Annotated in this window: 49 protein-coding genes and 2 tRNA genes (2 of these 51 running past the window's edge); 22 read left to right on the plus strand and 29 right to left on the minus strand. The window is 65.2% G+C overall.

Translation table 11 applies throughout. From position 1 onward, the window contains the following. On the minus strand, window positions 1–1116 hold the 5' end (the start) of the coding sequence (locus tag ABZ720_RS07695) for an AsmA family protein (protein WP_366554931.1). Its footprint begins 2172 nt before the window's first position; only the first 1116 of its 3288 coding nucleotides appear in the window; it begins with the start codon at window positions 1114–1116; its stop codon lies off the left edge, out of view. 216 nt (window positions 1117–1332) lie between these two features. Between ABZ720_RS07695 and ABZ720_RS07700 the strand changes: the two genes are divergently transcribed. Next, entirely contained in the window at window positions 1333–1554 is a 222-nt protein-coding gene (locus tag ABZ720_RS07700; RefSeq protein ID WP_366554932.1) for a DUF4169 family protein, read from the plus strand. Here ABZ720_RS07700 and ABZ720_RS07705 read toward each other — a convergent pair. From ABZ720_RS07705 to ABZ720_RS07720, 4 genes are read right to left on the minus strand one after another with little or no spacing between them, the layout of a single operon-like run. Next, window positions 1517–2308, minus strand: a complete 792-nt coding sequence (locus tag ABZ720_RS07705; protein ID WP_366554933.1) for an ABC transporter permease — start codon at window positions 2306–2308, stop codon at window positions 1517–1519. The genes ABZ720_RS07700 and ABZ720_RS07705 overlap by 38 nt on opposite strands. Next, entirely contained in the window at window positions 2301–3074 is a 774-nt protein-coding gene (locus ABZ720_RS07710) for an ABC transporter ATP-binding protein (RefSeq protein ID WP_366554934.1), read from the minus strand. Before ABZ720_RS07710 ends, ABZ720_RS07705 begins: the two co-directional genes overlap by 8 nt. A gap of 54 nt (window positions 3075–3128) precedes the next feature. After that, window positions 3129–4154: an ABC transporter substrate-binding protein gene (locus ABZ720_RS07715; protein ID WP_366554935.1), complete on the minus strand. Its 1026-nt coding sequence runs from the start codon at window positions 4152–4154 to the stop codon at window positions 3129–3131. A gap of 33 nt (window positions 4155–4187) precedes the next feature. Then, entirely contained in the window at window positions 4188–5516 is a 1329-nt protein-coding gene (locus ABZ720_RS07720; protein ID WP_366554936.1) for a YihY family inner membrane protein, read from the minus strand. Window positions 5517–5660: 144 nt separating this feature from the next. Between ABZ720_RS07720 and ABZ720_RS07725 the strand changes: the two genes are divergently transcribed. Then, a complete protein-coding gene (locus ABZ720_RS07725; protein ID WP_366554937.1) occupies window positions 5661–6563 on the plus strand; it encodes a hypothetical protein in 903 nt (300 codons plus the stop codon). Window positions 6564–6582: 19 nt separating this feature from the next. Here the strand turns inward: ABZ720_RS07725 and ABZ720_RS07730 are convergent, their stop codons facing one another. Next, window positions 6583–7506 (minus strand): sulfotransferase domain-containing protein, encoded by a 924-nt coding sequence (locus ABZ720_RS07730; RefSeq protein WP_366554938.1) that lies wholly within the window; start codon window positions 7504–7506, stop codon window positions 6583–6585. Window positions 7507–7756: 250 nt separating this feature from the next. On the opposite strand from ABZ720_RS07730, the gene ABZ720_RS07735 reads away from it, so the two are divergent. Then, a complete protein-coding gene (locus ABZ720_RS07735) occupies window positions 7757–9481 on the plus strand; it encodes an ABC transporter ATP-binding protein (RefSeq protein ID WP_366554939.1) in 1725 nt (574 codons plus the stop codon). A gap of 4 nt (window positions 9482–9485) precedes the next feature. Further along, complete coding sequence (locus ABZ720_RS07740; protein WP_366555168.1) at window positions 9486–10562, plus strand: mitochondrial fission ELM1 family protein; 1077 nt, start codon at window positions 9486–9488, stop codon at window positions 10560–10562. Here ABZ720_RS07740 and ABZ720_RS07745 read toward each other — a convergent pair. The 7 genes from ABZ720_RS07745 to ABZ720_RS07775 form a co-directional block, all read right to left on the minus strand. Then, entirely contained in the window at window positions 10557–12023 is a 1467-nt protein-coding gene (locus ABZ720_RS07745) for a hypothetical protein (protein WP_366554940.1), read from the minus strand. The genes ABZ720_RS07740 and ABZ720_RS07745 overlap by 6 nt on opposite strands. A 24-nt stretch (window positions 12024–12047) precedes the next feature. Next, window positions 12048–12938: a sulfotransferase domain-containing protein gene (locus ABZ720_RS07750; RefSeq protein WP_366554941.1), complete on the minus strand. Its 891-nt coding sequence runs from the start codon at window positions 12936–12938 to the stop codon at window positions 12048–12050. A gap of 30 nt (window positions 12939–12968) precedes the next feature. Further along, a complete protein-coding gene (locus ABZ720_RS07755; protein WP_366554942.1) occupies window positions 12969–13730 on the minus strand; it encodes a hypothetical protein in 762 nt (253 codons plus the stop codon). 38 nt (window positions 13731–13768) lie between these two features. Further along, window positions 13769–14983 (minus strand): glycosyltransferase, encoded by a 1215-nt coding sequence (locus tag ABZ720_RS07760; RefSeq protein ID WP_366554943.1) that lies wholly within the window; start codon window positions 14981–14983, stop codon window positions 13769–13771. A 55-nt stretch (window positions 14984–15038) separates the two neighbouring features. Further along, window positions 15039–15851 carry a 2OG-Fe(II) oxygenase gene (locus ABZ720_RS07765; protein WP_366554944.1) on the minus strand — a complete coding sequence of 271 codons (813 nt, stop codon included), beginning with the start codon at window positions 15849–15851 and terminating at the stop codon, window positions 15039–15041. A 7-nt stretch (window positions 15852–15858) separates the two neighbouring features. Beyond that, on the minus strand, window positions 15859–16611 hold the full coding sequence (locus ABZ720_RS07770; protein WP_366554945.1) for a hypothetical protein: 753 nt from the start codon (window positions 16609–16611) through the stop codon (window positions 15859–15861). Window positions 16612–16763: 152 nt separating this feature from the next. Then, window positions 16764–17459, minus strand: a complete 696-nt coding sequence (locus ABZ720_RS07775; protein ID WP_366554946.1) for a hypothetical protein — start codon at window positions 17457–17459, stop codon at window positions 16764–16766. Between the two features lie 166 nt (window positions 17460–17625). On the opposite strand from ABZ720_RS07775, the gene ABZ720_RS07780 reads away from it, so the two are divergent. The 3 genes from ABZ720_RS07780 to ABZ720_RS07790 all read left to right on the plus strand — a co-directional run bounded on the left by ABZ720_RS07780 (window position 17626) and on the right by ABZ720_RS07790 (window position 26039). Then, window positions 17626–18840, plus strand: a complete 1215-nt coding sequence (locus ABZ720_RS07780) for an EAL domain-containing response regulator (RefSeq protein WP_366554947.1) — start codon at window positions 17626–17628, stop codon at window positions 18838–18840. Beyond that, window positions 18837–22259 (plus strand): hybrid sensor histidine kinase/response regulator, encoded by a 3423-nt coding sequence (locus ABZ720_RS07785; protein WP_366554948.1) that lies wholly within the window; start codon window positions 18837–18839, stop codon window positions 22257–22259. Before ABZ720_RS07780 ends, ABZ720_RS07785 begins: the two co-directional genes overlap by 4 nt. A gap of 114 nt (window positions 22260–22373) precedes the next feature. Then, a complete protein-coding gene (locus tag ABZ720_RS07790; RefSeq protein ID WP_366554949.1) occupies window positions 22374–26039 on the plus strand; it encodes a PAS domain S-box protein in 3666 nt (1221 codons plus the stop codon). Between the two features lie 126 nt (window positions 26040–26165). On the opposite strand, the gene ABZ720_RS07795 is transcribed toward ABZ720_RS07790, so the two are convergent. Together ABZ720_RS07795 and ABZ720_RS07800 are read right to left on the minus strand one after the other, a co-directional pair. Next, the gene (locus ABZ720_RS07795) at window positions 26166–26708 is read right to left on the minus strand and encodes a hypothetical protein (RefSeq protein WP_366554950.1); all 543 of its coding nucleotides are present in this window, start codon (window positions 26706–26708) and stop codon (window positions 26166–26168) included. Window positions 26709–27046: 338 nt separating this feature from the next. Next, window positions 27047–27134 (minus strand) — tRNA-Ser (locus ABZ720_RS07800). Between the two features lie 154 nt (window positions 27135–27288). Here ABZ720_RS07800 and ABZ720_RS07805 point away from each other — a divergent pair. Continuing rightward, on the plus strand, window positions 27289–27942 hold the full coding sequence (locus ABZ720_RS07805; protein ID WP_366554951.1) for a class I SAM-dependent DNA methyltransferase: 654 nt from the start codon (window positions 27289–27291) through the stop codon (window positions 27940–27942). A gap of 7 nt (window positions 27943–27949) precedes the next feature. Here the strand turns inward: ABZ720_RS07805 and ABZ720_RS07810 are convergent, their stop codons facing one another. The 9 genes from ABZ720_RS07810 to ABZ720_RS07850 form a co-directional block, all read right to left on the minus strand. Beyond that, window positions 27950–29014, minus strand: coding sequence for an NAD(P)H-dependent flavin oxidoreductase (locus ABZ720_RS07810; RefSeq protein WP_366554952.1), 1065 nt, complete (start codon window positions 29012–29014; stop codon window positions 27950–27952). Between the two features lie 108 nt (window positions 29015–29122). Further along, window positions 29123–30658, minus strand: a complete 1536-nt coding sequence (locus ABZ720_RS07815) for a gamma-glutamyltransferase family protein (protein ID WP_366554953.1) — start codon at window positions 30656–30658, stop codon at window positions 29123–29125. Next, window positions 30658–31911: a Zn-dependent hydrolase gene (locus ABZ720_RS07820; RefSeq protein ID WP_366554954.1), complete on the minus strand. Its 1254-nt coding sequence runs from the start codon at window positions 31909–31911 to the stop codon at window positions 30658–30660. The genes ABZ720_RS07815 and ABZ720_RS07820 overlap by 1 nt, the downstream gene beginning before the upstream one ends. Window positions 31912–31965: 54 nt before the next feature. Further along, window positions 31966–33249: an ArgE/DapE family deacylase gene (locus tag ABZ720_RS07825; protein WP_366554955.1), complete on the minus strand. Its 1284-nt coding sequence runs from the start codon at window positions 33247–33249 to the stop codon at window positions 31966–31968. A gap of 33 nt (window positions 33250–33282) precedes the next feature. After that, window positions 33283–34275, minus strand: a complete 993-nt coding sequence (locus ABZ720_RS07830) for a branched-chain amino acid ABC transporter permease (RefSeq protein WP_366554956.1) — start codon at window positions 34273–34275, stop codon at window positions 33283–33285. 15 nt (window positions 34276–34290) lie between these two features. Then, complete coding sequence (locus ABZ720_RS07835) at window positions 34291–35157, minus strand: branched-chain amino acid ABC transporter permease (RefSeq protein ID WP_366554957.1); 867 nt, start codon at window positions 35155–35157, stop codon at window positions 34291–34293. Window positions 35158–35168: 11 nt separating this feature from the next. Further along, a complete protein-coding gene (locus ABZ720_RS07840) occupies window positions 35169–35873 on the minus strand; it encodes an ABC transporter ATP-binding protein (protein ID WP_366554958.1) in 705 nt (234 codons plus the stop codon). Further along, window positions 35866–36606: an ABC transporter ATP-binding protein gene (locus tag ABZ720_RS07845; RefSeq protein ID WP_366554959.1), complete on the minus strand. Its 741-nt coding sequence runs from the start codon at window positions 36604–36606 to the stop codon at window positions 35866–35868. The genes ABZ720_RS07840 and ABZ720_RS07845 overlap by 8 nt, the downstream gene beginning before the upstream one ends. A 65-nt stretch (window positions 36607–36671) precedes the next feature. Next, entirely contained in the window at window positions 36672–37907 is a 1236-nt protein-coding gene (locus ABZ720_RS07850) for an ABC transporter substrate-binding protein (protein ID WP_366554960.1), read from the minus strand. A 173-nt stretch (window positions 37908–38080) separates the two neighbouring features. Here ABZ720_RS07850 and ABZ720_RS07855 point away from each other — a divergent pair, with 173 nt between their 5' ends. Further along, window positions 38081–39193: a LysR family transcriptional regulator gene (locus ABZ720_RS07855; protein WP_366554961.1), complete on the plus strand. Its 1113-nt coding sequence runs from the start codon at window positions 38081–38083 to the stop codon at window positions 39191–39193. Window positions 39194–39203: 10 nt separating this feature from the next. Here the strand turns inward: ABZ720_RS07855 and ABZ720_RS07860 are convergent, their stop codons facing one another. Together ABZ720_RS07860 and ABZ720_RS07865 are read right to left on the minus strand one after the other, a co-directional pair. Further along, complete coding sequence (locus ABZ720_RS07860) at window positions 39204–39488, minus strand: DUF1330 domain-containing protein (protein WP_366554962.1); 285 nt, start codon at window positions 39486–39488, stop codon at window positions 39204–39206. 3 nt (window positions 39489–39491) lie between these two features. Next, window positions 39492–40190, minus strand: coding sequence for a GntR family transcriptional regulator (locus tag ABZ720_RS07865; protein ID WP_366554963.1), 699 nt, complete (start codon window positions 40188–40190; stop codon window positions 39492–39494). A gap of 103 nt (window positions 40191–40293) precedes the next feature. On the opposite strand from ABZ720_RS07865, the gene ABZ720_RS07870 reads away from it, so the two are divergent. The 11 genes from ABZ720_RS07870 (at window position 40294) to ABZ720_RS07920 (ending at window position 51097) form a co-directional block, all read left to right on the plus strand. Further along, window positions 40294–40896, plus strand: a complete 603-nt coding sequence (locus tag ABZ720_RS07870; RefSeq protein ID WP_366554964.1) for an amino acid synthesis family protein — start codon at window positions 40294–40296, stop codon at window positions 40894–40896. Further along, window positions 40868–41683, plus strand: a complete 816-nt coding sequence (locus tag ABZ720_RS07875; RefSeq protein ID WP_366554965.1) for an alpha/beta fold hydrolase — start codon at window positions 40868–40870, stop codon at window positions 41681–41683. Before ABZ720_RS07870 ends, ABZ720_RS07875 begins: the two co-directional genes overlap by 29 nt. Continuing rightward, window positions 41680–42594, plus strand: coding sequence for a flavin reductase (locus ABZ720_RS07880; protein WP_366554966.1), 915 nt, complete (start codon window positions 41680–41682; stop codon window positions 42592–42594). Before ABZ720_RS07875 ends, ABZ720_RS07880 begins: the two co-directional genes overlap by 4 nt. 7 nt (window positions 42595–42601) lie before the next feature. Next, entirely contained in the window at window positions 42602–43639 is a 1038-nt protein-coding gene (locus ABZ720_RS07885; RefSeq protein ID WP_366554967.1) for an LLM class flavin-dependent oxidoreductase, read from the plus strand. 8 nt (window positions 43640–43647) lie between these two features. Next, a complete protein-coding gene (locus tag ABZ720_RS07890) occupies window positions 43648–45114 on the plus strand; it encodes an aldehyde dehydrogenase (RefSeq protein ID WP_366554968.1) in 1467 nt (488 codons plus the stop codon). Window positions 45115–45148: 34 nt separating this feature from the next. Continuing rightward, window positions 45149–46159, plus strand: a complete 1011-nt coding sequence (locus tag ABZ720_RS07895; protein WP_366554969.1) for an ABC transporter substrate-binding protein — start codon at window positions 45149–45151, stop codon at window positions 46157–46159. 66 nt (window positions 46160–46225) lie between these two features. After that, the gene (locus ABZ720_RS07900; RefSeq protein WP_366554970.1) at window positions 46226–47074 is read left to right on the plus strand and encodes an ABC transporter permease; all 849 of its coding nucleotides are present in this window, start codon (window positions 46226–46228) and stop codon (window positions 47072–47074) included. After that, window positions 47074–47874, plus strand: coding sequence for an ABC transporter permease (locus ABZ720_RS07905; protein WP_366554971.1), 801 nt, complete (start codon window positions 47074–47076; stop codon window positions 47872–47874). The genes ABZ720_RS07900 and ABZ720_RS07905 overlap by 1 nt, the downstream gene beginning before the upstream one ends. After that, window positions 47871–48959 (plus strand): ABC transporter ATP-binding protein, encoded by a 1089-nt coding sequence (locus ABZ720_RS07910; protein WP_366554972.1) that lies wholly within the window; start codon window positions 47871–47873, stop codon window positions 48957–48959. Before ABZ720_RS07905 ends, ABZ720_RS07910 begins: the two co-directional genes overlap by 4 nt. Before the next feature lie 235 nt (window positions 48960–49194). Continuing rightward, window positions 49195–50658, plus strand: a complete 1464-nt coding sequence (locus ABZ720_RS07915; RefSeq protein ID WP_366554973.1) for an AAA family ATPase — start codon at window positions 49195–49197, stop codon at window positions 50656–50658. Window positions 50659–50731: 73 nt separating this feature from the next. Then, on the plus strand, window positions 50732–51097 hold the full coding sequence (locus tag ABZ720_RS07920; protein ID WP_366554974.1) for a YbaN family protein: 366 nt from the start codon (window positions 50732–50734) through the stop codon (window positions 51095–51097). A gap of 159 nt (window positions 51098–51256) precedes the next feature. Here the strand turns inward: ABZ720_RS07920 and ABZ720_RS07925 are convergent, their stop codons facing one another. Further along, entirely contained in the window at window positions 51257–51712 is a 456-nt protein-coding gene (locus ABZ720_RS07925; protein ID WP_366554975.1) for a GxxExxY protein, read from the minus strand. A 238-nt stretch (window positions 51713–51950) separates the two neighbouring features. Next, window positions 51951–52024, minus strand: a tRNA-Gln gene (locus tag ABZ720_RS07930). A 290-nt stretch (window positions 52025–52314) separates the two neighbouring features. Here ABZ720_RS07930 and acs point away from each other — a divergent pair. Both acs and ABZ720_RS07940 read left to right on the plus strand, forming a co-directional pair. Then, complete coding sequence (gene acs, locus ABZ720_RS07935) at window positions 52315–54258, plus strand: acetate--CoA ligase (protein ID WP_366554976.1); 1944 nt, start codon at window positions 52315–52317, stop codon at window positions 54256–54258. A gap of 79 nt (window positions 54259–54337) precedes the next feature. After that, the gene (locus ABZ720_RS07940) at window positions 54338–55582 is read left to right on the plus strand and encodes a bifunctional alpha/beta hydrolase/OsmC family protein (RefSeq protein WP_366554977.1); all 1245 of its coding nucleotides are present in this window, start codon (window positions 54338–54340) and stop codon (window positions 55580–55582) included. Here ABZ720_RS07940 and ABZ720_RS07945 read toward each other — a convergent pair. Then, window positions 55574–56787, minus strand: the 3' portion of a protein-coding gene (locus tag ABZ720_RS07945; protein WP_366554978.1) for a DNA recombination protein RmuC. 223 nt of this gene lie beyond the right edge of the window; the window shows 1214 of its 1437 coding nt (coding positions 224–1437); its start codon lies beyond the right edge, outside the window; its stop codon occupies window positions 55574–55576. The two genes, ABZ720_RS07940 and ABZ720_RS07945, sit on opposite strands and share 9 nt — an antisense overlap.

A 56787-nucleotide genomic window follows, 5' to 3' on the forward strand; every position in this document is an offset into this window, starting at 1 on the left:
GCCGGCAAGGTCCAGCCGGCGCAGGGTTTCTCCACGCCAGCGCAGCCGCTCGATGGCAAGCTTGAAATCGCCCGTCAGCGCCTCGGGAAGCTGCAGGCGCGGCCAGAGCAACACCTCCGGCCGCAGCAGACCGTCAAGCTCGACCACCCGAGCCGCCAGATCGAGGTCAAGCCGTGGCTCCAGCCCCGGACGGACCCGCGCCCGTCCTTCCAGCCGAGCCTCCGCAATGCTGAGTGCCAGATCCCCCAGTTCGGCCGCCCGTCCGTCCCAACGGACAGACGCCTGCGCCTGCAACGGGCGCGACAAGTCGAAACCGGGCAGCACGCCGAAGGGCAGCACATCGAAAAGCGCACCAGCATCGGCGGCCTGCACCTCCACTTGCCCGTCGAAGCCAAGCGTCGCACCTGGCAGGAGCCGGCCGACCAGCCGCAAGGCGGTCTCCCCGGCCTCCGGCAGGCCCAGTTCCAACCGCATCGCCTGACGTTCCTGCCCGTCCGGACGGCCGAGATCGACGTCGAAGCGGACCTCCTCGTCCTGATAGCGCAGACGCCCCTCGGCCGAGAGCGGCCCCGGCAGGCTTTCAGCCGTCAGTCGGGCATCGATGCTCGAGAGACGCTCCTCCCGACCGGCGCGATGGTCGCGCCAGACCATTTCCGCATCGCGCAACTCCACCGCTTCCAGGCTCAAGGCCTCGATGAATTGTGCCGAGCGGCCGAGCAGCAGTGTTGCATCCTCGTTGCGCCAGTTGCCGCCGCCGTCGGGCAGACGCTCGAGCAGGAGCACGGGGCGCACCAGGCGCAGCGACTGCACCTCGACTTGTCCGGAGACCAGCGGCAGGGCGGCGACCCGCATTTCGAGGCGGGCGACCCGCAGCAGTTCGGGTTCCGAGCCCTCAGCGCGATTGGCGACCCGCAAGCCCTCGGCCGTGAGCCAGGGCCGCGGCAGCAGGCGCAGGGACAGGGCTCCGTCCACCGCCACCTCCCGGCCGAGAACCCGGGACAGTTCGGCTTCCAGCCGTGGTTTCGCGGCCTGCCAGTCGATAAAGCCCGGAACCACCGCCACGGCGACGACGGCCAGCAGCATCAGCGACAGCAGGGTAAGCAGCAGCGCTCTCAAGGTTGATACCCCGGATGCCGGTTTTGCAAGGCACCCTCTTCAACGAAAAACCGGGTTGGAACGGCCGCAGCCTAAGGTCTCTGTTGCAGTTTCGCAACGAAGCGTGGCAAGGCTATCGCAAGATCTCCCGCGGTTTAGCACCTGGCGTGACATTGAGGCCGCAGCCGCAAGCGGTGTGTCTGCTGCGGTGCAGAAGTGGAAGGCAGGCAGAAGCCGATGGCGGAAATCATCAATCTGCGCCGGGCCCGCAAGGGCAAGCAGCGCGCCGAGGCGACCGCGAGGGCCGCCCAACAGCGCAGCCAGTTCGGCCGCAGCAAGCAAGAACGCGCCACGGAGGACAGCCGTCGGCAGAAGGAAGAGGCTCGACTGGAGGGCCACCGCCTGGAGCGGAACGCAGCGCCTAACGCCAGTGAAGCAGGCGACGCTCCAGAAGAGTGATGCCGGTGCCGGCAAGCAAACCGAGGATCGAGAGGCAGACCACGCCGCCCAGCAGGCGGTCGGTCATCATCAGGTGGCCGGCCGAGATGATGAAAGCGCCCAGCCCGTACTCCGCCCCGATCATCTCCGCCGCCACCACCAGGATAAGCGCCAGAGAGACCGTGATGCGGAAACCGGCCACGATGGTGGCCATGGCGCCCGGCAGGACCACCTTCCAGACGATGGCCCAGTAAGGCAAACCGAAGGACTGGGCCATGCGCACAAGGTTGCGCGGCACCGTGTCCACGCCGGAATAGGCTGCAACCACGGTCGGAAAGAAGACGCCCATGCCGATGGTCACCAGCTTGGAGGCCTCGCCGATGCCGAACCAGAGGATGAACAACGGCAGCAGCGCGATCTTCGGGATGGGAAAGAAGGCGGAGACCAGCGGCAGCCCGACCGAGCGTGCCAGCGTGAAGAGCCCCATAGCCAGGCCCAGCGCCAACCCGGCCAGCGTGCCCAGCACCCAGCCCATCCCGATGCGTTGCAGGGAAGCCGTCAGGTGAATCCAGAGATTCCCGCTGACCGCTTCGGCGCGCAGCGCCTCAAAGATGGCCAGCGGGCTGGGCAGGAACAGCGGACTGACCCAGCCGCGGCTGCCGGCCAGCTGCCAGATCCCCAGCACCAGGGCGAAGAAGACCAGCGCCGTCCAGCGCTTGCGCCCCGGCGCGAAGCCGCCGCCGCGAAACTTCAGTTCGCGCACCGCCTCAGCCATGCTCCAGCTCCGTCACGGCGCTCTGCGCCTCGGCGCGGATCAGGCCCCAGAGGCGCTCGTGCAAGTCGGCCAGCTCGGCCTGCGCCTTGGCGCCGCTGCGCTGACCGCGCGGCAGTGGGATCTCCACCAGTTCCTTGAGCCGCCCGGGCCGGCGGGAGAAGACCGCCACCCGGTCCGCCAGCCGCAGTGCCTCGGAGAGATTGTGGGTGACGTAGATCGCGGTGGTGCGCTCGCGCACCCAGAGGCTCTCGAAGTCTTCAAGCAGCAGTTCGCGGGTCTGGGCGTCCAGGGCCGAGAGCGGCTCGTCCAACAGCAACACCGCCGGCTGCACCGCCAGGGCGCGGGCGATGCCGACACGCTGGCGCATGCCACCGGACAGCTGCTTGGGCAGCGCGCCCGCAAAATCCGAAAGGCTGGTGCGAGCCAGGGCATCGGCTACGCGGCGCCGACGCTCCACGCCGCCGAGGCGGTGATGTTCCAGCACCAGCTCCACATTGCCCGCCACCGAGCGCCAGGGCAGCAGGGCGAAGTCCTGGAACACGAAGGTGAGCGGGTTGAGACAGTCGGCCGGCGGCTGTCCCTTGAGCAGCACCCGCCCCCGGCTGGGATGGAGCAGTCCGCCCAGGATGGACAGCAGCGTGGACTTGCCGCAGCCCGAGGGGCCGATGATCGCCAGGACCTCGCCCTCACGCACCGCAAGGTCGACGTCCTCGAGCACCGGCAAGGGACCGTAGTCGTGGCCGATGGCCTCGGCGATCACTTGCATGGGATCAGAACCTGCTTGCGGCGCCCCACACCGAAGGCACGGGGCGCCCGCCCCTCATTCCGGCAGATTGAAGTGGCTGTCGATGAAGCTGAGGTCGATGAAGCTGGCCGGATCGGCCTGGGCCGCGACCAGGCCCTGGCCCTGCAGCCATTCCACCTGCTGATAGACCGAGCCCACGTCCAGCGCCCCCTCCGGGTCGATGTAGCTGGCGCTGGCCTTGATGGCATCCGGCGTCGCATCGGTGTACTGCTGGATGATCGGGATCAGCGCCTCGGCCTCCTCGCCGAACACGCGGTTACCCTCCTCATCGAACCGATGGAAGGCCTCGGCATAGTCGGCCGCGCCGCGCTGATAGGCGCGCACAAAGCGCTCCACCACGTCACGACGTTCCTCGACGTTGTCGCTCGAAGTAAAGAGGCCGCCCAGCTGATAGGGCGTGTAGTCGTGCACCCAGCCGATGATGCGGCCGCCGTCCTCGCCCTCGATCCGGCGCGCCAGCCAGCCCGGCAGGATGACCGCATCCACCTGGTCGGTTGACACCGCGCTCATCATGTTGGGCACGGCCTCCAGGGTGGTGAGCTTCACCGCGTCGACGTCGAAGTCCAGCTCCTCGGCCAGCAGGCCCAGCATGAGATGGAAGCTGGAGCCGCGCTGGGTGATGCCCAGTTCGTGCCCCGGCAAGTCCTCCGGCGCCTTGAGGCCTGCCTCCCAGGCCGCATTGGAGGCGAGGTAAGCGGAGAACTCGAAGCCCGGCTCTTCGCGGCTCTGGGCACCGATCACCTTGAGCGAACCATTGGCGGCCAGGTTGTAGAAGCCGGCGGTGAAAGCCGTCACCCCAAAATCGGCATCGCCCGAGGCAATGGCCACGGCCACCGGCTGGGCGGCGCGGAAGAACTCGAAGGAAACGTCCAGTCCCTCTTCCTCGTAGTAGCCCCGCTCCTGCGCAATGAAGAGCGGCGAACTCGACACGAAGGTGAGCGCGGCCACGGTGATCTCGTCAGCGGCCTCGGCGTTTCCCTGCACAACGGTGCCAACGGTTAGCGAAAGGGCGCAGACAGCGCCGAGCAGCAGGCGTTTCAAGACTCTCTCTCCCAAGCAATCAAGCTGTCGAAATCACGCGTCAGCCTCGTGGCTGCGCAGAGGCCCATCGGCCTCGGTCGGTTCGGGCGCAACCTGCCCCGCTTGGACAAGACTGTCCAGGCCGACATCCAGCGGCCCAGTGACGCCCTCGCGCACCCGGGAGAGGATGGCCGGCACGGGCGGCGGCCAATGCCGCGAGGGCTCCAGGATCAGATCCAGGCTATCCAGCAGATCACGCAGGCGATGGCCCTCCAGCGTGCGCGCCAGCAGCCAGCGCCCGCCCGGAGTTGTGGCAATATAGCCATCGCGGCGCAGGTTTGAGAGCACCAGATCGACCTCCGCCGGCGGCATGGGCAGATCCCGCACCAGGTCTCGCCGGCGCAGCGGTCCACCGTCGATCTGCGCAGCCTTCAAGCGCTGCAGCACGGCAAGCGCCAGCGGCAGGCGATCGAGCGGCCCGCAGCCCTCGAAGCCACGGAGCTGTGCGGCCTGCCACTCTGGCCAGGTCGCAGCCACCTCGGCCCCGGTCAGGACCACGATCCAGACCAGGTAGATCCAGATCAACAGGATCGGCAGCGCCGCCATCGCGCCATAGACCACCTGGTAGCTTGGGAAGTTGGTGATGTAGAGGCCGAAGCCGAACTTCAACAGCTCGAATCCCACGGCCGCAACCCCACCGCCCAGCGCCGCCGCCGCGATGCCCACCGGACGGTTCGGGACAACGAGAAACAGCACCGAAAAGGCCAGCATCGCCAGGATCACGGCCAAAAGGCGGGAGACCAACTGCATGCCCTCGCCCAGAAAGCCGAGATAGCTCTCAGACAAGCCGAAGGCGACCCCGGAGACCGAGATCGAGGCACCCAGCAGCAGCGGCCCCAGGGTCAGCAGCGCCCAGTAGACCAGCAACTGCAAGGCCAGCGGCCGCCGCTCGCGCACATGCCAGATGGCGTTCAGCGAAGCATTCACGTTGGAGAGCAGCAGGATGGCCGTCACCGCCAGGGCGAGCACACCGGGGCCGGTGAGGTTGGCGACGTTGGCCAGCAGCGCATCCATCTGCTCCGCGGCCGCCAGGGCCTGTTCCGGCGGCAGGGCCTCGAAGATCAGGTTCTTGAGCTGCTCCTGGGCATTGTCGAAGGCCGGAAAGGCGGTCAGCGACGCCAGGCCGATGGCCATCAAGGGCACCAGTGCCAGCAGCGAGGCGTAACTGAGCCCAGCTGCGAGCTGTGGGCAGCGATCCTCCAGAAAGCGCGCCGCCACATGGCGCAGGAAATGCCAGAGCTGCCGGGCGCGGCTCTGCGCAGCCGGTGCTTCGGGGTCGACGGCTGTCCCAGTCGGCTGGGGCGATGGGGGCGTTTCGGTCATGGGATTGTCTTTTAGCCTGCCGCCTCCAAGGAATACAGCGCCGGCAATTGGCCAATGTGGCCGCAGGGGCTCGACCTTGCCGCCGCTATGACTATCTGATACGCGAAAGCTTCCCCAACGACAGCTCTGACTGGATGGCCGCCGGTGAAACCCACAGTCTTCATCCACACCAACGACAAGCAGTGGCTGGGCGCCGTGGTGTCCGAGTACTCGCTGAAGCGCAACGCCCGGCAGCCGGACAGTTTCGACGTCAAGCCGATCCACACCGACGGCCATCCCTTCCTGGCCGCCAAGGAAGGCGAGGTCTTCCTGCGCGACGGCTTCGAGCGCCGCTGGACCATGAACGACCTGCAGTCCTTCACGCCGCTGCGCTTTATGCCGCCGGAGCTGATGGGCTACGAGGGCCGCGCCCTGGTGATCGACCCCGACATTTTTGGGGTCGGCGACGTGGGCGAACTGCTGGCACGTGACATGCAGGGCAAGGCCATCATGTGCCGCCCGCGCTCAGGCTTCAAAGGCAAGAGCGGCTGCCTCGCCTCCTCCGTCATGCTGCTGGACTGCGCAAAGCTGACCCACTGGCGCTGCGCCGAACAGTTCGACGAACTCTTTCGCTTCGAGCGGGACTATATGGACTGGATCTGCCTGAAGCTGGAGGATCCGGAGAGCATCGGCTTTTTCGAGACGGTCTGGAACGACTTCGACCGCCTGGCCGACGACACCCGCCTGCTGCACAACACCCGGCGGCTGACCCAGCCCTGGAAGACCGGCCTGCCGATCGACTGGACACCGGCCGAGAAGTCCTACGGCATCCCCCTGCTGGGCCCGGTTATGCGCCTGCGCCACAAGCTTTTCGGCGCCCACGGCCTGCTCGGCAAATACATCCGCCACCCGGACCGAAACCAGGAGCGCTTCTTCTTCGGCCTGGTGCGCGAATGTCTGGACCAGGGCATCCTGAGCGAAGAGCAGCTCCGCCAGCAGATGGCCCTCAACCACCTCCGCCACGACGCCTTCGAGCTGCTCGACCGCACGCCGAAGATGGCGGCGTGAGAGCGCGGCGCGCCCGCTATCAGCTTTCGCTGTAGCCGAACATCGGGTCCAGGCGCTCACGCAAGTAGGTTTCGACCTCCGCGGCCTTGGCCTCGTCAAGGTAGTCGCGCCAGCCCCCCACCTTGGCCCGGCGCACCTTGTAGGCATCGGGATTGCTCTTGTCGCGCGTGCGCATGCGGCTGCCGGCCAGCCAGAAGGTGCCCTTGGCCTCCATCTGGCGCATGTTCTCCACCGAGGCGAAGCGCACCGCCTCCTGCAGCTCCTCATCGCTCGCCGGTGTTCCGAGAAATGCAAAGACGCGCCCCAACTGCCCGGCCGTATCGCTGCGCAGATCCTCGTAACGCAGCAGCAGACTGCCCTGGAGCTTGGGGAACTCTTGGGCCCAGAGATTCATGAACGCAACGATCTTCGGCAGGCCGGCATCGGGATCCATGATGAAATCCCCCACCTCCACTGCGGCGCCCTGCCCCGGATAGCGGTTCATTGCCTTCTTGCGGTCACGCATCCGGAACTTCCACTGGAAGAACTGGGAAACCGCCGTGTCCGCCGGATGGCGCACCAGCAGCACGACCTTGTGGCCGTAGTAGTCGCGCTTGTCCTCGGCGTGACCGGTGTAGTCCTTGAGGTAGTTGTCGTGGGTGAACATCAGCTTCGGGATCGCCGCCACCCGCCAGTGCAGATTGTCGAAGCCGATCATGTGGCGCTCGGCCAGGCCGTGGCGCACCTGATAGACCCGGCTGATCAGCACCCGCAGCCAGGTGCGCCCCGCCTTGCCGTAGGACACGAAAACCGCATCGGCCTGGCTCAGCTTGCGAAACTCCTCCTCGCCGCGCAGCCGCCGCTCCAGCGCCAGCCGCGCTTCAGGCGAGCGGGTCACGGCCGTGAGCAGCCGAAGCGCCCGGCCGGCACGCTTGGAGGCGATGCGGAGGGGGGGATAGACCACGTTTGAACCTCTGTCTGCCTTGCTCGGAAAACCCACTGTCCTCCGGCAGGCATCTCTGCCCGGTCGATCAGTGCGGCTTGGCCACGGGTTATCCAGTGATAGCCCAGAGAGGTCAAACCGGGAAGCCTGCGTCCTTACAGCACCTCGGCTCTCCTTGCGCCGCAGTGGCGCCCGCCTTAAGTGTTCTTCCCACTGCACAGAGGCCACTGCGAGCACCGCTCGCCACCAGTGGCATCGCCCGGATTGGACGATGATCAAGCTTCTCGGACTCTTCTTCACCTTCAAGGGCGCCAACCCGTGGCTTGTCCTCTTCTGCCTGTTTCTCGCCTCTTCGGCAGAGGGGCTGAGCATTGCCGGTGCCCTGCCGCTGATCGCCCTGGCCACCGATGACGGCAACGAGGAGCAATCGGAACTCAGCCTGATCATGGCCGACGCCTTCGCCTGGCTGGGCATCGATCCGACCCTGGAGGTGTTGCTGCTGATCATCGTCGGCGGCATCGTGGGGAAGGCGTTGATGACCCTCGTGGCCATGCGCCTCGTCGGCCATGCAGCCGCCACCGTCTCGACGGAACTGCGCCGGGACCTCGTGGATGGGCTGCTCAAAGTACGCTGGTCCTTTTTCGCCAGCCAGCCAGTGGGCCGCATCGCCTCGGCCATGAGCAACGAGGCGACACGGGCCGGTCGCGCCTATGTCAGCACGGCGACCTTCATCGCGAATACGGTCCAGACGCTCATCTACATCATCCTGGCGTTCCTGATCGCATGGAAGATCGCGCTCGGCGCGGTCATCGTCTGCACGCTCATCGGCATTGCGCTGCATCGCTTCGTTCGCCAGTCGAAGCGGGCCGGGCGAGAGCAGACCAAGCGGACCAGCGAGATGATCGCCTATCTCACGGACGGTCTCTCCAACGTGAAGCCCCTGAAGGCGATGGCGAAGCAGGCCGCTTTCGAGAGCATGGTGGACAAGAAGATCGTCCGCCTGCGCCGGGCACTGCGCCGCCAGGTCAACAGCCAGGAGTGGCTGAAGGCCTCGCAGCAGATCCTCTTCATCCTCCTGCTCGGCGTCGCCCTCTGGAGCGCCCTGACCTTCGACGCGGCAGGCTTGGGCGAACTGCTCATCATTGCGCTGGTGCTTGTGCAGACGGTGAATAAGATCGGCCGGATCCAGCGGGACTATCAAACCGCCGTCAACCAGGGCGCTTCACACGAGGCTCTCAGCGAACTGACCGCCAATGTGCGCGAAAGTGCAGAATCCTGGCAGGGAACGCGGACACCGACGTTCGAGCAAAGCTGCCGTTTCGAGCAGGTCTGCTTCAGCTTCGGCGAACGGCCGGTGCTCAAGAACGTCTCCTTCGATCTGGCCCGCGGCAGCCTGACCGTGCTGATGGGGGCTTCGGGAGGCGGGAAGACCACCATCACCGATCTGCTCCTGGGGCTGTACTGCCCCGACAGCGGTCGCATCCTGATCGATGACGTGCCGTTGGAGGAAATCGACCTCGACCAGTGGCGCAGCCGCATCGGCTACGTCGCGCAGGAACTGGTGCTGTTCCACGACAGCATTGCCGCCAACGTGGCGCTTGGCGATCCGGGCATCGTGGAAGAGGAGATTGTCAGAGCGCTCAAACTTGCCGGCGCCTGGGATTTTATCGAGCAGTTGCCGGAGGGGATCCACTCGACCGTAGGCGAGCGGGGATCACGCCTTTCCGGTGGCCAGCGCCAGCGCATCGCGCTGGCCCGGGCCCTGATCGGTAAGCCCGAGCTTCTGATTCTGGACGAGGTCACCTCTGCCTTGGACCCCGAGACGGAACTGGAAATCTGCCAGACCCTGGCCTCTTTGTCCGAGGACCACACGATCATTACCATCACGCACCGGCCGCAGCTGCTGGAGATCGCTGATCAGATCCTGGAACTGTCCGATGGCGCACTTCGGGAAATCCGCGCGCCACTTCCCTTGAAGCGTGAACGGCAAGCCTAGCTTGATGCGCAATGCCGGCCCAAGAATCTGGCTCATCGTCGGAGACAAGCTGGGCGACAATGCCCAGGTCAACGTCCTGGCCGAAGAGCTCGGCCTGCCGAGCGAACGCAAGGAGCTGCGTTTCAAGGAGCAGTGGGTTCACGGCAAGCCACCCTTCAAAGCATCCCTTCACCACCTGGATCTGCCTCGTTGCGACCGTCTCGAGCCGCCCTGGCCGGATCTGGTCATAACCATCGGCCGGCGGCCAGCGATGGCCGCCCTTTGGGTGAAGCGGCAGTCCGGCGGCAAAACCAAAATCGTACTCATCGGCCGTCCTAAACGCTATTTCGACGAGTTCGACCTGGTGATTGCCACCGGCCAGTACCGGATGCCTGAGCGTGCGAACGTCGTGAAGCTCGATCTCCCGCTCATGCGGGCCGACGCCCAGGCGGTCGCGAAAGCCACCTCAGAGTGGGGCGAGCGGCTTGCGGCTCTGTCGCGACCTCTGACTGCCGTCCTGGTGGGCGGCGCGACCAAGCCTTTCCGCTTCGGCCCGGAGGAGGCACGGCATCTCCTGCAGCAGGTCCGACAGGCGACAGACGACGCTGGCAGCCTTTACGTTTCCACCAGCCGTCGCACGTCCCAGGAAGCCGTGGAAGCTCTCGCGAAGTCTCTACCGCCAAACGCTCGCTTCTTCCGCTGGACGCCGGAAGCCTCCGCAGAGGAGAATCCCTATCTCGCGCTTCTGGGCTCGGCCGACCGCTTTGTGGTTACCGGTGACAGCATTTCGATGATGGTCGAGGTGGTGCGCATGGGAAAACCCCTTGCGATTGCGCCACTGCCTAAGAACCGCAAACTCTTCAGCGGGCTTGGAGGGGTCGTGGCTTCGCGATTGCACGCCTTCATGCAGGTCCAGCCGGTGGGACGTGTTCTGGAGCAGGTCGCGCCGTCAATCGGCCTGACACGCGATTTCAGCAGCCTGCATGAAACGCTGAGAGCACATTACGCCGCCTCCTTCCTGTCGGAAGGCTTTCCGGACAGCGAACAAAGCTTCGAGGACAACGCCAATTGCGTCGCTGCACGCATCCGCGGCCTGCTATGAGAGCATACTGCGCAGGATGACTTCCGGGTCGTACTGCGGAAACCATCGAGCATAGCACTGGATCTGCTTCTGCCTTCGCCGCTCGAGCGCTTCGGCACCATCGGCGCGCCACTTCGATAGGGTTTCCACGAGTTCCTCCACGTCCCTCGGACTTTCGAGCGCGACGTCTTCGACAGCCAGGCCTTCTGGTGTGTCGGAACTGTCCGCATTGCGTGGGCCAGCGGACGTTTGCCGGGCTTTCACCCCCCTCCAGTAGATTACGGGCACGCCTTGCGCAGCGGCGTGAAACGCCACATTGGAGCGGGTGCAGACGATGCCCGCGACCGAATTCAGGAACTCATCTAGGGAAATCGCTTCGTGCGGAAGCGCCTTGAAACCCCGATGCGCGCCAATCGCCTCCTGCAACAGCGGGCCATCCCTTCCGGGCGGGCGCCCCTTGACGAACAGCATGACGCCGGCGCGCGCCGCCGCTGCGGCCACCTCATTCACATCCTGGAGATCCTTGTCGGCGGCCATGCCGACCCGGAAGATCCCCTCACGGAGCACTTGGCCCGGTTGGTCCAGCGCGCCCTCCGAACCTGGATCCCGGCCAGACGCCAACGTTGAGCCAAATCCGGAGAAACCCGTCACGATTGTCCGCATGCTCGGATTCAGGGAGTGTGCGATTACCGCGCAGCGGTACGAGCGAACGACACCGACATCGAAAAGCCCAAGGTCGTAAAAGGCGGGGCGGAAGACATCACGTCCTCGCAGCACTCCATGCGGCACGATCACGGTTGGCACCCCCTCCACCCTGCCGGCGAGCGAATAGTAGAGCGGTTCTTCCTTCGGCTGGTTCACGACAATCCGGCCGGGTTCAGCGCGCTTGATCCAACTTCTGATCAGTTCGATCCGCGTTAGCGCATGCTTGGCTTGCGCAACCAAATCCGACCTTATCGGGACTTTATTCTGCAGGTGATGTTGCAGAAGAAAGGCGGATGTCTGCTTCTTGAAGGCCCTGACGATCGCTTTGATCTCTGCGGATCGCGGGGCTTCGGAAAAGGATGCGCCAAACACCCACGTCTCGCCTTCATGACGGGGGGGCAACGATGACCAGTTGCGCCCTTCCTCGGGCAGGATCACCGCGCATGCCCTTTTTTGCGCACTCATCTCTTTGACCAAGGGCGAAACGCCGCTGAATCCCGTTTCGTTGTGGCAAACGAACAGGGTGTCACCCGGCGACCAAGGCGGTGCACTGTTGCGTCGTCGCGTCAGCCAGAGAGCCGACGAAAAGCATTCGGCAACTTTTCTTTGAAGATCATCAATTTTTCCAGACGGGCCATTCAAATGGCCATCAAGAAGCAGCTTCCGGATACCCTTCTCTATAATTTTTGAAACCTGGATCCCGCAATATTTAACAGTCACCTGATCGTGAAATGAATCGACTACACTTTTTTCGTACTTGAATTTCATTTCCGGCATGTGCCAATTGTTTGGAAAATATAATCAATCAAACTTCAATTGCCGCCCTCTGGTTTCCTCCACCAGTCGCATCGCCTCTGCCATGTCCCATTCCAGGAACTCGCGGCGCGCCTTGGAAAGGTGCAGCGCGGGCGTTGCCCTGCGTCGGCCGCCGATTGACGCCGCCCGCGCGCTGGCCCATTCCGCGGCGCGGTCATACTCGATGCGAATCCTCCCGCCAGAGACACGTCGCATTGATTTCTTCAAAGCGCGGCCGGGAGCGCTGCGCCCAAACACACGAACACCCTTGTATACGGAGGTAGAGATCGACGAGGCCTTGCGAGAGTTCCGCACGTCCTCGGACAGCTTCAGACCGTCGCACGCGGGATCGATGCCCAGGAACTGGCAGATCTCGTCTACGACCTTGTTCCCATCGCTGGCGACTTCTTCCAAAAAGTAAAAGAACACAGGCAATCCCGAATCGCGCGCCTCGCGAACCCTCCTGGACCAGGACAGATCATCATCCGTGAATTCCTCCACGTAATCATCTAACGATTTCACGTTAATGTAGTTTGCCTCTGTCTGAAGATATGCGGACACTAGCCAGTCTTTATGATTCCGGAATCCGACAATCATCCCTAGACCATAGGACCTGTGTTCCAGGAACTCTATACAGTCACGATATTGCGACCAGTTCTCCCCGGCTTTCCTGCTTATATCGATCGAACCACTCAGATTCTCACAGGAAATCATATAGCGGCCAGGGTCACGTTCCGGATCGAAGTCCTCCAGAAAGCGCCAAGCCTTGTCCTTAGACACCTTGGCCCTGTCTTCGAAGAACCGCCAATCCGTTCCCCTCAATATGGCGGGAAACACACTGTCCTGCAGCCAGGTCGAGCCGGTCTTGTGCAGCCCAATATGCGCGCAAACTCTCATGCTCCGTCACCCATCGGGGTCAAGCGCAACTCAAGCATTTGCATTGTAACTGAGCGCCCGAAAGGTTTCCTTGAAGTGCTCCCGAATGAATTGCTTGCAGTTGTCATCTATCAGGGAAAAATTCTTTTCCGCTCCCGCGCCCACGCTCTTCATGTGCGGCAGATCGACATCGACCTCTATGCCGAGATCATCGGTGAACTTCTTCAGATCCTCGGCAAGGGATTCGTAGCGCATGATCCTCTGAACCAGAATCCTGCCTCCCCGGGCATACATGTCCCAGTTCCGGGGAAGCACTTCCGGAGAGCGGCGGGCCCGGACGCAGAGGTCGCGGACAGCTCGCGCCAGCTCTTCCTGAGAAAGAGGTTGGTTGTCTCCGGGATTCTCTTTGCGTTTATCATAGGCGGCACGGGACAGAACGAAGCCAAAAGGGTGCCGCTCCACTGTCAACTTGTGTGCACGCATGAAAAACAGCGGCTTCCGGAGCTTTTTTCGCACCACCGCGATCGGCATGTGATTGCGGAAAGGGCGCTTCATTCTCTTGAGATGCGCCCGGGCTTCCTCAAATTTTCCTTCGCGAATCAGGGCGACGTAGACCTGCTCCCCTTCCTTGTCGTTGGAGTAGTTTCTCGGGTAGAGCCCCTGCATCACAAGCGGGTAGTCGTCATCGGGCGATACCGGAGTCACGATATCCTTCTCGCCACAGATATTTCTCAGGAAGGCCTCGACACTGGTGCCGGCGGTCTTCCTCGTTTTGATGAATATGAATTTATGTTTGAAGGATACAATGGTCATTGTTTTTCAAACTTGTTTCTAAAGTATGTCGAGAAAAATCAGATTCCCGCCAAGGCCAGATTGCGCTCGGCAACTCCCTCCACACTGAAGGCACTGGCGCGATCCGTGAGTTCTTCCGGGGCGCGTCGTTCCTGCAGCGCCGCTAGAATGGCCTCCGCCATCCGGGCCGGCTCGCCAACCGGAACGAGCGCACCATATCGCCCTCCGTCGAGGATCTCCCGCGGACCGCTGACGCAGTCCGTGCTGACCACTTGGCAGCCGCAAGCCATGGCTTCCACGAGTACGTTCCCGAACCCCTCCCACAAGGAGGAAAGCACGAACAGGGAAGCAGGGCGCACATACGCGAAGGGGTTGTTCTTGTGGCCGGCAAAATGAACCTTGTCGCTCAAACCCAGGAACTGCGCTTCCTCCTCAACTTCCTTCCGGTAGGTTAGAGAGGCTTCATTGTCTCTTGTGCCACCGACCACGATCAGCCGGGCATCCCGCTGCTCGAGCACCAGACTGAAGGCCCGAAGCAGCGTCTTGTGGTCTTTCTGCGGATTGATCTTTCCGACCGTCACGATCACCGGAACCGCAGGATCCTCCAGCCAGGGATGCGGCACAGGCGCGGCGGCCTGTTCCAGGATCGTTTCATCGACCACGGGATTGTGAATGGTGTGCACCTTGGCGCCATCCATGTCTGTGGCATCCAGGATCTCCTGCCTGATCCCTTCCGAAACGGCAATCAGAGCGTCGCACTCCTCGTAGAAGGGGCGAAGCACTTTCGGCTGCAATCCATAGCGCCACTCCGGACGATCCGCAGCGTCCTGATTCACGGCCAACCTGTTGTGCTCTGAACCGATAACTGTCGTCTGAACGCCTGCGCGATGGCGGCCAACCAGAGCGGATACAATGAGCGGCGCGGTTCTGGCGAAAATCACATCGGGCTTATTGGTTTTGATGTATCGGGCGAGAGCATCGCCGTAACGTGTCTTCCCGGAGGACGCAGCCACTTCGTGGGCCAGGCGCAACCGATCGGAAAGCGCGCCCTTGAACATCGTCGCAACCGAAAGGGCCGTGCTCCATTTATTGCCCCGTTTTAGGACCAACTCGCGGGCTTCCCTCGGCTTCTCGTCGTAGAGTTCCCCCTTCCGGGTTCCCACCAGCAAGTCCACCTGATGACCCCGCCGCAGATACTCCCGGGCAAGCCGGATGTTGCTGCGCGCGATGCCGCCAACCTGGAAGCTGTTGAACAGGAGCGCTATGCGCGCCATGTGGCGAGCCCCTCAAGGATCGCAGAGTGCTTCGGGGGGCGCGCAGCCATGGCTCTTACGCCTGCTTCCGCTTCCGCCGGGACCCGCCCATGGTGCCCTGGCGCGCCGTGTCCTCGATCACGATCGTGAGCGTCTTGCGCAACGCCGAGACCCCTTGGCCCTGCATGGGGCGGATGGAATGCCAGGAATCGTGGGTCTTTACGAAAACCACGCACTGGTTCGGCTGGTACGCAAAGCTCTTGACCACATCCATGTCCGAGAAGTCGGAGAGCGTGTTGTGGTAGTTGTAGGCCCAGCGCTCGTCCTTGGGCACATTCACATCCAGTTGGCCGCCCCAGGCCGGATCCCAGGCTTCCGCCTCGTCCGCCATCGAGAAAACCAGCGTGATGATCTTGGAGGGAGCGTCGGTGTGGGGCGGCAGGAAACCGCCGTCGGCCGGCAGGGCCGAGAACTCGAAGCGCGTGGTCAGCCCCGGGGTGGACAGGTTGAGACGCCCCTGACGCAGTTCGCGAAGTGTCCGACGCAGATAGGGCTGCCGCTCCTTATACTTATCGTAGCCGAGATCGATGTGCCGGTCCCGCAAGGCGGCCAGCACCATGAAGATGAAGTCGTCCGACTTGACCCAGCGATAGAACTCTCGCCAAAGCGGATGCTCCTTGACGAACTTCTGATAGTTCTCGGGGTTCTCCTTTTCCGACAGCGTGAACTTCACGCCGGGCGTGCCCATGTCGCCGTAGCCCACGAAGAGGTTCATGGGCGGGAAGGCATCGACGAACTGACGATAGACCTCCGGCGCCATGACCGGACGCGCAATGCCGATGGGATAGGGCTTGTAGTCGAACTGAAGGTTCTCGAGAGAGAAGTACATTACGCCCTCACCCCCGCGCTTCGATGTTGATGGTCAGCGTCCGCCGGAGCATGCCTTCCGGGCCCGTCATGGGGCGTACGGAGTGCCAGGAGTTGAAGGTCTTGACGAAGATCACCGCCTGGTTCGGCTCGTAGGGGAAGCTGTCGAGGATTTCCATTTCCTCGAAGGCCGCCTTGGCGTTCATGCGGTTGAAGAGCCGGCGCTCGTCCTTGGGCTTGTTCACGTCCGTGCCGCCGCCATAGGCCGGGTCCCACTCGCCGTCCTGCAGCATGGAGATCACCAGGGTCACCACCTTGCCCGGTTCATCGCTGTGGGGCGTCACCGAGCCGCCGTCGGCCGGCAGCATGGAAAACTCGAAGCGTGCCTTGAGGTTCGGCTCCATCTGGGTCGTGCGCCGCTTGGCCAGCGCCTTGGCGCGCTTCATCAGCCGTTTGGCCGGCGGCGTGGGCGCGTCATAGCCCAGATCGATGCCGTGCTCGCGCAGCATGTGCATCACGCCATACGAGAAATCATCGCTCTTGACCCAGGCGTGGAAATCCCGCCAGAGCGCGTTCTCGCGGATGAAGCGGTCGTAGTTCTCGGCGTTAAACTTCTCGGAGAGCACATACTTGTGCCCCACCTTGGAGAAGTACTGGAACAGCTCCAGCGGCGGGTAGCTCTCGACCAGCCGGCCATAGGTGTCTGCAGCCATGAGCGGACGCGCCACCCCGATGGGGAAAGGATCATAGCGCAGGTGCAGGGTGTCGAAGGAGAAGAACATCACAGCTCGCAGATTGGAAAGGCCCGGGCGGGGTGACGGGCCGCCTGCCGGGAGACAATAGGCAGCGGCAGTCGCACGAACAAGGGGCGGAGCTGCGGCAAATGGCACCGCCATAGCCGGTTCCGGCCGCCGCGCAGACCGCCTCGCCTTGCCTACAGATAGGCAATGCTGGCGCCTTCCGCCACCGCGGCTTCCGTGGTGACAACCCGGCCGCTCGCCTCTGCCAGGCTGCGCATCACCTTGATGTCAGTGTCGCCATGCTTGCTGGCGGTGGTTCCCATCTCCTCGATGCTGGGATTGTGAGCATAGGCGTGGGTCAGTTCGAAGCTGAAGCCTGAGAGGATCACCCGGTCCCACCGCCCCAGGCTCAGAGCGACGACCAGCGCGAAGGCACCGGTCGAGGGCTGCTTGCGCGCCGCGGCGGCCATGACCGTCTCGTCCCCCCCGGTCAGGCGGCGCAGTTCCTCCAGGTACCAGGCATAGCCGGGATTGTGGAAGCGGTCCCAGCGATAGCCTGCGGCGCCCAGCCGGCGGCGGAAGAACCAGGGCTGACAGCGCCACATCTTAAGCGGGAACAGCGCCCGCTTGAGCGCCGTGCTGCCGGCCACCGGTCGCGGGAGATAGTAGAGCGCCTTCGTGTAGAGCCCAGCAAGGTTCGTCACCGCCAGATAATTGGCCGGCTTGCGCCCGGAAGTGACGATGGCTGAGATCACGGTGAAGTCGGGATCAGCAAGGCCCAGTGCCTGTGCCGAGCGGCCCGAGGCGTTGGCACAGGCCAGCGCCTGCCAGGCTCCGGCCGGTGGGAGAACGGGCTCCGGTTTTGATCCCAAGAGCAGTAGCGCCGCCATTACCATCTTTCTTCAAACTTAGATCATCGCAGCCGCGCAGAAACTGTCGACGTGCACGTTTGCCGCGCAGCGTAAATGATCAGGAACAATGATACTTTACCTTTCTCCGTCTTCTTCTAAAGACTAAGCTCGGAGAATATAACCGCGCCAAAGGGCTGGGGGAGAGGTGGTTTCTGACGGGCAGCGCCTTCTGACGATTGACGACGATCCGACGATCTGTCGCACGGTCGACGCGATTGCACGCACCGCGGGCTTCGAAACGCGCTCCACCACTGACGGCGATGAGTTCTTCCGACTGATTGGCGACTGGAATCCGACCCACGTGGTCCTCGACCTGGTCATGCCGGAGTTCGACGGCATGGACGTGCTGCACCGTCTGGCCGACATGCACTCCACGGCACAGGTGATCCTGACCAGCGGCCACGGCCCGCGGGTGGTGGAGGCCGCGCGCAAGGTTGCGACAGAGATCGGTTTATCAGCCCCCGGCATCCTCCCCAAGCCCTTCACGCCGGCCGGACTGCGCGCCCTCCTGCAGTCCAACGGCAGCGCGCCGCCGGCACGCAAACCGAAGCTCAATCCCAACAGCACCCCCGTCCTCATCAACGAGGACGAGATCGCTGCCGGCATTGAGGCGCACCAGTTCACCGCGCACTACCAGCCCAAGATCGACTGTGTAACCGGTGCGATCGTCGGCTTCGAAGCATTGGCGCGCTGGGAGCATCCCCAGGTCGGTCTCGTCATGCCCGACCGCTTCATCGCCCAGGCGGAGTATCACGGCCTCATCGACGGCATTACCCGGCAAATCTCCGAGGAGGCCGTGGGCTGGATCGGGAAGGCCTACAGTCAGTGCGATTTCGAGATCTCGATCAACCTTTCGGCCAAGAGCATCGACGATCAGCGGGTGGCCGAGGAGATCTCCGCGCTCTGCGTCCGTTACGGGATACCAAACACGCGCGTCGTACTGGAGGTGACCGAAACCAGTGCCATGAGCAACCCCACCGCGGCCCTGGAGCTGCTGACCCGTTTTCGCATCCGCGGCTTCCAGCTTTCCATCGACGACTTCGGGATCGGCTATTCCTCGCTGGCCCAGCTTTCCCGCCTGCCCTTCTCCGAATTGAAGATCGACAAGTCCTTCGTCATCACCGCGCACACCTCGGAGGAATCGCAGAAGATCGTGTCGGCCCTGGTGGGCCTGGCCCGCAATCTCGGCCTGCGCACCACCGCCGAGGGCGTCGAGGACGCCTGGACGCTCGATTTCCTAAGGGAACTGGGCTGCGATCACGCCCAGGGCTACTTCATCGCCAGGCCGATGCCCGGCCCCGACGTCGAGGCGTGGGTCAGACAACGCGAGGAGGGCGCCGACGCGCAGCGCCTGCAATGAACAGAACCGCACAAGCCGCCTTTTTCGACAATCACCCGGATCCCATGTGGGTCTACGATCTGGAATCGCTGGCCTTCCTCGCGGTGAACGACACCGCGGTCCGGGTCTATGGCTATTCGCGCGCAGAATTCCTGGCCATGACTTTGCGCGACATCCACCTCTCGGCGGACCAGGATCTGCTGGAGGAGAACATCCGCCATTCCCGTGCCGCGCATCAGCGTTCGGGCATCTGGCGCCATCGCCTGAAGAACGGCCGGGTGGTGCATGTGGACATCGTCTCGCACAGCCTGGACTACGAGGGTCGCAGTGCCCGCTTGTTCGCAGCGCGTGACATTTCCCGTCTGCTGGAGCCTGACGTCTCGACGATATCGGGCGCCGGCGATACCGGCTTCGCGAGCGATCGCCTGACGCGCCAGGTCGCGATGCTGCAATCGGCTCAGCGCCTCGCCGGCATCGGCAGCTGGGAACTCGACCCGAGGCAAGGGCTGCTGCGCTGGTCTGACCACTGCTACAGCATCTTCGGCATCGCGCCCGACCGCTTCGCCCACACCAGCGAGGCATTTTTCGACCTGGTTCATCCCAAGGACCGCGCGGATCTGCGTGCACGTCAGGCCCAGGCCCACGCGGTGCGCGGAGGGCTCGACATCATCTACCGCATCGTGCGGCCCGACGGCACGCTGCGCTATCTGCGTGATGTCTGCGAGTGCACCGGCACGCCCGAAGCGCCGCACTACTACGGGGCGATCCAGGACATCACCCAGCAGAGAGAGAAGGAATCGGAGGCGGAGCAGCTCTCCAGCCTGCTGCGCCTTGCGGGTCGGACAGCGCGGCTGGGCGGCTGGCGGGTCGCGCCGGACACGGACCGAGTGATCTGGACCGAGGAGACCGCCGCCATTCACGGCGTCCCCTTCCCCGCCGCACCGACGCTCGAAGAAGCCCTCGACTTCTACCCCCCGCCCTACCGCGACCGCATCCGCAAAGTGCTCTCCGACTGCATGGAGCAGGGCACGCCTTTCGACGAGACGCTTCAGATCATCAACGGCGAGGGAGAGCGAGTCTGGGTCCGCGCCCTGGGAGAGGCCGACCGTGACGCCAGCGGCCGGATCATCGGGGTGCAGGGCGCGCTGCAGGACGTTACGGAAATGGTCCAGGCGCGCGAGCGCGAGCAGGACCTTTCGGGCCGGCTGCTCAGCACGTTGGAGAACATCAGCGACGCATTCTTCACCCTGGACCGCGACTGGCGCTTCACCTTCATCAACACCCAGGGCGAGCGCCTGTTGGCCCGCTCCGCCGCCAGCCTGCTGGGGCGCAATGTCTGGGAAGAGTTTCCCGAGGCGGTCGGCCGCAAGTTCCAGATCGACTATGAACGCGCGATGGCGAGCGGGGAGACCGTGCGCTTCGTCGACTACTATCCCGGGCTGAAGACTTGGTTTCAGGTCAATGCCTACCCCTCGCCCGACGGGCTTGCGGTCTACTTCCGCGACGTCACCCGCGAACGCGCTGACACCGAGCGACTGCGGCTACTGGAAGCGGCCGTCTCCCGAGCGAACGACATTCTGCTCATCACTGAAGCCACGCCGCTCGACGCGCCGGACGGACCGCGCATCGTTTATGTCAACGACGCCTTCGTGCGCATCACGGGCTATAGCCAGGAAGAAGCGATCGGACAGACCCCGCGCATGCTGCAAGGTCCGGGAACCCAGCGTGAGGCGCTGGATCGCATTCGCCAGGCGGTGGAATCGACACAGCCCGTGCGGGTTGAGCTGCTCAACTACACGAAGGCCGGGGAAACGATCTGGCTGGAATGCGACATTATCCCGCTGTTCGACGAGACGGGTGCGGTCACCCACTTCGTGGCCGTCGAGCGGGACGTCACGCAACGCAAGGAAGCGGAAGCAGCGCTGCGACTGAGCGAAGAGCGCTTCCAATTGGTCGCCCGTGCCACCAACGACGTGATCTGGGACTGGAAACCGGAGAGCAACGACGTCTGGTGGAACGACAACCTGCGCAGCCTCGGCTGCGACCCGGACGCAGCCCCCGGCATCGAAAGCTGGCGTGAACGACTGCATCCCGACGACCGTGAGCAGGTCCTGAGCTCGATCTTCGCCGTCGTCAATGGAGACCAGCCCTACTGGAAGGAAGAGTACCGCTTCCGCAAGTGGGACGACACCTATGCCACGGTCATCGACCGAGGCTTTGTCATGCGCGATGCCCAGGGCCGGGCCATCCGCGTGGTCGGCAGCATGGCCGACGTGACCGCACAACGTGACGTGGAGCACAAGCTGCGCCAGTCGCAGAAGCTCGAGGCCATCGGTCAGCTCACCGGCGGCGTCGCGCATGACTTCAACAACCTGCTGACGGTGATCCTGGGCAACGGGGAACTGCTGGCTGAAGCGCTCGAGGCGGACCCTGAGCTGCAGCGCCTGGCCAGCATGGTGGCCAAGGCGGCCCAGCGCGGCGCCGACCTGACCAACCACCTCCTGGCCTTCGCGCGGCAGCAGGCGCTGGAGCCGCGGGCGGTAGACGTCAACGACCTCATAACGCGCCTGGAGGAGCTGCTGCGCCGCTCCCTCAAGGAGGACATCGACATCCTGATCCATCTCGACGAGGCGCTCTGGCAGGCCGAGGTGGATCCCGGGCAGCTCGAGGTGGCCCTGCTCAACCTAGCGCTCAATGCCCGCGACGCCATGCCCGACGGTGGGCGCCTGACCATCGAAACCCGCAATGTTGAACTGGACGCGGACTACTGCCGTGAGGAGCAGGGCCTGACGCCGGGAAATTACGTGCTGCTCGCCGTCTCGGACAACGGCTTCGGCATGACGGCGGAGACCTGCGCCAAGGTATTCGAACCCTTCTTCACCACCAAGGAACCGGGCAAGGGCAGCGGCCTCGGACTTTCCATGGTCTACGGCTTCGTGCGCCAGAGCGGCGGCCATGCGCGCATCTATTCGGAAGTCGGCGTTGGAACCACAATCAAGCTCTATCTGCCCCGCGCCGACCGGGAAGTCATGTCGCAGATCGAGGATCGACCCGAAGCGCTACAGGAAGGCGATGCCCACATTCTCGTCGTGGAGGACGACGATCTGGTTCGCGACCACCTCAGCGGACAGCTCCAGACCCTGGGGTACCAGGTCACCAGCGCCGCCAACGGCGAAGCGGCCCTCGCATTGCTGCGCGAACAGGATGGCTTCGACCTGCTGCTGACCGACGTCATCATGCCCGGCGGCATGACCGGGCGGCAACTTGCCGCAGCGGCCCTCGAGTTGCATCCACGGCTTCCGGTACTCTTCACATCCGGTTATACCGAGAACGCCATCGTGCATGGCGGACGCCTCGACCCGGGCATCCACCTGTTGCAGAAACCATACCGGCGCCAGGAATTGGCGCGCAAGGTCCATGAGGTGCTGACTGGGGGGTAGAGTCTCGATAGAGTTGCCGCCGGATTACATGCAATAATAATAAAATACAATTCTTGGCGGATCGACAAGCGGAAGGTACAGGCTTGCATTTCATGGGAGAGGGAACGGGAGGCGATGAGCCAGGACGGGGGCGAGAAGCAAGGCCGACGCAAAGGGGCGAAGCTGCCACGTCTATCCCTGAGCAGTCACATCATCCTGTCCTTTGTTCTCTTGTTCGGCGTGCTGACGGTCATTCTGGGCCTGCTGGCCGGGCGCATCACCCAGGACATGGTGGATCAGACGGTCGCCGCCTCATTTGCCGGCGGCGCCGATCTCGCCGTGCAGGACCTGGGTCGCCTGAAGGAAACGGCGAGCGCGGCGGCGAGCTCGCTGGCGGCGACGCCGCTTGCCCGCGCCGCGGAGCAGCCGGAGCGTGAAGCGCGTCTAAGCGATCTGGCTGCAGTCCTGCAAGCCGTTCCGGGGGTATCGGCTGCCTACATCGGCTGGCCCAACGGCGATTTCGTGCTGCTGCGCAACGCGGACTTGGATGACCCGCTGCTCGATCCGCCGCCGGGAGCGACCTGGCTGACGCAGTGGTCGGGGGAGGATGGTTATCGTTACGAGTTTCGTGACGCGACCCTGACCCCGCTTGGCGACTCACAGCAGCTGGATGTCGATTTCGACCCGCGGACCCGCCCCTGGTTCATCGAGGCCCACGCCAGCGATACCACCATCCTCACCGCCCCTTACGTCTTCTTCACCACGCGCGAGCCCGGCATCTCCGCCGGCCACCGCACAGACTCCGGCGCCGTGGCCGGCGTCGACCTCTCGCTCTGGGACCTCTCCGGCCGCCTGCCGAGCGGCCAGCCCACGCCTTCCAGCGAGGCCGCGGTCCTGGGCCAGGACGGTAACCTCCTCGCCTACAGTGACACCGCCCGGCTCCGCGCGGCCCTGGAAGCCCAGAGCGCCTTCGAGACCGACGACAACCGACTGCCGACAGCGGCCGATGCGGGCTCGCCGGTGATCGCTGCACTTGTCGAGCGTTGGCAGCAAGACCCTTCCCCCTTTTTCGGGTCCGTGACGGCCCAGGGCGAAGCGTGGCTGGCCGAGATCAAGCCCCTGGAGGAGCAGCGGGCGCTTTTCGTCATGGCCGCGCCGATCAGCGAGATCGGCGCGCGCCCAACGGCACTGCGCGCGCGCCTGCTCCAGGTTTTCGGGGCCGTGCTGATCATCGGTGTCGCAGCCGTTTGGCTCGCCGGCCGCGGGCTCGCCCGGCCCTTCGAGCGGCTCACTGGAGATCTGGACCGCATCGCCGCACTGGATTTCTCGCCCCCGCCACGACGCGAATCACGGATCGAGGAAATCTGGCACCTGGAGGGCGCGGTGCACTCCATGCGCACCTCCCTGGGCAGTTTCGCATCCGTTTATCACGCCATCGCCGAGCAGCAGGACACCCAGGCAATGCTGGGCGAGGTGCTTGACGCGCTGATCGCCGCCGATATGGCCTCGCGCGGTGCGGTCTGGCTGGTGAGGGAACAGGGCAAAGACGATGCGTTGGAGTTGGTCGCGCAGCGCGGCCTGAGCTCACCTGCGGTGACCGAGGAAACGCCGGAGATCGCTCGTCGCATCGCCGAAGCCGCTTCGCTGGCCACTTTTGCCTTTTTGGCACACGACAGCGGCGCAGAGCCCCTGGGCGAGAGCGGGCACGACACCCGGTTGATGGGGATCCCCCTGCGTGGTGAAGACGGCCAACTCCTGGGCGTGCTGGCTATTGCCGCCTCGGCTGCGGAAGCAGACTTTCCCGCACCCGTCACCGCCATCGCGGAGTTCCTGGGCCAGTCGCTGGCACTTGCCCTGGAGCGGCACCGTCTCATTGCTGAACGCAGCGCCGCGCAGCTTGAGACCGGCCAGATCCTGAACTCGGTGGCCGATGGGCTTCATGTCATCGACAAGCAGGGCCGCACCATCCGGCAGAACCCTGCAGCGCGCGCCATCCTGGGCTGGGGTCCCGACGAGGTGCTGAACAACAACAGCCACAATCTCTTTCACCATCATCACCCCGACGGTCGCCCCTACCCGATGGAAGAGTGCCCCGTCTATCACACCCTGGCCGACGGCAAGATGCGCCGCAGCGAGGGCCAGGTCTTCTTCCACAAGGACGGCCGCCCTATTCCCGTGGAGTTCGAGAGCTCCGCACTCTACGGCGCGGACGGCGAGATCATCGGCGCCGTAGTCAGTTTCCGCGACGTGTCGGAACGCATCGCAGCGGAGGCACGCACACGCGAGCTACAGCAGCAACTGGAACGCCTGATCGATCAGGCAACGGTGGGAATCCTGGTTCACCGCAACTTCGCGCCGGTCCTCGTCAATCCGGCGCTGGCCCGGATGTTCGGCTACGAGAGCTCCGAGGAAATCCTGGCCTTGGGCGACTGCAAGCAGCTCTTCGCCGAACATGAACTTGGGCGGCTCACGGCCTACAACCGGGCACGATTGAACGGCCAGGAAGCTCCGGCTCTCTATCGCGTCGAGGGCCGCCGCCGCGACGGCGAGAAGCTGGTGCTCGACAATCGTGCTTTCACGATCCAGTGGCAGGGCGAAGCGGCGGTCTGTTCCATGTTGGCCGACATCACGGCTCAAACCGAAACCGAGGAGCAGTTGAGACAGGCGCAGAAACTCGAAGCGGTGGGGCAGCTCACCGGTGGCGTCGCGCACGACTTCAACAACCTTCTGACCGTTATCATGGGCAACTCGGAACTGCTGGCCGAGGAACTCGCCGACCAGCCGGATCTGCAGGAACTCGCCGCGATGGTCGCGGGCGCTGCGGAACGCGGCGCCGAGCTGACCGGCCGCCTGCTCGCTTTTGCCCGCCGCCAGGCGCTTGCCCCTCGGGCGGTGGACATAAACGCCCTGATCGAGCGCATGCAGGGACTGCTGCGTCGCTCCCTGGGAGAGGCCATCGAGATCCAGGTGATTGCCGCGCCCGACCTCTGGGAGGCCGAAGTCGACCCGGGCCAGCTCGAGGTCTCAGTGCTCAATCTCGCAATCAACGCCCGCGATGCCATGTCCAAGGGCGGCCAGCTCACCATTGAGACCCGCAACCTCGACCACTACAGCGATGGCGTCGAAGAAGACGCCGACCTTTCGCCCGGCCGCTATGTGGTCTTGAGCGTGGTAGACGAGGGCAGCGGCATGCCGCCGGAGGTCGCGGCTCGAGCCTTCGAACCCTTCTTCACCACCAAGGGCGCCGGCGAGGGCAGCGGTCTCGGTCTCTCCATGGTCTACGGCTTCGTCAATCAGAGCGGCGGCCATGCCCGGATCGATTCGGAGGTCGGCAAGGGCACCCGCGTCACACTCTATCTGCCGCGCGCCGGCAAAGACGCCCTGGCCGAGCGTGAAGCCCCGCCCGCCCCCCGTGAGGGCGCCCAGCAGCACATCCTGGCCGTGGAAGACGACGCCATAGTGCGGCAGAACCTGATCGGCCAGTTGCGCAGCCTCGGCTATCGGGTGAGCGTGGCCGAAAATGCCCAGGCCGCGCTGGGGGTGCTGGAGGTGACACCGGACATTGATCTGCTGCTGACCGACGTGATCATGCCCGGGGGCATGAGCGGGCGGGAACTGGCCGATGAGGTGCGCAAGCGCTATCCCGACCTGCCCATTCTCTTCACCTCAGGCTATGTTGAAGACGCCATGCTCACTGGCGGTCGCCTGGGTCGCGACATCCACTTCCTGCCCAAACCCTACCGCCGCCAGGAACTGGCCAAGAAGGTCAGTGAGGTGCTGCGGGAAGAAGAGGTGGCGTAGCGCACAAGCGATGCGGTGCGCGAAGGGAAACTCAGCTCGTTCACGACCTCCTGTTCTTCTTGGATTGAGGCGGGCAGGGCTGCCAAAAGCCGGGAGGTGGGAGCGGGCTCGCCTTGCCGGCCGGACTCAGTCGGCCTTGCGCAACGCCGTATCGAAGGTGCCTTCGACCGTCCGGCAATCGCCGGTGTCGACCTCGGAGAAGAAGCTGTCGGCACGGCAGACCAGCGCGGAGAAACGTCCTTGGACCGCAGGAGCCTCGCTTTCGAGCGCAAGGCTGTCGACTTCAGCTTCCACTTCGGTGCCGCTGCCCTCGCTGAGATAGAAGGGTTCGCTCATGCCCTCGGGCCACCAGGACACGGAGGCGCCCGTGAGGGCGGCGGAGGCATCGCTGCCCATGAGCGTCAGCTCTATGGACAGGACGTTGCGCATGATGCTGTCGGACTCGGGGTCGTGCGCCTGAATGGAAACCGAGTTGACGGGCCCGAAGGACCTGACCTCGGCCGTCGACGTGCCCTCGGACGGCACCTCGAGCGTTTCGCCCCGGTAGGATGTGGCATCGATGATCGCGACCACCTCCCCGATCGCGGTACGCCCAACCTGTGCACCGGCCGGGGAAACCAGACAAAGCGCAAGGCCAAGCGCGCTCAAACCGGCAAGACGAAGCTTCATGACAGGTTTTTCCTTGTTTTGTTTTTTCCTCAACGTGCACGAGGTGGTTGAGAGGGGCCGGGCGTCGATCGGCTGCCCATCACTCCGTTCCGCGCACACGACGAAGCATGAGCTATACACGCTCCACCCCAGTCCGCCCCGTTCGGTTAGAGGGGGCGGTGCAAAGGCTCCCAAAAGAAAACAATTCTGAACTGGATCAGACGTTGGGGCAGTGATGTCTCGAACCGCGGAACGGTGCACGGGCGCATCTGTTCATTCGAACTGCGCAACCTCCAACAACGGGCGGAACAGCATCATCGGCTGGTCCAGCAACGACAGGAAGCGCCGAGCATCATAAATGGCGGAAGGGGTGGGATTCGAACCCACGGATGCTCGCGCATCGCCGGTTTTCAAGACCGGTGCAATCGACCACTCTGCCACCCTTCCGTCCGCGGTCGCATGCCGATGGCGCTACCTCCTATCGGGCGCTTTGCTGCCCGTCAACGGGGCGTGGCTTGTCATGTCGGGCGTGGGGGGTTTAGCTGCGCGGCGCGGGCGCCCGCAGCGGGCGCTCCACGGAACAACTGCCAAGGAGTTGAGCATGCAGTCGGATGGCAAGGGCAAGACACAGGGTTTGAGCAGCCTGAAGGAAGGCTCGACGGATTCCGAAGCCGTGGCGAGCTACTACGATGACTGGGCCGGCAACTACGACGAAACCCTGGACCAGTGGCAGTATCAAGCGCCGGATGACGCCATGGACCTGCTCATGCCCCATCTGCCGGCGAATGCGCGCCTGCTCGACGTCGGTTGCGGCACCGGACTTTTCGGTGAGACGCTGGGCCGGCGAGGAAACTTCCGTGCCGACGGCATCGACATTTCCGCTGAATCCCTCAAGCGAGCCGGGACCCGCGGGGCCTACGAGCGGCTGCTACAGCATGACCTGCAACAGGTGCCGCTGCCGGTCGAGGATAAGGCTTATGACGCGGCTGCTTCCATCGGCGTGCTGACCTACATCGAGGATGCCGAGGCCTTGCTGCGCGACCTCTGTCGCTGCGTGCGCAAGGACGGCGTGGTCACCTTCACCCAGCGCAGCGACCGCTGGGCGGCGCTGGACTTCGGCGCGACGGTCAAGCGCCTGGAGGCCGAAGGGCTCTGGTCGGTCCTGTCGATCAGTGAGCCGCGCCCCTACCTGCCGGGCAACGAGGAGTTCGGATCGGCCATCGAGGTCATCCACACCCTCTGCCGCGTGCGGTAACACTTGTTCAGGGCAGGAGGTCGCTGGCCTCCTGCCACACCCGCCTCAGCAGCTTCTCGGCCGGCTCCGCACGGGCCAGGCCCATGCCCTGGCCGGCCAGGGCGTAGAGGCGCTCCCCATCCTGCTCGGCCACTGCCGCCTTGCGCATGGGCTCGGTCAAGAAGCGCTGGACGGGATAGGGCGCCGGGGGCGGTGCAGCTGGCGCCGTGGCCGCATCGGTGAAGCGGTTGCGCAGGGCGCGCGCCGGCCGACCGGAAAAGGCGGCCGTCACCACCGTATCCTCCGGGCGCGCCCGCGCCAGGGCCTCGGCCCAGGGCGCGGCGATATCAGCCTCTGGGGTGCGCAGCAAGGCGGTGCCGAGAATGGCGGCCGAGGCGCCCAGCACCAGGGTTGCCGCCACACCCCGCCCGTCGCCGATGCCGCCGGCTGCGATCACCGGCACCTTGAGAGCATCGGCCAGCGCCGGGATTAGGGCCAGGCTGCCCACCGACGCTCGGACGGCTGCTTCCGGCGTGAAGGCGCCACGGTGCCCGCCGGCCTCGGCCCCCTGGGCGATCACGGCATCGGCGCCGGCCGCCTCGGCCTCCAGCGCCTCGCCCAGGCTGGTGGCGGTGGCGATCCACTTGATGCCGGCGGATTTGAGTCGCTCGACCTGGTCCGGGCGGAAGAGGCCCATGATGCTGGAGGCGGCCTGGGGCTGCGCGGCAAGGAGAGCCTCGAACTGTGCATCGAAATCCTGCAACAACGGCCCTTCGGGGACCTCGGGGCGCGGTCCGAAGCCGGCCAGGAAGTCGGCCTGGGCCGCCTCGACGCCGGCGTCGCGCGGTCGGGGCTCATCGGGAGCCCAGAGGTTGATCTGGAGGCTGCCGCCGGACATTTGGCGGAAACGCGCCACCCAATCGGCGATGCCCGCGGGATCCAGCGCCAGGGCACCGCAGGCGCCCATGCCGCCCGCCTCCGCCACAGCCGCCGCCAGCGCCGGCGGCGACGATCCGGCCATGGGGGCCATGAGCAGGGGGATGTCCAAACCGAATGCTGCACAGAAGGCTTGCGTGCGATACTTCACGCCCATGCCGCTTCTCCTTTCACGCGGGACAGTCGCGGAACAGAGCAAGCTGAGCACATTGGCCCGGAGGACGGAAGCCACTTATGGCGCGGCGATGTTCACGGCCGCCTGTTGCTAGAGCACCAGCCCCTGGCCATCGGCCCGCGGGTCGCCCATGGCCTCCACGCTGCCGTCGCCGTCGCGGCTGATGCACTGAACCACGCCGAGCTTGCTGTCGCGTCCGGGCAGGAGTTCGAGGCTGCAGCCCAACTCCGCCGCAACCTGCTCCGCCACTCCGGCCAATTCCGCATCGGCGGTGACCTCTGCGCCCTCGGCGTGCAGCCGCGGCTCGGTCAGCGCCGCGGCGAGCGGCAGGCCGCGCACGAAGCGGTGGTAGAGCACCTGCATCACGCTGGTGGGAATGCGCGTGCTGCCCGAGGCGCCGATGGCAACCGCCGCCTGGCCGGTTCGATCGAACAGCAGGGTCGGCATCATGCTGCTGACCGGCTTCCGGCCGGCGGCAAGCGAGTTGGGGGTGCCCGGCCAGGGATTGAACAGCAGAAGCTGATTGTTCAGCACGATGCCCGTACCCGGCACCACCACGCCGGAGTGGTTCATGTTGGAGTAGGTGATGGTGACCGCATTCCCGGCCGCGTCCATGGTGGACAGCGAGGTGGTCTGCGGCGGCTCGCGCAGTCGAAGGCTTTCATTGTCGATGCCCAGCGGCGCGAGATCGACCGGGGTCTGCGCCGGGTCGCCCAGCGTGGAAGCACGCAGCGCAAACATCTGCTGCATGGCCGTGCCCAGAGCGAGATGGTGATCCTGCGCCTGGCCGCGCTGCAGATGCGCCAGGCCCGCCAGCACAAAGGCACCGCTTGAGGGCGGCGGCATGGTGGCAACCTCGTAGTCGAGATAGCGGCCGGTCACCGGCTTGCGCTCGACAGGGCGGAAGGCCGCCAGATCCTCCGCGGTCATGAAACCGCCGCCGCGCTGGATCTCGGCCAGGATCGCCGCGGCCAACTCTCCCTCATAGAGGTCATCGGGCCCCGCCGCCTGCAGGCGGCGCAGCGATACAGCCAGGTCGGGAAGGCGCAGGTGCGTGCCAGCCGGAAGCGGCGCACCCTGAGCGTCCAGGAAGAGCCGGGCGGTTTCCGGGTAGCGCTCGATGTAGTCCAGGGTGGTGGCAATGCGCTCGCCCAGATAGCGGTCGATCGTAAAGCCCTCTTCGGCCAGGCGCGCCGCCGGCTCGATAACCTCCCGGAAGGGCAGGCTGCCGAAGCGTTCCAGCAGATGGGCCAGACCTCGCACCGCGCCCGGCACGGCGACGGAGCGATGGCCGATCTCATTGGCCTGATCGCGCACCAGCAGGTGATAGCCGGTCATGAAGCCGGTGAAGGCCGGTGTCAGCTCGAAGTGCGCAGCTTTGGGCGCGGTACCGAGGAAATCCACCGCCAGGGTCCGCCCCTCACTGGCGGAATGGACCAGGGCGAAGCCGCTGGCGCCGATGCCGTTGTCCAGCGGCTCCACCACGCCCATGGCAAAGGCTGCCGCCACGGCGGCATCGATGGCATTGCCGCCGGCCTCCAGAACCTCAAGTCCGGCCCTGGCGCCGTCGGGATTGGCGGTCGCCACCGCCCCGCGCCGCATGGCCGCGCGCGTTGCATTCTCCATCAGCGGGCTCCCGCCTCGGCGGCCAGCCCCGCCTGGCTCAGGACTGCCTGGAACAGCACATTGGCGCCGTCAGCAACGTCCTCGGGTTTGCAGGCCTCACTCTCGTTGTGGCTGATGCCGTTGCAACTGGCAACGAAGAGCAGCGCCGTGGGGCAGATGCGGTTGAGCGGGACGGCATCGTGGCCGGCAACGGTCAGCAGGTCGCGGTGCTTCAGCCCCAGGCCGTCGGCGCAGTCGCGCAGCACCTGGGTCATATCGGGGTCGAAGTGGATTGGCCCGAACTCGTAGTACTGCTCCAGTTCAATCTCGACGCCGCGGCTGGCTGCGACCTCCTTCGCCGCCGCCCGTAGCTCGCTTTCCATCACCGCGACCACTTCGGGATCGCTGTGCCGCACGTCGCAGCTCAGGCGGACCTCCGAGGGGATGACGCCACGCACATTGGGATAGAGCTCGATGTGCGGCGCGTTGGAGCGCCCATCCTCGCCATGGCTGCGGCCGATGCGGTCGATCTCCAGGGTCAGGGCCGCCGCGCCCACCATGGCGTCCTTGCGCCGGGCCATGGGGGTCGGTCCGACGTGAGCGGCCTCGCCGCGGATGGTGGCCACGAAGTAGCGGGCATAGAAGGAGGCCGTGACGATGCCGACCGCCTCACCATGGCTTTCCAGCACCGGCCCCTGCTCGTTGTGTACTTCGAAGTAGGCCTTGATGGGCCGCTCGCCGAGCGAGGCCTCGCCCTTGTAGCCAATGGCTTCCAGCGCTTCGCGGACCGTGACGTTCTCCACGTCGGCGCGCCCGTAGGCGAAGGCCAGGTCGGTCTCGCCGGTGTAGACCGAGGAGCCCAGCGTCATGGGCGAAAAGCGGCTGCCCTCCTCGTTGGTCCAGACCGCCACCTCCACCGGGGCCTCGGTGACGATGTCCCGGTCGTGCAGCGAGCGCAGAATCTCCAATCCGGTCATGACGCCCAGGACGCCGTCGAACTTGCCCCCGGTGGGCACGGTGTCCAGATGGCTGCCGACCATCACCGGCGGCAGGCTGTCATCGCGCCCCGCCCGGCGCGCAAAGATGTTGCCGATGGGATCAATGCGGATGGTGCAGCCGGCTTCCTGCGCCCAGCGACAGAAGAGGTCGCGCGCCCGGCGATCCTCATCGGTCAACGCCAGTCGCCGGCAGCCACCGGCCGGGGTTTCTCCGATCCGCCCGATCTCCATAAGGCTGGACCAAAGACGGTCGCCGTCTATGCGAAGATTGCGCATGCGTCCCCTCCTCTCCCTGCTTGCCGCCTGAGCGGCCCTATCGTGGGTTGTCGTTTATCGTGACTGCAAACCACACCACTCGGCAATGAACAAGGCGTAGGTCTTGGTCACCTGACGCACCGACTCGAGATCGACCCGCTCGTCGAAGCCGTGCGGCTGTTCGCAGACCGGCCCGTAAACAATGCCCGGCGTGTCCTGATAGAGTCCGAAGAAGCGGGCATCGGTCGCAGCCGAGGTGACGTGTTCGGTGAGGTCCTTGCCGAAGACCGCACGGTGGCTCTCGGCCAGAATCTTCTCCGGCTCCTCCGCATTCTCCAGCACATAGCCCTCCGCCATGTGGCCGTGATACTCGACGGTGGGCGGGTTGTTGCTGAGGTAGGGATCGCTCATGGCCGCCTGGCGCACGCAGGCCTCGATCTCGGCGCGGGCGTCCTCCAGCTTCCAGCCTGGATAGACCCCGACCCGGACCTCGATGGTGCAGGCCGCCGGCACGCTGGAGGTCCACTCGCCGCCCGAGACGTTGCCCAGGTTGAAGCGGATGGGGTGCGGATGGTCCTTGTAGAGCGGATGCTCGACCTTGCGCGCGTTCCAATCCTTCTCCAACTCCTTGAGCTGCTGCCAGACCCCGAAGGCCTTCTCGATGGCGTTGCTTCCCGCGTCCTGATAGCCCGAGGCGTGCTGCGGATCGCCGGAGACATGCACCTGGAACCAGATCAGGCCCACCTGGGCGCGCAGCAGGATCGGCTCGATCGGCTCGGGAATCAGCGCGCAGTCGGCCTTGTAGCCGCGCTGCAGGCAAGCGAGCGCGCCATTGCCGGTGCACTCCTCCTCCACGACCGACTGGAAGTGGATCGGTGCCGCCGGCGCATAGCCAGCGCGCACGATGGCATCGTAGGCATAGAGCATCAGGCCGAGACCTGCCTTCATGTCGCCGGCGCCGCGGCCATACATCCACCCATCCTCGACGTGCGGGTCGAAGGGCGTGCGGGTCCAGCGGTCCCATGAGCCGGTGGGCACGACGTCGATGTGTCCGTTCAGGATCAGCGAACGGCCGCTCACCGCCTTGGGACGGTAGCTGCCCACCACGTTGAAGGCGTTCTCATAGGAGATCTTCACCGGGGCGAAGCCGGGCAGGTCCTTGATGGCCTCCACGTCGATGCGCCACTGATCCACGTCGAAGCCGCGCGTGCGCATGGCCGCGGCCATGAAGTCCTGCGCGGTGTGCTCCTCGCCGCGCAGCGACGGCAGGCGGACCAGGTCCTGGGTGAAAGCCACCTGCTCGTCGAAACCCTCGTCGACGCTTTTCAGGATGGCGGACGCAATTTCCTTGTCGAGCATGGCTCGCTTACTCCTTGGATCGGCGCTGCGGCGTCAGTCGGCGCGGGCTTCCGCCGGACGGCGCCGGAAGAAGCTGCCGATGGTCGCCAGACCGCGCGGCATGAACATGATGGAAAGGATGATGAGGGCGCCGTAGATCAGCAGGCGGTAGTCATCGAGAACCCGCAGCGACTCGCCCAGGAAGGTCAGGACGAAGGCGCCGATGATTGGCCCGCTGAAGGTCCCGAGGCCGCCCACCAGCACCATGGCGATCACCAGGATGATCAGGTCGGGACCCACGGCCGCCATGGGTGTGAGAATGCTGACATAGTGGGCGTAGAAGGCACCGGCGAGACCCACCAGAAAGGCACTGACGCCGAAGACCAGCAGCTTGAAGCGGGCGAGATTGATGCCCAGGCTTTCTGCCGCATCCTCGCCGTCGCGCATGGCCACCACCGCCAGACCGACCTTGGAGCGCATCATCAAGGCGATGAGCCCGATGGACAGCAGCAGCAGGCCCAGGGCGAGGTAGTAGTACCAGATCTTGACCGAGGGGTTGAACACCACCTCGCCAATCAGCGGCAGCGTGAAGCCCTCGAAGGCCGGAATGCCCCAGAGCCCCAGTTCGCCGCGGGTGATGCCCTGCAGGTTCGAAATCGTGATGCGCACGATCTCGGCAAAGGCGAGCGTGACGATGGCCACGTGCGGCATGGAGCGGATGCGCAGGATCGGCGTGCCGATGAACACGCCCGCCAGTGCCGCGATGACCGCCGCCAGCCAGATGGTGAGCCAGGGGCTGAGGCCCAGATTGATACCCAGCAGCGCCGAGGCGTAGGCGCCGATCCCGAAAAAGGCGTGATGGCCGAAGGTCTTCAGGCCGGCGAAACCGGTCACCAGGTTCCAGGCCGAAGCGAAGATCGCAAAGATGATCGACAGGATCATCAGGTGCAGCAGATAGCTGTCGTCGATGAAGTGCGGCAGCGCCAGGGCCAGCGCGATGAGCGCGGCGACAAGCAGGTAGGTCCGCAGTGTGAGAGGCTTGAACATGCTTGTGGAACGCTCCTACCGCGGCTTACCGAAGAGACCCCAGGGGCGCACCCAGATGACCAGGATCATGAGACCGAAGGCGATGACGTCGCGCCATTCCGATGAGGTGACCTGCACGCCCACGGCCTCCACGATGCCGAGCAGGATCCCGCCGACGATGGCGCCCGGGAAGCTGCCGAGCCCGCCCAGGATCACCACAACGAAGCCCTTGAAGAGCACCGGCATCCCCATCCAGGGATTGACCGCGTAGATCGGGGCGAGCATGGCCGCTGCGATGCAGCCCAGGGCGGCGGCGATGCCGAAGGTGATCGTGTAGATGCGCGCAGCGGGGATCCCGACCACCGCGGCCGCGTCCTTGTCCTGTGAGGTCGCGCGCAGGGCCCAGCCGAAGCGGGTCTTGGCGAGAACGAAGGTCATGATCGCGATGGTGATGATGGCCACCGCCAGCATCAGCAGGCGCTGCTGCGGCAGGCGCAGGCCGGCGATCTCCACCACACCGGGCAGGTAGTAGGGGATCGACTGGAACTGCTCGCCGAATAGGATCAGCGCCAGGTTCTGCAGGAAGATCGAAAGCCCCAGGGTGGCCGCGATGGTGGCAAAGGCCCACTCCTCGCGCGGCAGCAGGTAGGCGATGGTCAGCCGCTGCACCAGAACTCCCAGGACGAAGATGGCGGCAATGGCAATGGGAATCGCCAGCCACGGCGGCACCGCGTAGGCAACCACCAGGAAGAACACCAGATAGCCGCCCATCATGTAGAACTCGCCATGGGCGAGATTGAGCACGCGCATGGTGCCATAGATCAGGGCGATGCCGCTGCCGATGAGGGCATACATCGACCCGATGATGATGCCGTTGATGATCTGTTCGAGGAAGATTGTCATTTCGGGTCCCGTCAGCCGCCGAGATAGACGCGCCGCACCACGTCGCTTGAAAGCATCTCGTCTCCGGTTCCGCTCAAGACCACCCGGCCGCTTTCCAGGAGGTAACCCCGGTCGGACAGGCCGAAGGAGAGCTGGACGTTCTGCTCGTTGAAGACGACCGAGATGCCTTCGGCGTGGATCTTGCGGATGATGTCGAGGATCTGATGCACGATGCGCGGGGCCAGGCCCAGGAACGGCTCGTCCATCAGCAGCAGGCGCGGCTTGGACATGAGGCTGCGCGCGATCGCCACCATCTGCTGTTCACCGCCGGACATGCGGCCCGCTTCCTGGCCGCGCCGTTCGGCGATGATGGGAAAAAGGCTCTCCACCCATTCGAGCCGACGCTTGACCTCCGCCTTGTCACGGCAGCTGTAGGCGCCCAGCAGGACGTTCTCCTGTACGCTCATCGCGCCGAAGAGGCGACGCCGCTCCAGCACCATGGAAATGCCCAGATCCACCTTGCCATGGGTGGGCACCCGCCGCAGGTCATGCCCCTCGAAGGTGATTCGCCCGCGCTTGGCCGCCGTCAGGCCCATGATCGCCTTAAGCACGGTGCTCTTGCCCGAACCATTGGGGCCGAGCACGGCAACCACCTCGCCGGATCCGACGGTCAGGCCGACGTCCCAGAGCACCTGGAAGTCGCCGTAGAAAACATCCAGCCCCTCGATCTCAAGCATGGGCGGCCTCGCCGAGGTAGAGCTCCACCACGTCGGGGTGCTCGGCAATCTCTGCCGGGGTGCCCTCGGCGATCTTCTCGCCGCGATTCATGAAGATGGCGCGATGGGCCAGTTCGCTAATCACACGCATGTTGTGTTCGATGATGATCAGGGTCAGCCCCTCCCCGTGCAGGCGCTGCACCAGCGCCACCAGATCGGGAATGCTCTTCTGATCCACGCCGCCGGTCACCTCGTCCATCAGCAGGAGACGCGGCCGGGTGGCCATGGCGCGGGCGAGTTCCAGGCGCTTGCGCTGACCCGTGCTGAGTTGCTTGGCCGGCGCCTCGGCCTTCGCGCCCAGCCCGACCATCTCGACGTAGGTCAGGGCCTCCTTGCGGGTTTCCGCCAGGCTGGTGTGGTGGACCATGGAGCCCACCATCACGTTCTCGACCACGGAGAGCTCGTGGAAGGGCTGGGTGATCTGGAAGGTGCGCGCCACCCCCGCCCGGCACCGCCCATCGGGTTTCATGCGGGTGATGTCGCGACCCTCGAACAGAATCCGCCCGCTGGTGGGAATGAGCGCGCCGGCGATCATGTTGAAGGTGGTGGTCTTGCCGGCCCCGTTGGGGCCCATGAGAGCCAGGATCTCGCCCTTGCCCAGCTCCAGGCTGAGATCCTTCACCGCGACCAGACCTCCGAAGATCATGGAGGCCTGCTCCACCTGCAGAAGCGGTTGCTGACTGCGAGAAGACATGCACATTCCTGCCGCTGTCCGGCTCCGGCGGTGCGCCGGAGCCGGATCGATTACAGTTCTCGGCCTCAGTTCTGCGGCTGGAACTCGGAGGTCGCCGTGGTTTCGGGCCAGATGGCGAAGCTGGAGCCATCCTGGATCTGCGCCATCGGCACCGGGAGATACTCGGCCCCGACCTTCGGGGTGTGGATCTCGGTGTCGTAGACGTAGCGGGCGATCACGCAGCTATAGTCGGTATCGGCGAAAACAGCGGAGAGTGCCTCCGGCTCAACCGTGCCCGCGCGCTCGATGTTGTCGAGCAGCATGCCCATCTGGCAGTAGCCCTGAGCATGGTCACCGCCGGCCGCCACGCCGATGCTCTCGTTCATGTAATCCGAGAACTCCTTGTGTTCCTCGTTGTTCACCGGATCGAACATCAGCGGCGTCCAGAGCAGACCTTCCGCCGCTTCGCCGGCGCCCTCGAGGAACTCGGAGCGGATCGGGTAGTAGACGGCGAGGTGCAGCGCTTCCAGGCCCTGCTCCTCGATCTGCTTCACCAGGGCGATGCCCGAGTTGACCGAGGTGAAGATGGAAACCACCACGTCCGGCTCATCGTTACGCAGCTTGGAGAGCTGCGGATAGAAATCGGCATGGCCCAGCGCCACGGTCTCCATCTGGGTGGTCCAGCCTTGCTCTTCGAAGAGCGGGGCGGTGTATTCGTAGTTGGAGATGCCGTAGTCGGTATCCTCGACGATGAAGGCCACCGACTTGTCGCCGGCGTCGAGATCGCCCGACTCCATTAGCCAGCTCACCGTGCCGTGCAGCGTGTCGGCATAGGCATCGCTGTTGAAGCTGGATTTCCAGAAGTTGGCGAAGCGCTCGGGATCGGTCTTGATCTTGTTGGCGATTTCGATCGAGACCGGCTGGCCGCTCATCATGAACTTGTTGAAGCTGGGTGCCACTTCCATGAGCGCCAGCGTGACGGAGCTGGCGATGGTGTCACCCACCAGGAGATCGACCTGGTCGCGGGTCAGGAGTTTCTGGGCCGCACTGACGCCGACCTCGGGGCGCGAGGCGCTGTCCTCGAAGATCAACTCCACCCGAACCTGCTCGCCATCGATGTTCAGGCCGCCTTCCTCGTTTACCTCCTGCGCCACCAGTTCGTAGGCCTGACGCATGGAGATGCCGGAGTTGGCAGCCGGTCCGGTCAGCGGCCCGACCACGCCGATCTTGATGGTATCGGCAGCGGCCACACCGCTGGCAAGCATGGCACCGGCGGCCAGAAGGCCTGCGCTGCCGCTGAGTAGACGGGTTCGACGAAGCATTTTTTTCTCCCTGTGGTGATTATCCGGATAGGCCCGAGGCCGAGTCTTCCGGAAGTAGGTTCACCAACGGCGGTGTCCTACGAGAAAAGCGAATCCATGAGCCGAGGGCATTGAAGGCCCGGGCAAGTCATGTTTCAAATAGATTATCGCTATCTGGAATATAATTAATTGCTATGATGAAACCGAATGCATCGGACAGCGACGCTCTCGCCCATCCGCCGCGCAAGGGAAACCACCTGCCCTATGCCGATGCCGAACGCACCCGCTCGCTCATGGATGAGGCGGAGGCCTTTCCGCTCGAGGCCACGGCACGCAATCTTAACTGGAACCTGCTGCGCACCTTTATCGTGATTGCCCAGGAACGCAGCCTGACTCGTGCCGCCAACCGACTCCTGGTCAGTCAGCCCAGCATCTCGAACAGCCTGCGCCGCCTCGAGGAGCAGTTGGGTATGACGCTGCTGAAACGGGGCGGATCCAACTTCGAACTCACCCCGGCCGGGTTGCTGCTTTTCGAGGAGAGTCTGGAGATCTACGGGCACGTCTCGCGCCTCTCTTCCAAGATCGCCGACCTCAGCGGGGCGGTGCAGGGCACGGTGCGGCTCACCATGGCCAGCACCATGCCGGACCACCTGCTGAACGACCTGCTCTATCACTTCCACCGTGATTATCCGGATGTGCGGATCCAGACCACTGTGACCAGCAGCGTCAACGCGGAGCGCAGCGTGCTCAACAAGACCAGTTCGCTGGGCCTGGTCTACATGGATCGCTTTCGCCCCGATCTGCACTACGAACCGGTCTATCGCGTACGCTTCGGCCATTTCTGTGGCGGCCGCCACCCGCTTTACGGGCGCCGGGATCTGAGCCTCGACGACCTTCAGGGCCTGGACTGCGTCTCCATGCAAACCAACCGTCTGGCAGAGAGCAGTTGGCCGACGCAGTTGTCCCAGTTGCGCCAGCGCCTGCAGCTGCGCGTGGTGGCACAGTCGTTCAATGTCTCGGAGGTCAAGCGCATGGTCGGCGCCGGCATCGGCATCGCCATGTTCCCGCTGCATTCAGTTGCCGAGGAAGCGGCCGACGGTCGGCTCTGGCGATTGCCGCCGTACGATGAGCTGCCGGAAGCCCCGATCCACTTGGTAATCAACCCGCGCTGCCGCCACACCTCGGCCGAACAGCTCTTCATCGACGCCCTGCGTCAGCGCATTGCGGGCTTCACCCCCAGCGAGACGGTCCTACCGCTGGACGCTCCAGGGGCCTGGTACGGGCTGGTCTCAACCGAGCCTGGATAGGGCAAGCGCGCTACAGGCCGGCGACGATACTGACGTGGGCGACGCAGGCGCCGTCACGTTTGGCCTTCGCAGCCTGGTACTCGGGTGATCGGTAACAGGCGCGGGCGCTTTCCAGGTCGGGGAACTCGATCACCACCTGGCGCTCGTAGGCCGTGCCCTCGAAGGTCTCGCTCTCGCCGCCGCGCGCAAGGAAGCGGGCGCCATGCCTGGAGAAGGCTGCAGGTGCCAGCTCGGTATAGCCGCGATAGCGCTCGGGGTCGGTCACCTTGACGTGGGCAATCCAGTAGGCGGGCATGGCCTATCTCTCCTCTTCCGCGTCGCTTTCCGCCTGCAGGAGGCGCCGGGCAATGGTCGCGGCCTCGGTCAAGTGTTCTTCGACCGACTGCGCCGCTGCTTCCGGATCATTGTCGAGGATCGCCTGACAGATCTGGGCCATGCGCGCATGGCCCGAGACATGGCGGTCCTTGGTCGCGAGCGTCAGCCCGCGCAGGCGGCTGATCCGGCTGTTGAGGCGCTGAACGATCTCCCAGGCGATGTCGTGTCCAGCTGAGCGGAAGATCACCTCGTAGAAACGCGTCGTGGCATCGAACAGGCCGATCGTGTGGCCCGCGGCAAAAGCCTTCTCCAGGGCCTTGAGCGCCTGCTGGAGCTCTGTCTTGGTTGCCGCGTCGGCCCCCTCGGCGCAGGCTGCGGCCGCATCACGCTCGAGCTGCAGACGAATCCGGTAGATCTGGCGCGCCTGCTCCCAGCTGAGCGACGCAACGGTCGGTCCCTTGTTGTGCTGGGACTCCACCAGGCCTTCCGCTTCCAGGTAACGGATCACCTCGCGGACCACCGAGCGACTCACGCCGAGCTGATCGCAGAGCGAGCGCTCGACCAGTCGCTCTCCCGATTTGAAGTATCCCGCAATGATGGCACCGCGCATGCGCTCAAGCGCCATTTCGCGCAGCGTTTGCGGAGGACGGTCGATCCGCAGATTGGAGGCGGCCTGGGTCATGTCGGCATCCTAGTCGCGGGCATCACAAGGGGCAATGGTCTATTGACATTCCGTCAGACGGTATACCAACATACCACAAGCACAAGACTGAAAGGGCCTCGTCATGCCAGCCGTCATTCGCAAGACCCTGCTGCACGTTGAAAAGACCTTCATCGAAGGCGGCAAAGCCGCCCCGCAACCGCTGCGCCTCATCGCAGCTGCGGCGGTGGTCCAGAACCCCTGGGCGGGTCGCGGTTTCGTAGAGGACCTGCGGCCCGAGATTCACGACGTGGCCCCGGGACTTGGCGAACTGCTGACTGAAATGATCATCACCGAAGCCGGCTCGGGCGAAGCGGTGGAGGGTTACGGCAAGTCAGGTGTCGTGGGACTGAACGGCGAGGTCGAGCATGCCTCCGGCCTGATCCACACCCTGCGCTTCGGCAACCATTACCGCGAGGCGGTCGCCGCCAAGTCCTACCTGTCCTTCTGCAACACCCGCGGCGGCGCCAATGCCCCGGTGATGATCCCCCTGATGGACAAGAACGACGCGGGGCGGCGTTCGCACTACCTGACCATCCATTTCGCCATCCCCGATGCCCCGGCGCCCGACGAGATTTTGGTGGCGCTGGGCGCCTCCATCGGCGGCCGCCCGCACCATCGCATCGGCGACCGCTATCAGGATCTGAAGGAACTCGGCCATGACGTCTCGAACCCTGCCGCTGTCTGAGGCAGGTGGACAGGCGGCCTTCCTGGAGGTCGGTCAGGGCGAGCCCCTGGTTCTGGTGCACGGCGTCGGCCTCTGCGCCCAGGCCTGGGGACCCCAGATCGAAGCGCTCTCCGGCAGCTGGCGCGTTCTGGCCATCGACATGCCTGGCCACGGGGGCAGCAGCCCCTTACCGCAGGACTCCCGGCTGCCGGACTTTGTCGCCTGGCTCATAGAAGTGCTGCAGGGCCTGGACTGCGGGCCGGTGAATCTGGCCGGCCACTCCATGGGTGCCCTGATCGCCGCCGGAGTCGCCATCGAGCGTCCGGATCTGGTGAGGCGCCTGGCCGTCCTGAACGCCGTCTACCGCCGCTCGCCCGAAGCACGCGCCTCGGTGCTGGCGCGGGCGCAGCAACTGACTGTGGGCAAGATGGACAGCGAGGCGCCGCTCAGCCGCTGGTTCACCGAACGCCCCGCCGAGCAGAAGGCACGCGCGTCCGTAGCCGGCTGGCTGCAGGATGTGGACCCGCAAGGCTATGCCACGGCCTATCGCGCCTTTGCCGAGGGTGATGCCGTCTACGCCGATCGCTGGGAGCAGATCCGCTGCCCCACCCTGGCGCTGACCGGTGCGGAGGATCCGAACTCGACTCCGGCCATGGCCGAAGTCATGGCGACGGCGGCCCCTGACGGCGAGGTCCTGGTCATCCCCGGCGAGCGCCACATGGTCAACCTGACGGCACCCGAGGTCGTCAACGAGGCCCTGCGCGGCTGGCTGACGCGCATTCCACAAGCAGAGGAGGCCAGGGTATGAGCGGGCAGGACTATCGCCAGCTTCGCGACGCCTTCGGTGCCTTCATGACCGGGGTCACGGTCGTCACGACCCTGGACAGCGACGGCGCCCCCATTGGCTTCACGGCCAACTCCTTTTCCTCCGTGTCGCTCGACCCACCGCTGCTGCTCGTGTCCCTGGCCAAGACCTCCCGGAACTTCCAGCACTTCGCAGCGGCCGAAAGCTTCGCGGTCAACATTCTGGCCGAACACCAGAAGTCGATTTCCAACACCTTCGGCCGACCGGTGGCCGACCGCTTCAGCGGCCTGGATTGGCGCACGGAAAGCAGCGGCGCGCCCATCCTGCCGGAGGTCTCGGCCTGGTTCGACTGCCGGATGGAACGCTTCGTCGACGCCGGCGATCACGCCATCATGCTGGATCGCATCGAGGCCTTCGATGCAAACAACGAGCCAGGCCTGGGCTACTACCGCGGCACCTACTTCACCCCGGCCAAGAGCGGCGTTGCCGCGGCGGGCGGTCCGGCGGTCCTGGTCAGCGCCATTCTGGAGCAGGACGGGCGAGTGCTGCTGGTCGAACGAAGCGACGGGGCGCTGTCCCTACCGGAAGCCCGCGCAGCCCGCAGCGGCACCAGCACCGCCCTTGGCGAGTTGATCGCCGCCAGCGGACTCGAGGCCTCACCCGGCTTTATTTACGCCGTCTACGAAGACCCGGACGAGGGCAAGCAGCACATCTCCTTCCTCTGCCCCAGTTCCAACGGGCAGCCCAAGCAAGGGCACTTCCACGTACTCACCCCCGACACCCTGCACCGGGTGGCCGACGAGGCCCTGCGCACCATGTTGACCCGCTTCGCCGACGAAAGCCGGCTGGGCAACTTCGGGGTCTATTTCGGCAACCAGAGATCCGGCCAGGTCCGTCGCGTGGCACAAGGGTAGGTCCGCCATGAAGATTTCGCTTTTCGTTCACATGGAACGCTTGACCCCAGGTCAGAGCCAGCGACAGCTCTACGAGGAGTTGCTCCAGCTCTGCGCGATGGCCGACGAGGGCGGCATGCACGCCATCTGGACCGGCGAGCATCATGGGATGAACTTCACCATCGCGCCCAACCCCTTCATCAACCTGGTGGACATTGCCCGGCGCACGCGCAACGTCCGCCTGGGTACCGGCACGGTCATCGCCCCCTTCTGGCACCCCATCCGCCTGGCGGGCGAGGCAGCGATGACCGACATCGTCACCGACGGCCGGCTTGAATTGGGGATCGCGCGCGGGGCCTACAGCTACGAGTACGAGCGTCTCTGCCCGGGACTGGACGCCTGGACGGCCGGGCAGAAGCTGCGCGAGCTCATCCCCGCGATCCAAGGCCTCTGGGCCGGAGACTATGCGCACGCAGGCGAGCACTGGCAGTTCCCGGCCACCACCTCCGCGCCGCTGCCCATGCAGCAGCCGCATCCACCGATCTGGGTCGCTGCCCGCGATCCCAGCAGCCACGCCTTCGCAGTGGCCCACGGCTGCAACGTCCAGGTGACGCCGCTGTTTCAGGGCGATGAGGAGGTGGAGAGCCTGATGCAGCGCTTCAACACCGCCTGCGCCGAGCACCCGGCCGTTCCCCGGCCGAAGATCATGGTGCTGCGCCACACCTACGTCGCCGACAGCGAAGCGGACGCGCAGCAGGGCGCCGACGAGATCAATCGCTTCTACAACTACTTCGGCGCCTGGTTCAAAAACGAGCGCCCGGTGTCCCAGGGGCTGGTCGCCCCACTGAGCGAGGAAGAGATCGCCGCCCATCCCTTCTTGTCCCCGGAGACAATGCGCCGAAACAACATCATCGGCGAAGCGGGAGAGGTGGTGGAGCGTCTCAAGCACTACGAGGCACTGGGCTACGACGAGTTCGCCTTCTGGATCGACAGCGGCATGACCTACGAGCGCAAGCGCGCATCGCTTGAACGCTTCCTGCACGACGTCATGCCCCACTTCGCTTGAGGCCGACCATGGAACGCTTCTCCCTCTACATTGACGGCTGTTTCGAAGCGGGATCGGGCGAGTTCTCGTCGCTCGACCCGGCCACGGAACAGCCCTGGGCCATCATGCCCGAAGCCAAGGCCGAGGATGTCGACCGCGCGGTCAAAGCCGCCCAGCGCGCCTTGGGCGATCCGGCTTGGCGCGACTTGACCGCAAGCCAGCGCGGCAAGCTGCTCTATCGCCTGGCGGAACGGGTGGAGCAGGCGGCGCCGCGCCTGGCGGAGCTCGAGACCCGCGATACTGGCAAGATCATCCGCGAAACGCGCGCACAGATCGCCTATGTGGCCGAGTACTATCGCTACTACGCCGGCTTGGCCGACAAGATCGAGGGCGCGCACCTGCCCATCGACAAGCCCGACATGGAAGTCTGGCTGCGACGCGAGCCCCTGGGGGTCGTGGCGGCCGTGGTGCCCTGGAACAGCCAACTGTTTCTTTCCGCGGTCAAGCTGGGCCCTGCCCTGGCGGCCGGCTGCACGGTGGTGCTCAAGGCCTCCGAGGACGGCCCGGCGCCACTGCTGGAGTTTGCCCGCCTCGTCCACGAAGTCGGTTTTCCGCCCGGCGTGGTCAACATCATCACCGGTTTCGGAACCGAGTGCGGTGCCGTGCTGACCAGCCACCCTCTCGTCGACCATGTTGCCTTCACCGGCGGGCCAGAGACCGCCCGCGCGGTGGTGCGCGGCTCGGCGGAGAACCTGGCCAGCACTTCGCTGGAATTGGGCGGCAAGTCGCCCTTCATCGTCTTTGACGACGCCGACCTCGACAGCGCTGCCAATGCGCAGGTCGCCGGCATCTTCGCTGCCAGCGGCCAGAGCTGCGTCGCCGGTTCACGCCTGCTGGTGCAGAACAGCGTCAAGGAGGCCCTGCTCGACCGACTGCGGCGCAAGGCGGAGGCCATCCGAATCGACCGGCCCGACGATCCCGCGACCGAGATGGGGCCACTGTGCACCGCGCGCCAGCGCGACACCATCGAGGCCGTCGTGGCGGAGTCGCTTGAGGCCGGAGTGGAGCGCATCACCGGCGGGGAACGCCTCGGCGAGACCGGCTACTACTATCGCCCGACAATACTCGATTGCAGCCGCGCGCAGAGCGCCGCCTGCATTGAGCGCGAGCTTTTCGGACCGGTGCTCTCGGTGCTCGGTTTCGAGGATGAGGCGGAAGCTGTGGCCCTGGCCAACGGCACGCCCTACGGCCTTGCCGCCGGGCTTTTCACCCGCGATCTGACCCGCGCGCACCGGATGATCCGGGCCCTGCGCGCCGGCGTGGTCTGGGTCAACGGCTATCGCGCCGTGTCCCCCATCGCCCCCTTCGGCGGATCGGGCCTCTCGGGCCACGGCCGGGAAGGCGGGCTGGCTGCAGCCCTCGACTACACCCGCATCAAAACGGTATGGCTTCGTACCAGCGATGCGCCCATACCCGACCCCTTCGTCATGGGTTGATTGCCACCAACATCGCACATCAGGGAGAGTGGAAATGAAGTCTCGCATCTTTGCATTGGCCGCCGCTGGGCTGCTGGCCAGCCAGGCCGCCGCCGCCGAGGACATGGTCTTCACCAGCTGGGGCGGCACCACCCAGGACGCACAGGCCGAGGCCTGGGCCGAGCCTTTCACCGCGGAAAGCGGCATCAACATCATACAGGACGGGCCGACCGACTACGGCAAGCTGAAGGCCATGGTCGAGGCCGGAAACGTGGCCTGGGACGTGGTCGACGTGGAGTTCGACTATGCGCTGCAGGCCAGCAACCAGGGCCTGCTCGAGCCGCTTGATTTCGACGTGATCGACCGTGAGTCCCTGGACCCGCGCTTCACCTCCGACTACGCGGTGGGCAGCTTCTACTATTCCTTCGTGCTGGGCTACAATCCGGCCCACTTCTCCGGTGATGCGCCGGAAAGCCTTTCCGATCTCTTCGATCTGGAAGCCTTTCCGGGCAAGCGCACCTTCTACAAGTGGTCGGCACCCGGCGTGATCGAAGCAGCACTCCTGGCCGACGGCGTTCCGGCCGATGAGCTTTATCCGCTCGACCTCGACCGGGCCTTTGCCAAGCTCGACACGATCAAATCCGAGATCATCTGGTGGGCCGGCGGCGCCCAGTCGCAGCAGCTTCTGGCCTCCGGCGAGGCGCCCATCGGCTTCTTCTGGAACGGCCGGCTGACCGCGCTCCAGGACGACGGCATGGATGTCGGCATCTCCTGGGACCACAACATCACCGCCGCCGACGCCCTGGTGGTGCCCAAGGGTGCGCCCAACAAGGAAGCCGCCATGGCCTACATCGCTCACGCGACTTCCGCCGAGGCCCAGGCCGAGTTTGCCCGTCTCTCCAGCTACGCGCCGATCAACATGGGCTCGCCGGAGCTGATGGACAGCGAGATTCGCGCCACCCTCCCCGACGCCCAGACCGCCGTGCAGGTGAATGCCGACATGGCCTACTGGGCCGAACACCGCGATGAGATCGGCAATCGCTGGTACGCTTGGCAGGCCGAATAATAGCACCAGCCTCCGGGTCCCGTCCCTCCCGGTTGGGGGCGGGACCCGTCTTGCGAAGGGTCCTCCATGAGTTCGACGTTCGCCCTCGCCCGGCCCCGCATGCGCAAAGGCACCGGCATGATCCTGCCGGCGCTGGTGCTGCTGCTTGCCTTCTTCGTCGTGCCGGTCGCGCTGCTGCTCAGCCGCTCGGTCACCGAGCCGGAGCTGGGGTTGCAGAACTATCGCGAACTTCTGGCCAGTGGCACCTACGCCAAGATCTTCTTCAACACCTTCCTGGTTGCCGGGCTGGTCACGCTGATCACGGCGCTGCTCGCCTTCCCGGTGGCCTGGGCGCTGGTCATCATGCCGCGCCCCTTGGCCGGACTGCTGTTCTCCGTCGTATTGCTGTCCATGTGGACCAATCTGCTGGCGCGCACCTACGCCTGGATGGTGCTGCTGCAGCAGACCGGGCTCATCAACCGAACGCTGATGCAACTTGGCCTGACCAGTGAGCCGATCCCCCTGGTCAACAACCTCACCGGCGTCACCATCGGCATGGTCTACATCATGCTGCCCTTCATGGTGCTGCCCATCTACGGCGTCATCCGCAAGATCGATCCGGCCATCCTGCAGGCCGCCGCGCTCTGCGGCGCCACCCGTTTGCAGGCACTCGGGAGGGTGTTGCTGCCGCTCGCCGTGCCGGGCATCGCGTCGGGCGCGCTCATGGTCTTCGTCATGTCGCTCGGCTACTTCGTGACACCGGCGCTGCTGGGCGGCACGGCCAACATGATGCTGGCCGAGATGATCGCTCAGCAGGTCCAGTCCCTGGTCAACTGGGGCATGGGCGGGGCCGCGGCCTTCATCCTCCTCGTGGTCACGCTCAGCCTCTATGCGCTGCAGCTGCGGCTGATCGGCGAGCCAAAGGGAACGGCCTGATGCTCCTCACCTTCAGCAAGCTGGGCGCCTGGCGCTGGGGTCTGGGGCTGATCTGCGCCCTGGTGGCGCTCTTCCTGCTGCTGCCCATCGTCTTCATCGTCGCGCTGTCATTCGGCGACTCCCGTTGGCTGATCTTCCCGCCGCCGGGCTGGACGCTGCGCTGGTACGAAGAACTCTTCGCCGACTCGCGCTGGATCGAGTCCGCACTCACCTCGGCCAAGATCGGGCTGATCGTGACCGTCATTTCGGTGGCGCTGGGCCTGCTGGCGTCCATCGGCCTGGTGCGCGGGCGCTTCAAGGGCAAGGCGGTGCTGCGCACCTTCTTCCTCACGCCCATGGTGCTGCCGGTGGTTATCCTGGCGGTGGCGCTCTATGCGCTCTTCCTGCGCATCGGGCTGAGCGGCACCCTGGCCGGCTTCGTCATCGCCCATGTGGTCATCGCCCTGCCCTTCTCGATCATCGCCATCTCCGGCGCGCTGGAGACCTTCGATCCGGCAATCGAGGATGCGGCGGTGGTCTGTGGCGCCTCGCCCTGGGAGGCGCGCCTGCGCGTCACCCTGCCGGCCATCAGCCACGGACTCTTCTCGGCCGCGATCTTCTCCTTTCTCATCTCCTGGGACGAGGTGGTGATCGCGATCTTCATGGCCAGCCCCACCCTGCAGACCCTGCCGGTGCGCATCTGGGGCACGCTGCGCCAGGACCTGACCCCGGTGATCGCGGCCGCCTCCACCCTGCTCGTGGCGCTGACGATCCTGCTGATGCTGGCCGCCGCCCTTCTGCGCAAAGGAAAGAAAGCATGACGGCTCCCTACCTTCATTTTCAGGCGATTCGCAAAGTCTACGGCGGCGACGTCGTGGCGGCCGACCGGGTCGACCTGGAGGTGCCGGAAGGCGAGTTCATGACCTTCCTCGGGCCGTCCGGTTCGGGCAAGAGCACGACGCTCTACATCCTGGCCGGCTTCCAGGAGCCCACCTCCGGCGACATCCTGCTGGGTGGGCGCTCGATCCTCCCCGTGCCCTCGCACAAGCGCAACATCGGCATGGTGTTCCAGCGCTACACGCTCTTTCCGCATCTCAGCGTGCGCGAGAACGTCGCCTTTCCGCTTCGCGTGCGCCGCCTGCGGCAGGCGGAGATCACCCAGAAGGTGGGCCGCGCCCTGGAGCTGGTGCGCCTCGAGGATTTCCAGGACCGCATGCCGGCGCAGCTCTCCGGCGGGCAGCAGCAGCGCGTGGCTCTGGCGCGCGCTCTGGTCTACGACCCGCCGGTGCTGCTGATGGACGAGCCGCTCTCCGCCCTGGACAAGAAGCTGCGCGAGGAGATCCAGCTCGAGATCCGGCGCATCCACCAGGAAACCGGCGTGACGATCCTCTATGTCACCCACGATCAGGAGGAGGCGCTGCGCCTGTCCGATCGCATCGCCGTCTTCAACGCCGGGCGGATCGAGCAGGTGGGAAGCGGCCAGCACCTCTACGACCAGCCGGCCACCCGCTTCGTCGCCGACTTCATCGGGGACAGCGCCTTTCTCAGCGCTGAGATCGAGTCCGTCCAGGGCGGGCAGGCCGCAATGCGCTTTCCCGACGGCACCCGCCTGGGGGCGGTGCCCCTGCACGGTGCCGGCGCCCCGGGCCAGAAGGCGGAACTCCTGCTCAGGCCGGAGCGCATCGGTCTCAGCGAAACCGGCGCCGGCGAGACCTCGGCCCTGGCCGTCACGATCACCGACGTCACCTTCCTTGGCAGCAGCACCGACGTCCGCGCGGAGACCGCCTGGGGTGAAGGCCTCTTTGTGCGCCTGCCTTTTTCCGATCCCCTGTCCCAGCGCGTGAGCCGCGGGCAGCGCCTCTGGGTTTCCTGGGAAGCCGACGGAGCGCATCTCTTCGCCGCTTGACTTGGTCCGCGAGATCACCGGCGACAATCAAGGGATGCATTCTGCTTGACTCAACCCCCATGTCGTGAGACAGTGGGGCCATGCTTATGCACCACTTCATTATAGGCAGCAGACGCTAACCAGCCTCTCCGGGCCGGTGGCGTGTGTGTTGGCGTTCGGAGGTCCGACGCCGACGAGAGCCTTGATGAAGACCTGCCGAGCCGGACGGCTCGAGGCAAGCAATGGTGATCTGTGCATGAGCGAATCCGACCAGACTGAACAATCTCCCGTCCACGCCCGCTTCGCGGCGATCCAGCGTATCAAGGCGGACTTGGCGCTTTGGCGCGACGAAGGTGCCGGCCTTGCCAACTCCTCCAAGCGGGAAGCGGCCCTCTCCGCATTCCGGCTGCAGTCCCGGCGCCATCTGCCGAGCCATCTCGAGCCCCTGGTCGAGAAGCCCGAATTGACGCCCGAGGAACGCTTGGCCATCCTGATGGAACTGGCCCACGCGCCCTTGGACCTGCGCGGCACCTGGGCCGCACTGCACGCGGAGGACGATTGCGAGATCATGCCTCTGTGCCTTCAGGCCTGCACTGAAGAACTGGCCCGAGACAGGGAGCTGGAAGAAAAGGAAGGGGAGGGAGAGGAGTGCTTCCTGTCCCGCTACCGCCCTCAGTCCGCCGTGCAGTACAGCTTTGGCCGGCTCGACGCCGAGGACTCGGAAGCACTTGCCGCCACGCTGACCCACGCGGTGCGAATCGCGCGCCAGGGACCGGACACGGCAGCGCGCTTCGAACCGCAGTCTTTGCGCATCCTCACCGCGATCGGCGACGGTGACAGCTCCGAGGGCCGGCGCATCGTTAGGACTTATGCGGGGCTGGCCGAGCCCTTGCCGCTGCGCGGGTCGGAAGTGGTGGAGAACCACGGTTCCGCCGGCGCGGCCTTGCGGCTCGAGTTTCCCTGGCTGGAGACGGCAGTGTCCCGCGTGGTCGACGAACTGGCGCTCATGTCCCATACGGGCCAACCTTGGTTCCGCCTGCAGCCACTGCTGCTGGTTGGCCCGCCCGGCTCCGGCAAGACGCGCTTTGCCCAGCGGCTGGCGCAGCTTGCGCAGGTGGGCTTCGCCGGCATCTCGGTCGCCGGGTCCATGGACAACCGCAGCCTTGCGGGCACGGCCCGCGGCTGGGCAAGCGCCCAGCCGGCCCTGCCTCTGTTGACCATGCTGCAGAGCAACTGCGCCAACCCGCTGTGTCTCGTGGACGAGGTGGAGAAGGGGGCCGTGAACTCGCACAGCGGCAGCGTGGTCAATGCCCTTCACACCTTCCTGGAACCGCAGTCAGCCGCCAGCTTCCCCGATGAATGCCTGCTGGCCGCTTGCGACCTCTCGCAGGTGAACTGGATCCTCACGGCCAACAGCCTGAAGGGCCTGCCCGATTCGCTGCTGTCTCGCCTGTCTGTCGTTCAGGTTGCGGCACCGGGCCCGGCCGATTTCGACGCGCTCTACCACAGCATCCTGCGCGACCTGGCAAGCGAGTTGCGCAGCAGCCCGGCCGAGTTGCCGGACATTCTCCCCGCCGCGCGGGAGAGCCTTCGGGCCGGCTTCGCCGCCCACGGCGATGTCCGGCGCCTCAAGCGCGCGATGCGGGGCGCAATTTCGTCCGTGGCCGACATCGCACCGCGCGCCCTGCACTGTCGTTGCGGCCGAGCAGCGCCGGCTTGATTTCTCGGGGCGGGGCGCTGAAGTCTCATGGTTCCAGGCACCACGAGGTGCCGATGGACCGGAGGACAAGGTCGTGCCGTTTCGGCTGCTCTGGCTGCTGTTCGGGCTCGCCGCCACAGCCACGGGACTGGTGGGCGCGGTGCTGCCGCTGCTGCCCACCACGCCCTTCCTGCTGCTGGCCGCCTACGCCTTCGCGCGCAGCTCGCCGCGGCTGCACGCCTGGCTGCTGGACCATCCGCGCTTCGGCCCACTGATCTGTAACTGGCAGCAACACGGCGGCATCGACCGCCGCAGCAAACGGATTGCCGTGGGCGTTATGGCGGCAACCTTCGCGCTTTCCTGGGTGCTGGGGGTCTCCAGCACGGTGCTGATCATCCAGGCGGTGGTCCTGAGCTGCGCCGCACTCTTCGTGCTGACCCGTCCCGATGGTTATGGTTGACCAGATCGTTGTACAACGCACTTCTTGCTCGACACGAAGGGCACCAAGGGCTTCACGAAGTTCACCAGGTGATATTTCCCCTGCTTGGGGCTGGTTGAATCAAGGATTCCTTCCTGCACTTCGTGCAACCCTTGGTGCCCTTCGTGTCCAATCACGGTTTCAACACACCATCCGCTTCATGCCCTGCTTCACCAGCGGGACATTGAAATTGATCAGGAATCCGAGCCGCAGGCCCGATAGCCGCAGGCCCGATAGCCGCAGGCCCGATAGCCGCAGGCCCGATAGCCGCAGGTAAGTCAGCAACTGCGCCTCGTGCAGCGCTCCCAGCGCCTCTACGGCCTTGATTTCCACGATCACGGCGTCGTTCACCAGCAGATCAAGGCGGTATCCGGCCTCGATTTCGACCTCCGCGTAGCGCAACGGCAGAATGCGCTGCCGTGCCACGGCGCACCCGCGCCGCTCCAGTTCCCAGGCCAGGCAAGCCTCATAGGCCGATTCCAGCAAACCCGGTCCCAGCGCCCGATGCACGGCAAGCGCCGCATCGACAACCGTTCGCCCCGCAGCCTCCGCGCGCTCAGGCACGCGTTCAAAGCCCTGATTCAAGCCCCCTGTCACCCATACGCCCTCCCGATGCGGGCCTGTTCAGCTCGACACGAAGGGCACGAAGAATTGCACGAAGTGCACAAGACTATTCCTCGTGAGCTTTGTGCAATCCTTCGTGTCCTTCGTGTCATACCAAATGCATGGCGCCAAATTATGCTATTTTAAGTGATTTGAAAAGCATCAGAACTCGGCACAACCTTGCACAGGCTATGGCGGTAGGTTGGGAAGATGGAATTGTGGCGCGGGATGCTGGCTGGGGCGCCAGGATTCGAACCTGGGATCGCGAGACCAAAACCCGCTGCCTTACCACTTGGCTACGCCCCATTTCGGCCGCTCTCGGCCGTGCGCGGCGCAGCTTAGCGTCGGGGACCGGGCTGCGCAACGGCTTGCATGGCCGCCGAATTGCAGCCCCTTTGCGGGCATTTGGCGCGCACAGGGGCGGACTTTCCGCCCCCGGTTGTCTGGAGCGGCCAAAAGGGCTTTAATCCACGCAAAAGCGGCGGAGCCGGGAAGGAAGGACTGTCCCGGCCGTGGGTCGGGCTTAGGGCGTGCAGACGCCCAGGTGCCACGCGGCCGCCGGTGCCAACCAGTCAACAGAGGGAGCGTCTTCGGTTATGTCGCAGTCTTCGATCATCCCCGTTCGTCCGGAAATTGCTGAGAAGGCCTGGATCGACGAGGCCGGCTACCACAAGCTCTACCAGCAATCCGTTGCGGATCCCGAGGGCTTCTGGGCCGAGCAGGGCAAGCGCATCCACTGGTTCAAGCCCTACAGCCAGGTCAAGGACGTCTCCTACGCCCCGGAAGATGTCCACATCCGCTGGTTCCACGACGGCACGACGAATGCGTCCTACAACTGCATCGACCGCCATCTGGCGACCAAGAAGGACGACACGGCCATCATCTGGGAGGGCGACGACCCCTCCGAGCACAAGCACATCTCCTACGGCGAGTTGCACGAGGAAGTCTGCCGCCTGGCCAACGCCATGAAGGCCAACGGCGTCAAGAAGGGCGACCGCGTCACCATCTACCTGCCGATGATTCCGGAAGCGGCCTATGCCATGCTGGCCTGCGCGCGCATCGGCGCCATCCATTCCGTGGTCTTCGGCGGCTTCTCTCCCGATGCGCTGGCCGGCCGCATCCAGGACTGTGAGAGTGCCTTCGTCGTTACCGCCGACGAGGGCGTGCGTGGCGGCCGCAAGATTCCGCTCAAGGCCAACACCGACAAGGCCTTGGCCTCCTGTCCCAACGTGCAGAAGGTGCTGGTGGTCCGCCGCACCGGCGGGCGCATCGAATGGAACGAGGGGCGTGACCTCTGGTACCATGAGGAGTGCGCCAAGGTCTCCGACGATTGCCCGGCCGAGGAGATGAATGCGGAAGACCCGCTGTTCATCCTCTACACCTCCGGCTCGACCGGAAAGCCGAAGGGAGTGCTGCACACCACCGGCGGCTATCTGGTCTACACCGCCATGACGCATCAGTATGTCTTCGACTATCACGACGGCGAGATCTACTGGTGCACCGCGGATGTGGGTTGGGTCACGGGTCACAGCTATATCGTCTACGGACCGCTGGCCAACGGCGCGACGACGCTGATGTTCGAGGGCGTGCCAAACTATCCCGACGCCTCGCGCTTCTGGCAGGTCTGCGACAAGCACAAGGTCAGCATCTTCTACACCGCGCCGACCGCGATCCGTGCGCTCATGCGCGAAGGCGAAGCGCCGGTGAAGCGCACGAAGCGCGACTCCTTACGCATCCTCGGCACGGTGGGCGAGCCGATCAATCCCGAGGCCTGGCTCTGGTACCACCGGGTCGTGGGCGAGGAGCGCTGCCCCATCGTCGATACCTGGTGGCAGACCGAGACCGGCGGCATCCTGATCAGCCCGTTGCCGGGCGCCATTGCCACCAAGCCCGGCTCCGCCACCCTGCCTTTCTTCGGGGTGAAGCCGGTGATTGTCGATGCCGAGGGCAAGCACCTGGAAGGCGCCTGCGAAGGCAACCTCTGCATCGCCGACTCCTGGCCGGGGCAGATGCGCACGGTCTACGGCGACCACGAGCGCTTCGTGCAGACCTATTTCTCCGCCTACCCCGGACGCTACTTCAGCGGCGACGGCTGCCGCCGGGACGAGGACGGCTACTACTGGATCACCGGCCGCGTGGACGACGTGATCAACGTCTCCGGTCACCGCATGGGCACTGCCGAGGTGGAATCAGCCCTGGTGGCACATGCTAAAGTGGCCGAGGCCGCAGTGGTGGGCTACCCTCACGACATCAAGGGCCAGGGCATCTACGCCTATGTCACCCTGGTGGCTGGCGAGGAGCCGAGCGAAGACCTGCGCAAGGAACTGGTGGCCTGGGTGCGCAAGGAGATCGGGCCCATCGCTTCACCCGACCTGATCCAATGGGCACCGGGCCTGCCCAAAACCCGTTCGGGCAAGATCATGCGCCGTATTTTGCGCAAGATTGCCGAGAACGATTACGGAAACCTCGGCGACACCTCGACTCTCGCCGATCCCGGTGTGGTCGATGACCTGGTCGGCAACCGCATGAACCGGAGCTGATCGGGCGGCCGCATTCGGAGAGGCCGGGATATGCCTATGCCCGGTCCTCCATCCCCTGCTTCCCATTTGAGGAGCGGCCATGCCCTACCGCAGTGAACGCATCGAGTTTCCGGGAAGCCAGGGCCACAACCTGGCTGCCCGCCTGGATTGGCCCGCCGGCCGGATCCGCGCCTTTGCACTGTTTGCGCACTGCTTCACCTGCGGCAAGGACCTCAAGGGCCCACGGGCCCTGGCCCGGAGTCTGGCCGCCCGCGGCATCGCCGTGCTGCGCTTCGACTTCACCGGCCTGGGCCACAGCGAGGGCGAGTTCGCCAACACGCACTTCACCTCCAATGTGGAGGATCTCGTCGCGGCCGCCGACTATCTGCGCCAGGAGCACAGTGCGCCGGGCCTGCTGATCGGCCACAGTTTCGGTGGCGCCGCCGTGCTGGCAGCAGCAGGGCAGATCCCGGAAGCGAAAGCAATCGCCACCCTGGGCGCACCGGCCGAGCCGGCCGCCATCACCCGGCACTTCACCTCGGCAATCGGTGACATCAAGAGCCAGGGCGAGGCGGAGGTGGAACTGGCCGGCCGGGCTTTTCGCATACGCGACAGCTTCCTTCACGATGTCGAGAACCACCGCCTGGAAGAGGCCATCGCTAACCTGGACCGCGCCCTGTTGGTGCTGCACGCCCCACGTGACGAGATTGTCAGCATCGAAAACGCCAGCCGGATTTTCCTGGCGGCCAAGCACCCCAAGTCCTTCGTCTCCCTGGACGACGCCGACCACCTTCTCAGCCGCAGCAGGGACGCCACCTATGCCGCAGAGGTGGTCGCGGCCTGGGCCAGCCGCTACTTGCCGGAAAGCGACCAGACGCAGAAAAACGGCTCCCAGGGCGTCACCGTACGCGAAAGCGGCCGCGGCGCGCTGGAGCAGGATATCGAGGCCGGCCAGCATCGGCTCATCGCGGACGAGCCACCTGAGGCGGGCGGAGGCGATGCCGGGCCGGACCCCTACGCCTATCTGCTGGCGGCGCTGGGCGCCTGCACCACCATGACCCTGCGCCTCTATTCCGATCACAAAAAATGGCCGCTCGAGCAGGCCAGTGTCCGCCTGAACCACCGCAAGGTTCACGCCAAGGATTGCGAGGACTGCGAAACGCGCGACGGCAAGATCGACTGGATCGAGCGGAGTCTTGTTCTCAAGGGCTCACGCCTGAGCAGCGATCAACGCAGGCGCCTGGTCGAGATCGCCGAGCGCTGCCCGGTGCACCGCACGCTGCATTCCGAGGTGCGGGTGGACACCAAGTTGATAGACCATTCCGAGGAGGAAGAGTCATCCTGAGCGCGTCGACGTCAGGCTCTCCTGCTCCTCCTCTTCAGCGAACTCGAGGTCGCGCCCGCGCACCGCTTCACGAACATCGGTGAGCACCGGCGGCGACTCCTCGATCTCGCCGTGGGCCTGGCCCAAGCCAAAGTCGTTGAAGCGCCGGGCCTGAGGCAACACCGTCCCCTCCAGCGTGCCCACCAGATCGTTGTGCCGCTTGACCGTCGTTTCCAGCGCCTTCGTGAGCGAAGAGAGACGGTCGCCCAGACGCACCAGGCGCTTGTAGAGCTCTTCGCCCAGGGTCATGACCTGCTGCGCATCCTGGGAGACCCGCTCCTGCCGCCAGCCATAGGCAATGGCCTTGGCCAGGGCCAGAAAGGTGGTGGGGGTCGCGATGATCACGTGCTGCGAATAGGCTTCCTCGAAGAGGTTGGGATCGCGCTCGATCGCCGCCGCATAAAGGTTGTCGCCGGGCACGAACATAACGACGAAGTCCGGCGTGTCCTCCAGCGCATCCCAGTAGCGCTTGTCGCCGAGCTGGCGCGCATGAGTGCGCAACTGCCGGGCGTGCTCGCGCAGCAGGCGCTCGCGCTCCCCGTCGTCGACGGCCTCGATAGCTTCCAGGTAGGCTGACATGGAGGTTTTGGCGTCGACGACGATACGCCGGCCGCCCGGCAGGCGCAGCACCACGTCGGGCCTGAGCGGCCCGTCCGAAGTGGCAACGTGGTGCTCGGTGGTGAAGTCGACGTACTCCATCATGCCGGCCATCTCGAGCACCGTGCGCAGCTGCTGCTCGCCCCAGCGCCCTCGGGTCTTCGGCGCGGCCCGCAGCGCGTTTACCAGCGTCCCCGTGGTGTGCTGCAGCTTGGCGTGGGATTCGGCGACCTGGCGCAGCTGCTCCCCGATGCGTCCCTCGTCACGCTTGCGCGCCTGTTCGGAGGCGGCCAGCTTCTCCTGATAGGCCTTGAGGGCCTCGCCCACCGGCTTGACCAGGGACTCCAGACCGCTGCGGCTTTCCTTTTGCTGCGCCTCGAAGACCTCGCGCGCGCGCTTGAGGAAGGCGTCGGAGGTGTCCTTCAGCAGGCTCTGGGACAGCAGCTTCAGATCCTTTTCGATCTGTCCCCGGACCGAAGACAGTTCCTGGAGCTTCTGCTCGTGCGCCTGGCGCTCCTTCTCCAGCGTCACCCCCAGGCGCTCATTGTCGCGCAAGGCGTTGTTGCGCT

Origin of the sequence: Aquibaculum sediminis, assembly GCF_040712085.1 — a bacterium.
GTDB classification, from domain to species: domain Bacteria; phylum Pseudomonadota; class Alphaproteobacteria; order Kiloniellales; family DSM-21159; genus Aquibaculum; species Aquibaculum sediminis.

Bases quoted from the DNA above. Each gene is read 5' to 3' on its own strand.
- ABZ720_RS07700 (WP_366554932.1), top strand. From the start codon at position 1,333: ATGGCGGAAATCATCAATCTGCGCCGGGCCCGCAAGGGCAAGCAGCGC.
- ABZ720_RS07705 (WP_366554933.1), bottom strand. From the start codon at position 2,308: ATGGCTGAGGCGGTGCGCGAACTGAAGTTTCGCGGCGGCGGCTTCGCG.
- ABZ720_RS07710 (WP_366554934.1), bottom strand. From the start codon at position 3,074: ATGCAAGTGATCGCCGAGGCCATCGGCCACGACTACGGTCCCTTGCCG.
- ABZ720_RS07720 (WP_366554936.1), bottom strand. From the start codon at position 5,516: ATGACCGAAACGCCCCCATCGCCCCAGCCGACTGGGACAGCCGTCGAC.
- ABZ720_RS07735 (WP_366554939.1), top strand. From the start codon at position 7,757: ATGATCAAGCTTCTCGGACTCTTCTTCACCTTCAAGGGCGCCAACCCG.
- ABZ720_RS07740 (WP_366555168.1), top strand. From the start codon at position 9,486: ATGCGCAATGCCGGCCCAAGAATCTGGCTCATCGTCGGAGACAAGCTG.
- ABZ720_RS07745 (WP_366554940.1), bottom strand. From the start codon at position 12,023: ATGCCGGAAATGAAATTCAAGTACGAAAAAAGTGTAGTCGATTCATTT.
- ABZ720_RS07750 (WP_366554941.1), bottom strand. From the start codon at position 12,938: ATGAGAGTTTGCGCGCATATTGGGCTGCACAAGACCGGCTCGACCTGG.
- ABZ720_RS07755 (WP_366554942.1), bottom strand. From the start codon at position 13,730: ATGACCATTGTATCCTTCAAACATAAATTCATATTCATCAAAACGAGG.
- ABZ720_RS07760 (WP_366554943.1), bottom strand. From the start codon at position 14,983: ATGGCGCGCATAGCGCTCCTGTTCAACAGCTTCCAGGTTGGCGGCATC.
- ABZ720_RS07765 (WP_366554944.1), bottom strand. From the start codon at position 15,851: ATGTACTTCTCTCTCGAGAACCTTCAGTTCGACTACAAGCCCTATCCC.
- ABZ720_RS07770 (WP_366554945.1), bottom strand. From the start codon at position 16,611: ATGTTCTTCTCCTTCGACACCCTGCACCTGCGCTATGATCCTTTCCCC.
- ABZ720_RS07775 (WP_366554946.1), bottom strand. From the start codon at position 17,459: ATGGCGGCGCTACTGCTCTTGGGATCAAAACCGGAGCCCGTTCTCCCA.
- ABZ720_RS07785 (WP_366554948.1), top strand. From the start codon at position 18,837: ATGAACAGAACCGCACAAGCCGCCTTTTTCGACAATCACCCGGATCCC.
- ABZ720_RS07790 (WP_366554949.1), top strand. From the start codon at position 22,374: ATGAGCCAGGACGGGGGCGAGAAGCAAGGCCGACGCAAAGGGGCGAAG.
- ABZ720_RS07795 (WP_366554950.1), bottom strand. From the start codon at position 26,708: ATGAAGCTTCGTCTTGCCGGTTTGAGCGCGCTTGGCCTTGCGCTTTGT.
- ABZ720_RS07805 (WP_366554951.1), top strand. From the start codon at position 27,289: ATGCAGTCGGATGGCAAGGGCAAGACACAGGGTTTGAGCAGCCTGAAG.
- ABZ720_RS07810 (WP_366554952.1), bottom strand. From the start codon at position 29,014: ATGGGCGTGAAGTATCGCACGCAAGCCTTCTGTGCAGCATTCGGTTTG.
- ABZ720_RS07815 (WP_366554953.1), bottom strand. From the start codon at position 30,658: ATGGAGAATGCAACGCGCGCGGCCATGCGGCGCGGGGCGGTGGCGACC.
- ABZ720_RS07820 (WP_366554954.1), bottom strand. From the start codon at position 31,911: ATGCGCAATCTTCGCATAGACGGCGACCGTCTTTGGTCCAGCCTTATG.
- ABZ720_RS07825 (WP_366554955.1), bottom strand. From the start codon at position 33,249: ATGCTCGACAAGGAAATTGCGTCCGCCATCCTGAAAAGCGTCGACGAG.
- ABZ720_RS07830 (WP_366554956.1), bottom strand. From the start codon at position 34,275: ATGTTCAAGCCTCTCACACTGCGGACCTACCTGCTTGTCGCCGCGCTC.
- ABZ720_RS07835 (WP_366554957.1), bottom strand. From the start codon at position 35,157: ATGACAATCTTCCTCGAACAGATCATCAACGGCATCATCATCGGGTCG.
- ABZ720_RS07840 (WP_366554958.1), bottom strand. From the start codon at position 35,873: ATGCTTGAGATCGAGGGGCTGGATGTTTTCTACGGCGACTTCCAGGTG.
- ABZ720_RS07845 (WP_366554959.1), bottom strand. From the start codon at position 36,606: ATGTCTTCTCGCAGTCAGCAACCGCTTCTGCAGGTGGAGCAGGCCTCC.
- ABZ720_RS07850 (WP_366554960.1), bottom strand. From the start codon at position 37,907: ATGCTTCGTCGAACCCGTCTACTCAGCGGCAGCGCAGGCCTTCTGGCC.
- ABZ720_RS07855 (WP_366554961.1), top strand. From the start codon at position 38,081: ATGATGAAACCGAATGCATCGGACAGCGACGCTCTCGCCCATCCGCCG.
- ABZ720_RS07860 (WP_366554962.1), bottom strand. From the start codon at position 39,488: ATGCCCGCCTACTGGATTGCCCACGTCAAGGTGACCGACCCCGAGCGC.
- ABZ720_RS07865 (WP_366554963.1), bottom strand. From the start codon at position 40,190: ATGACCCAGGCCGCCTCCAATCTGCGGATCGACCGTCCTCCGCAAACG.
- ABZ720_RS07870 (WP_366554964.1), top strand. From the start codon at position 40,294: ATGCCAGCCGTCATTCGCAAGACCCTGCTGCACGTTGAAAAGACCTTC.
- ABZ720_RS07875 (WP_366554965.1), top strand. From the start codon at position 40,868: ATGACGTCTCGAACCCTGCCGCTGTCTGAGGCAGGTGGACAGGCGGCC.
- ABZ720_RS07880 (WP_366554966.1), top strand. From the start codon at position 41,680: ATGAGCGGGCAGGACTATCGCCAGCTTCGCGACGCCTTCGGTGCCTTC.
- ABZ720_RS07885 (WP_366554967.1), top strand. From the start codon at position 42,602: ATGAAGATTTCGCTTTTCGTTCACATGGAACGCTTGACCCCAGGTCAG.
- ABZ720_RS07890 (WP_366554968.1), top strand. From the start codon at position 43,648: ATGGAACGCTTCTCCCTCTACATTGACGGCTGTTTCGAAGCGGGATCG.
- ABZ720_RS07895 (WP_366554969.1), top strand. From the start codon at position 45,149: ATGAAGTCTCGCATCTTTGCATTGGCCGCCGCTGGGCTGCTGGCCAGC.
- ABZ720_RS07900 (WP_366554970.1), top strand. From the start codon at position 46,226: ATGAGTTCGACGTTCGCCCTCGCCCGGCCCCGCATGCGCAAAGGCACC.
- ABZ720_RS07905 (WP_366554971.1), top strand. From the start codon at position 47,074: ATGCTCCTCACCTTCAGCAAGCTGGGCGCCTGGCGCTGGGGTCTGGGG.
- ABZ720_RS07910 (WP_366554972.1), top strand. From the start codon at position 47,871: ATGACGGCTCCCTACCTTCATTTTCAGGCGATTCGCAAAGTCTACGGC.
- ABZ720_RS07915 (WP_366554973.1), top strand. From the start codon at position 49,195: ATGAGCGAATCCGACCAGACTGAACAATCTCCCGTCCACGCCCGCTTC.
- acs (WP_366554976.1), top strand. From the start codon at position 52,315: ATGTCGCAGTCTTCGATCATCCCCGTTCGTCCGGAAATTGCTGAGAAG.
- ABZ720_RS07940 (WP_366554977.1), top strand. From the start codon at position 54,338: ATGCCCTACCGCAGTGAACGCATCGAGTTTCCGGGAAGCCAGGGCCAC.